This is a genomic window from Pedobacter cryotolerans (assembly GCF_005116475.1).
GTDB lineage: Bacteria > Bacteroidota > Bacteroidia > Sphingobacteriales > Sphingobacteriaceae > Pedobacter > Pedobacter cryotolerans.
The window spans coordinates 1-57,671 of the sequence record NZ_SWBO01000006.1 but is presented as its reverse complement, the minus strand read 5'-3'; the positions used below and the strand labels follow the sequence as shown (position 1 = coordinate 57,671).

Below are 57,671 nucleotides of genomic sequence, written 5' to 3'. Positions count from 1 at the left end.
ATGCTTAAGTGCATTTTCTACTAAAGGTTGCAATAAAAATCTAGGAATTTGATGGCTCAATAAATTATCTTCAACCTCAATTTTAAATTCAATTCTATTGCCAAATCTTACTTTTTCTATAGCTAAATAGGCGTTTAAAATTTCTAATTCCTCATTAATGCTCGAAAAATTTTCTTCTAATGTGTTAATGCTATACCTAAAAAGTTTCGAAAGCTTCAAAGTCATATCTTCGGCCTTGTTGGCATCTTCGTGTATTAAACTGATGATAGAGTTTAGTGCATTATATAAAAAATGAGGATTAATTTTAGCCTGCAATGCTTGCAATTCTGCCTCGGTTTTTAATTGATTTAACCTTACCAAATCCATTTCCTTGGCTTTTAAAATAGTTTCGGCATTTACACGCTGAAAGTGATAAAGTAAAATCAGTGTTCCTATTACCAATGCAATAAAAGTAGAAAATTTATAATCGTTGATGTGGTTGTAAAGGCTGTATTTAAAATCGAATAGGAGAGAAACAATCAAGTAAGATAATTCAATACCTATAAAAAGTCCAATTAAGTTGCAGAGGTAATAGAGCAATACAAACTTCCAAAAACCAATTTTGGCGGTATTAAAATATTTTTGAGTTAGCGCTACAATATTCGCAATACTAATGGTAATAAAAAAGCTGAAAAGTATATTAAGTAAAGCATTTTTAAGTTGAAAGCCGCTAGGATTAACTAAGCTAAAAAAAGAACTTAAAACTACACCAACAACAATTCCTATAATCCCGTATTTTATATTGGTTCGCAATAGTCCGCCTTCTTTAAAGGATAATTTTTCTGCTTTCATGCTAATTAATCTGAGCTCAATTTACCAAAATTTATTTTTCAGCAATGCTGATTTAAAATTGTTTTAGCAATTCATCAGCTTTTGTTTTGCCCCAATTAAGCTGTAAACTTTTAGTAGTATATTTTTCGAATTTAGATTTTGCTGTTGTAAGCAATTCCTTTGCTTTATCCTTGTCTCCTCCAAACATACCTGGGACGTAAAAAAGGCTAATTCCTTTTAGTAAATATGGGCGAGGATTTTCTGCATCCAGAGCAATTGCTTTATCAAATAAAGCGGTAGACTGAGGAATTAAGTTCATCGCTCTCTGCTGCGGATAAATAGACATTTGCATAAATAATATGTAACCTTTTAGCGTAGATATTTCGCTGTTGTTGGCATTTAATGAATCGGCTTTGTTAATGTATTTGAAAGCTTTGTTGAATAACTCGTCTTTACTTTCTGGATCTTTTTTACCATTTAAGCCTAACATTAAATTACTGTAAGCTGCATAATATTGAGCCTCCCATTTTACGGAATTTGCTGCTATTTTCTCGAAATGTGATACCGCTAACTGATGTGTTGTTTCAGTTTTCATGTTATCAAGTAGGTTAATTCCTTTCTGCATTTCAGTAGTAAAAATATCTGATTGTGCGTTTGCAAAAGTTGCTGAAAGTAATAAGGCTGCGATTAATGTTAATGTTTTCATCTGTTTAAATTTAGGTTGTTTGTTTAATTGAATAATCAAATTTGCAAACATGGCCCTAGCTTTAAAACAAATTAAAGATGAGTGGTATAAAAATTAAGATGAATGGTAAAAAATGGAGTTTGATATTTTTTATTTAAATAAACTTGATGTTTTTAAGCAGAAGTTTGGGGAACTTTAATACTTGTAAGTAAACATGGCGCTACAGAAACATTAGTGTTTTTTTCTAAATAAGCCTCTTTACCTAACTTGCGCAACATCCGATAATGAGATGCCAAAGCACTAAAAAATGTAGGGCTTTCTATGTATGGTAAATTAAATTCTAATGCCGTTTCCTTAACTATTTTACCGATTGCGGGATAATGGATATGACAAACTTTCGGAAATAAGTGATGCTCTACCTGACGATTTAAACCGCCACATAAAAAAGCTGCTACTTTGCTATTTACTGCAAAATTTGCCGTTGTCATCATTTGATGGGCTGCCCAAGCTTCTTCAATGTTTCCTTCATCATTCAATTCTGGAAAACTAGTTCCTTCTACCACATGTGCCAATTGAAACACCAAGCCTAATACCAATCCTTGTGCAAATTGCATTGCTAAAAAGCCAATTATAAACTGCCACCAAGTAATATCAAGTACTATTAATGGTAAAATGATAAACAGAAAATAGTAGAGAAATTTAAAAAAGAAAAGATTGAAATATTCAATTTTAGGGTGATTAGCAACTTGTGATCCAATTTTAGTTTGAAAAAACTTTTTATAATCTTTTCTGAAAACCCACGATAACATAGCTAAACTATATAATCCAAATGCATAAATATGTTGATAGCGTTGTATTTTGTTTACTGGTTCATCTTCAGAGAACCTAATTAAACCCGGTGCAACATCAATATCTTCATCGTGCCCCGAAATGTTGGTGTAGGTATGGTGTACAATGTTGTGGCAAATGCTCCAAACATAGGCGCTTGCTCCAATTAAGCTAAATAAAAAGCTAAATGTTTTATTTACAGTTTGGTTGGCTGAAAATGCTTTGTGTATAGCATCATGACAAATGTTAAAGCCAACAAATGCACCAAATACGCCCAAGAATATGGCCATGCTCAGTTTTACATAAATATTTAAATCGCCAAGTAGTATGCCTATGTAAAGCGCTATAAAAGTGCCTAAAAAGAAAATTACTTTAAACCACATTGCGCCATTGGCGTGTACGCTTAATTCATTTTCTTCAAAATATCCATCAACACGTTTGCGTAAGGTTGCGTAAAATGTAGATTTGTTGATGTTGGTAAACTTAACTTTTTTTGACATATATTATTTAAAGGATGCAGAGGGCGGTTTTATTATTATTAGCTAAAGTAGGTTAATAAAACTTGTAAATACAACAATTGTCATATTAATTTCATAACAACAGTATTTACGCAAAATAAAGCCGTGCAGATGTGTGGGATTACTTGAAGAACATTATTATTAGCATTAGGTTTTAATATAATCAATTATAAAAAAAAATAGTCAAAATTTATTTTCTCTAAATACCTAATATTGAGTATTTTTGAAAACCAAATATATTTCCAACATGAAAAAGCTATCCTATTTTTTTGTTATCATCACATTGCTTGCATTTTTTTCTTGTAAAAAATCGGGAACGTTCCCGAAAGAAGAGCCAACTCCAGTTCCTCCAACTACACCAACAGTGTCAACCTATCCATTGCCTGCCGCTGCCAAAGATGGCGTAACTTTTATTAATGGAGGAACTTCTGCAATAGTAACACTATTTGCGCCTTCAAAAACCTCAGTTTATTTATTGGGTGATTTTAACAATTGGCAATCTATGCCAGCTTACCAAATGAAATTAGCTCCAGATGGAAATACATGGTGGGTTCAAATCGATAATTTAAATGCAAATACCGAATATGCCTATCAATTTTTAGTAAATGATGCTTTAAAAATTGCAGATCCTTACTGCGAAAAAGTTTTAGATCCTGACAACGATAGTTACATTACGGCTGCTGTTTATCCGAATTTAAAAGCATATCCGACTGGTAAAACCACGGGTAATGTTAGCGTAATGCAGGCAAACCAAACTATTTATACTTGGAAAAACAATACTTTCACAAGACCAGCTAAAGATAATTTGGTGATTTACGAATTGCTCATCCGCGATTTTACGACAGAACATACTTACGCATCTACCTTACAAAAATTAGATTATTTAATAAGCTTAGGAATTAATGCCATCGAATTAATGCCTGTTACAGAATTTGAAGGAAATTTGAGTTGGGGATATAACATCTCGTATTATTTCGCCCCAGATAAATATTACGGAACTAAAAATGCTTTACAAAACTTTATTGATGAGTGCCATGGAAAAGGGATAGCAGTTATTATGGATATGGTTTTTAACCATTCTTTTGGTCAATCGCCTATGGTGCAATTGTATTGGGATGGGAATAAACCAGCATCTAATAGTCCTTGGTATAATGTAGATGCAAAACACCCTTACAATGTAGGTTTCGATTTTAATCACGAAAGTGCCGCAACTAAATACTTTGTAAAAGCAGCCATAAAACATTGGATGCAACAATACAAAATAGATGGTTTTAGGTTCGATTTATCAAAAGGTTTTACGCAAAACTTTACCACAGGTGATGGTCCTTTTGCAGCATACGACGCGACCAGAGTTGCCATTTGGAGAGATTATAACAACTTCATCAAAACTATAGACCCTAATTTTTATGTGATTTTAGAACACTTTGCTGATGCCAGTGAAGAGAAAGTTTTAGCAGAAGATGGTATGATGTTTTGGGCTAACATTAACCACAACATGAATGAGGCTACCATGGGCTGGCTTTCTGATTCTGATTTTTCATGGGGATTTTTTAACAAGCATAATTTCGCCAAATCAGAAAATCTGATAGCTTATATCGAAAGTCATGATGAGGAAAGGTTAACGTATAAGAACATCAACTTTGGTAACGCTTTTGGCGGATATAATGTAAAAGATTTAGCAACTGCTTTAAAAAGAAATGAAATGGCAGCGGCTTTTATGTTCGCCATCCCTGGTCCTAAAATGATTTGGCAATTCGGCGAAGTTGGTTATGATTATAGCATTAATTTTAATGGAAGAACGGGCGATAAACCTATTAAATGGGATTATTATACTGATGCGAAACGCAAGGCTTTGTATGATGCTTATTCGAAATTCATCAAGCTAAAAAAGAACAATCCGATTTTTTCTAGTCCGACTTACACCTACAGTACAACTGGAGCAATAAAGCACATTAAACTTACCAGTGGCAGTAATACGGTAATTGTGGTGGGTAATTTCGATGTAATCAATCAAACTGCAAACATAGATTTTGGCTCAGCTGGTACGTGGATTAATGCAACAGGTGGTGCAAATATTAATTTAGGAAGTGCTACTTTTGCTGCCACGCTTGCACCCGGAGAATATCATATTTATAGTAAGCAGGCGCTAAACTAGGCTTATGCGAAAAATTGTATTACTTGCGGTAATTTCCTTTGTTATATCTTTAAATTTAAAAGCTCAAGATACTATTCAACATATTATTGCAAATAAATTTAATGGTGTAGAACAGCAACAAAAACCGTATGTAATTTTAATCTCGTTAGATGGTTTTAGATGGGATTTGGAAGATAAATTTAATGCTAAAAACCTAATTAGGTTAAGAAAAATGGGAGTGAAAGCCGATTATTTAAAACCTTCATTTCCATCTTTAACTTTTCCTAATCATTACAGCATTGTAACTGGCTTGTATCCATCTCATCATGGTGTGGTAAATAATATATTTTACGATAAGGCTCGCAACGTAACCTTCAGAAGGGCAGATCGGAAAATGGCGATTGATAGTTCATGGTACGGTGGTAAACCATTATGGGTAATGGCCGAAGAGCAAAAAATGTTAAGTGCCATATTTTATTGGCCTGGTTCAGAAATATCAATGAACGGCATTAAGCCAACTTATTTATTTAACTACAGTGAAATTATCCCTTTAGAAAGAAGAATAAATGTGGTTAAAGATTGGCTGAATTTGCCAGTAGAAAAACGGCCTCATTTTATTGCGCTTTATTTTCCACAGGTTGATAAAGCCGCTCACGCAAACAATCCCGATTCTAAGGAAACGGAAGCTGCTGTACAAATTTTAGATGATGCCATTGGTAAATTGGTAGCAGTAGCCGATAACAGTAAATTACCCATTAATTTCATTGTTTTATCAGATCATGGGATGACAATAGTTGATAGAGAAAATACCATTCCACTGCCAAAGGCGATTGATTTAAATAAATTTATCGTACCCCCAGGAAACGCACTATTAAATGTATATGCCAAAGATCCAAAAGATTTAAAGCCCACTTACAAAGCTTTAAAAGCCGAAGCAAAAGATTACAAAGTTTACTTAAGTAAAAATATACCTAAAGCTTGGCATTACAACAAAAAGAATGATACTTACAACAGGGTTGGAGACATCATTTTAATCCCGCAATTGCCAAAGGTTTTTAATATCAATAACAATCAGCCAGATGCTGGTCAGCATGGTTTTGATCCATCTATTAAAGATATGCATGCTATTTTTTACGCTTGGGGTCCAAACTTCAAATCAGGATTAAAAATACCAGCATTTGAAAATGTAAATGTCTATCCGCTAATAGCGAAAATTTTAGGCTTAAATTTTACGCATCAAATTGATGGTAAGGAAAAGGTGGTGAAGCGAGTTTTGAAAGATTAACGTAGCGTAACATTTTAGTTTGGTTGATGGTAAGCCATTTTCATTTAAGATATTTAGCCAACCAAACAGAAATATCCGAAATGAAGAAAATATTTACCTCAACATTAATTATTTTAGGTTTAATCAACATCACATTTGCACAGCAACGCTCACAAAGTGGTCAAAGCCAAAATAATCAACGAACTGCAGCAGCTCCAGCAACAGCTGCCAAAGAAGAAACAAAAATAAATACCAATATCGCATCTAGAACTATTGTTCCAGAAAGTTCGGTTATTACCAACCACAGTGTGAATATTAACGGTAAAGCTGTTCCTTACAAAGCAACAACAGGTACTTTGCCAGTGTGGGATGAAGATGGAAAGCCAATTGCAGGTTTGTTTTACTCGTATTATGAAAGAACAGATATAAGTAACAAAGAAAGCCGGCCATTGGTTATTTCTTTTAACGGCGGCCCAGGTTCTGCCTCAGTTTGGATGCATATTGCTTATACTGGTCCTGTTGTTTTAAACATAGATGATGAAGGTTATCCAATACAGCCTTATGGTTACAAAGACAACACTACTTCGATTTTAGATGTAGCGGATATCGTTTACATCGACCCTGTAAATACAGGATATTCTCGTGCCACTAGTAAGGATGTGCCAACCAGCAAATTTTTTGGTGTGCGTGCAGATATTAAGTATTTAGCCGAGTGGATCAATACTTTTGTAACTCGCAACAATCGTTGGGCATCTCCAAAATATTTAATTGGTGAAAGTTACGGTACTACACGAGTGTCAGGCTTAGCTTTAGAGTTGCAAAGTAACCACTGGATGTATCTGAACGGCGTAGTTTTGGTATCGCCTACAGAATTAGGTATTGAAAGAGGAACCGTAATGGATGCCGCTTTACGTTTGCCATATTTTGCTGCAACCGCATGGTACCACAAAATGTTGCCATCAGATTTGCAAAGCAAAAAACTAACCGATATGTTGCCAGAAGTAGAGAAATTTACAGTTGATGAATTGATCCCTGCTATAGCAAAAGGTGGCTTTTTGCCAATGGCAGAAAAACAGAAAATTGCCGCTAAAATGGCTAAATATTCAGGTATTTCAGAAAAAGTAATTTTACAAAATAACTTAGATGTTTCTACAAATCTTTTTTGGAAAGAATTATTGAGAGATAAAGGTTTTACCGTTGGTAGATTAGACAGTAGATATAAAGGGATTGATAAATCTGCATCAGGCAGTAGTCCAGATTATAATGCAGAGCTAACCTCATGGTTACACTCATTTACACCAGCCATAAACATGTACTTGCGCAACGCCTTAAACTACAAAACCGATTTAAAATACAACATGTTTGGTCCGGTTAACCCATGGGACAGAACTGGCGACAATAGTGGCGAAAATTTAAGAGCTGCTATGGCGCAGAACCCATATTTACATGTTTTGGTACAGTCTGGTTATTATGATGGCGCTTGCGATTATTTTAATGCAAAATACAACATGTGGCAAATGGATCCGAGCGGTAAATTGCAAGATAGAATGAGCTGGGAAGGTTACGAAAGCGGGCACATGATGTATTTACGCAAACCAGATTTGAAACTGGGCAACGATCACATCAGAGCATTTATTGAAAAATCGCTACCAAAAGCAGGTGTGCCAGCAAAGTTTTAGAAAGCTAAATATACTTTGACAAACTTAATTGGCAACTGCAAAAAGTAGTTTGTCAAAGTTTAAAAAGACACACCTCAAAAAATACGTAAGCGATTAGAATTTTCTAGTCGCTTTTTTTGTAGCGCAAATGTTTTGCTATGGTTAAAGTTTGCTCCTGCTTTTGCTGCAATTCCCGATGAAAAAATCGGGATACTTCCGCGTCAATCAGGGCTAGATAACTTAGTCTGGTGCAATTAAACCCCTCATAGTAGCAAAAGCTTGTGTAAATCTATACCTGATAGGAGCGGCATCCTTTTGTGCTGTCATCCTGAGCTTGTCGAAGGAAGCAACAAAAGATACAGCGTATAGCAGGACTAAAATTTCAAATGAAAAACTGCTCTTGCTTTTCAAAATCAAAAACCTCAATTTGATAATTCATGCTAAATTTCTATCTTTCGGATGTAGATTAACGTAACAATGAAACAAATCATTATTCTAATTAGGGTAATTGCAGCTTTCGCGATTATTACATTAGGAGTTAACAACTTAAGTGAACCTAGCAATGTATATGTAGCCATTGGTATTGCCGAAATTATTTTAGGACTCGCTTTGGTATTTGGCCCTATTAGATCATTATTTAAAAAACTTTAACGCTCATGGAATTTCAAGAAACACAGAAAAAATCTTTGATAAAAAAACTGATTAAAGGATTAATTGCATTTGTTGTGCTGATTATTATTTATGCCATACAGCCTTTTACCTACGAAAATATTGATGCTGGTAATGTTGGTATTAAAATTAATTTATACGGATCTGATAGAGGGGTTGATAACATTACCATTGTTACGGGTAGAGTTTGGTACAACAGTTGGACAACCAAAATTGTAGAATTTCCTACTTACACACAATCTGTAGATTATGATCCTTTTGTGGTTACTACTAAAGATGCTGCCGAGTTTAAGGTAGATCCGAAGTTAAATTACCATGTAAACCCTACAATGGTGCCACAAATTTACAGGCAATACCGTAAACCTTTGGCAGAAATTGAACAACAATTTATGCGTAATACCATTTACGATGCTTACCGTATTGTGGCCAACTCTTTTAGTTCTGATTCGGTAATGAGTAATAGAGAAACTTTTGAAGACAGAATACAAACTATTTTAACCAAAAATTTAAGTAAGGATGGTTTTGTTTACGATCAATTAACATCTGCAATTACCCCACCAGAAAGTTTGCGCCAAATGATTGATGAAAAAAACGCATCGATACAAGCCAGATTAAAGGCAGAAAACCAAGCTAAACAAGCCGATGCAGAAGCTAAAGTTAAAGTTGCAACTGCCACAGGCGAGGCACAAGCATTATTGGTAAGAGCAAAATCTGAAGCTGAAGCAAACCGTTTAAGACAAGCATCATTAACACCGATGTTGATACAGCAAGAGTGGATTAAAAAATGGGATGGTAAATTGCCAACTACACAAGCGGGTGGTGGTATGAATTTGATGATGCCGATAAAGTGATAAAAAATGAAGAAATAGACTTTATAGCTGTATTCCTTTGTGTTGCATCTGCATTTTTATATTACTGGAAATACTCAAGAGATAAAAAATTGCTTATTGCAGCTCAAGATCGTTTAACCAATGCCAATAAAATTGAATTTATCTTTATCTGGATTAACATTGTTGTATTTTCTATAGCTGCAATTTATTTTATTATACGTTAACCATAAAAATTAATGCAATGATGGTGTTAAACACAGACCATCATGTTTTAAATTAGCATTAAGAAAATAAGGTAATGAAGACTTAAATTTCTTGATTTCTTAATATTTAAAGTTTGGTTGGTAATTAGATATTCTGAGTATTCTTTTAAATCTATGTAATCATTTAGAATAATTACTTATTTTTGCAGTCCGCTTATGGAACAGATTAAAACATCATTCGATTTCGAAAAACCTTTGGCTGATTTAATTCAGCAAATTGACAAGGTAAAGCAAGTTGCCGACAAAACTAAAGTAGACATGTCTGCAACCTTAGCAGAATTAGACGAAAAAGTAGCTGCAACCAGTAAGAACTTATATACCAACTTAACAGGCTGGCAAAAAGTTCAAATGTCTCGTCACGCAGAAAGACCGCAAACTTTAGATTATATCAATATGATTTGCGATGATTTCATCGAAATGCATGGCGATAGAACAGTTGGTGATGATAAGGCAATTGTTGGTGGTTTTGCTACAATTAATGGTCAAACGGTAATGATTATCGGTCACCAAAAAGGTAAAAATACTAAAGAGCGCCAGTACCGTAATTTCGGAATGGCAAATCCTGAGGGTTATCGTAAAGCTTTGCGCTTAATGAAACTTGCCGAAAAGTTTAACAAGCCAGTAATCTCTTTTATTGATACCATGGGTGCTTACCCAGGTTTAGAAGCAGAAGAACGTGGACAAGGTGAGGCAATTGCTCGTAATTTGTTAGAAATGTCTGTTTTAAGAGTACCAATCTTGTGCTTTGTAGTAGGAGAGGGTGCTTCTGGAGGTGCTTTAGGTATTGGTATTGGAGACAAGGTTTACATGCTAGAGCATACTTGGTATTCGGTAATCTCTCCTGAATCATGTTCATCTATTTTATGGAGAAGTTGGGATTTTAAAGAAAAAGCAGCCGAATGTTTGAAATTAACATCAGATAATATGTTAGCCAATGGATTAATTGATGGTATTGTTAAAGAACCATTAGGTGGTGCACATCAAAACCCTGAATTAATGGGGGCTACTTTAAAAGATCAAATTATTAATGACTTAAAAGAATTAGGCAAACAACATACAGATAAACTTATTGCGAGTAGAATTGATAAATTCTGTGCGATGGGTGTTGTGGTAGAAGGTTAATGCTAAAATAAAAATACTATTGAAACTCTCGGCTCTTAGTCGGGAGTTTTTTTGTGGGTTATGTTTTTATTAAGATGCATCATCAGAGTTTAACGAATGTGTTTTTTCGGCAGGTGAGACACCAGCCGATAAGATGAATGCTGACACCACTCATCGTCATCTGAATTTATTTTACCCCGTAGCTTTCCGCTTCGATATAGGTCAGCATCATTTTTGCATAGAAGACCCTAAAATAAATTCAGGGTGACGACCACTCCGTTGGCGCTTCTTGTTCTATGTGCCTATGTGGTTAAACAAAAAGAGCTTCCTAATTTAGGAAGCTCTACAATTCTTTAATTGGCTAAGAATTATTCTCCTCCACCCATTTGCTCTTGCATCTGTTGTTGTCTAGAGCGACTAAACAGATTGTCAAACCTCCCATCTAAAGCCTCATACTGCGCAATTAACTGTTGTGCTAATGCGGGTTGTTTATATTGTGAAGCAACTTGTGCCATTGGTAATAACGACCAGTTTAAACCTAGTTGAGCGTTTTGTCCGCCAACAATCTCACCCTTGCTTTTGGTTAAATCTGCTAAATAGCTTAATTCCTTTTGTATGTAGGCAGCAGATGTCTTTAGTAAATCATTTGCTTTTTGAGTTTCACCTAAAATATAAAGGTTTTGTGCCCTAGTAGCTACACCCATCATCATACGAAGGCTGTAAATTTTAGTTGGCATTACCTCATCATATTTCTTGAATACTTTTTTGGCATCTTCAATTCTACCTTCTTTAATTAGGCCAGAAATTAAATTATTAAACATATTGCTGAAAATAGAAACATCATCAACCGATTGAGCATCTAAATAAGAAGCATTTTTAATATTTCCCCACTTAAATTTATTCATAATGTGGTTATACATTGGCTCCAAATTTATAGGAGTTTCCCCATCGTTCGATAAGCTCTCAGTTTTTAAAGGTAATAAGCGTAAAGCTAGCCCTTCGCTATACAAATATTTATCTAAGCCATTAAATTGCTCTGATGGTACTGTACTACAGAAATAAACGGGTCTTTTCCAATTGTTGTGCGCTAAAATATCAAACATAGCTAATGTGCCTTTGGTAATGTAAGGTTTATTAAATCTCCATTCTAAGGCAGGTGTAATCATATCAGCTTTGCTTGCAGGTAATGTGCCTGTGTTAATTACATCTTGCGGATTAACCGTTAATTTTAAGTTTTTAGTTGGTAAATCATTATCGCCCTGCAATAAATAATCTACAACTTCTTTAAGCTCTACGTTGCCTTGAATGTTGGCATCAGTAAATCTCATGTAATCTCTAACACCAGAAACGTATTGAGACTCTTTCATGGTAATTGGCAAAGGCTCAGATTCATGAACTTTACGTCGCATACCATTGATATACCAATCGGTATCAAATAAGCTTAAATTTACTAATCTAATATCTGGTCTAACACCCTCTACTTCTTGTATGTACCAAAGCGGATAGGTATCATTATCACCATAGGTAAATAAAATAGCATTTGGTGCGCAAGATTCCATGTAGCTTACTGCTATGTCATGTGCTACCATTTTATCAGAACGGTCATGATCATCCCAGCCTTGACTAGCCATAATAACTGGCGCCATACCCATTGCGATAACTGTTGCGCCAATTGCTGCGGTTTGTGGCGTTAATTTTTTAAATACCCATTCTTTAATGGCGAGCACCCCGAGCCCAATCCAAATGGCAAAGGCATAAAATGAACCTACGTAAGCATAATCTCGCTCTCTAGGTTCCATTGGTTTTTGGTTAAGGTAAAGTACAATAGCTATACCAGTACAAAAGAAGAGAAGTCCAATAATACCACCATCTTTAGGGTTTCTTTGAAAATGCCATAAAGCACCTAAAAGCCCTAATATAAACGGTAAAGCGAATAAACGGTTGTACGAATTACTTTCAGTTATAGAAGGAGGTAAGTTGCTTTGATCTCCTAATGATAAAGCATCAATTGGTTTTATGCCACTTAGCGCTCTTCCTTCATAAATACTACCTTGTCCTTGGTCTTCATTTTGGCGACCAATAAAATTCCAACCAAAATAACGCAAGTACATAAAGCCCACTTGATATCTGGCAAAGAAACCTACGTTATCAAAAACATTTGGCACATCTTGGTCAGATAAACCCATAAAATCTTTATAGTAATTGGCGTGTCGCTCATCATCACTGTACATTCTCGGAAATAATGAAGTTTTTTGCAAACGCTTTAAACTATCAGGAAATCTTTCTGTTACGCCATAAACTTGTTCTGTTTTAACACCTGCAACTTCATATTTTTCGGCTCCCTTTCTGTAAATTTTACCACCAGTGTCAACTACAGGGTAACCTTCATCAGTATATTTTGGAATAGTGTTGTAATTTGGTCCAATCAATAATGGTCTATCTCCGTATTGCTCACGGTTTAGGTAACTTAAAAACGAAAAGGCATTGTCTGGATCACTGTTATTTAAATTTGGTTTAGCTTGTGCTCTAATGATAATCATGGCAAATGAAGCATAGCCAAAAATGATTAACACAGTTGATAATAATGCTAAATTTAAAATATTCTTTTGGTGTTGAATAGAATATCTAATGCCCCAAACTAGTGCAGTTATTAATAATATAGCAAAGAAAAGCACACCCATTCCAAATCCTGTACCTAAAGTGTTTACAAAGAATAAATCGAAATAAGCACCTATTTTAACGATGTACTGAATGATGCCGTATTGGATCACAGCTAAGATTAAAACGCCAATGCCAAAGGTTTTAAATATGCCAGAAGTAGTTGGTGTTTTGGTTTTTTTGAAATAATATACAAAGGCAATAGCTGGTATAGTCAATAAATTTAATAAGTGGATACCGATAGATAGCCCCATGATGTAGGCAATAAATAATAACCATCTATCAGCACGTGGTTCGTCTGCAATGGCTTCCCATTTTAAAATTGCCCAAAAAACTACAGCAGTAAATAATGATGATAAGGCGTAAACCTCAGCCTCAACTGCCGAAAACCAAAAACTATCTGAAAAAGTATAAGCTAAAGCACCAACTGCCCCAGCACCCATAATACTAATTAAGGTTGATTTGCTCATCGTTTCGTTACCTTTTACTAAAATCTTTTTAGCTAATGCAGTTATGGTCCAAAAAAGAAATAAGATGGTGGCAGCACTTGCAATAGCAGAGCCCATATTCATGAAGTAAGCAATTTTCATTTTATCGCCAAAAGCGAATAAAGAGAAAAAGCGCTCAATCATTAAAAACAAAGGAGCACCTGGTTGGTGTACAACTTGCATTTTTAAAGCAGAGGCGATAAATTCGCCGCAATCCCAAAAACTAACAGAAGGTTCTAAAGTTAAAGTGTAGGTTATGGCGGCTATAGCAAAGCATATCCAGCCTACTGCGTTGTTTATTTTAGAATAATTCATTGTACAAATGAGTAAAATTTAATTGATGAGCACATAAAAATGCAGCCGAAAATAAAGAAATAGATTGAGATAACTGGAAATATTTAACCTCTTTTAACAAATATTAACGGTTTAACGGGCTTAAAAACCAACTTTGAAAAATATTTTAATTTTTTTTGTCTTGGCACTTGCAGCTATAAAAAATTAGCGTAAATTTGCATTCCATTTCAGAACAACAGTTGTGGTGGAAAATTGCCCGATAGTATAAAGGTAGTACAACGGTTTTTGGTACCGTTTGTCTAGGTTCGAATCCTGGTCGGGCAACAAATTTTTTTCGGATTGTGAATAAAACCGCAATCCGATTTTTTTTAACCAGCATTGATACCCGCAAATCATGCCATTGCAATTTAACCCAGTTAAAATTTTTGCCGGAAGCGGTACAAAAGATTTAGCGAAACAAATTGCCGAAGCTTACGGCAAACCACTAGGAAGCGTTACTTTAAGTCGCTTTAGCGATGGCGAGTTTCAACCTTCTTTTGATGAATCGATAAGAGGGAGTGATGTATTCTTGGTTCAATCTACCTATCAGCCTAGCGATAATTTAATGGAACTTTTGTTAATGGTTGATGCCGCTAAAAGAGCATCTGCACATTACATCACAGCAGTTGTTCCGTATTATGGTTTATCTCGCCAAGATAGAAAAGACAAACCACGCGTGGCAATTGGGGCAAAATTAGTAGCAAATTTATTAAAAACAGCAGGTATCCACCGTATTATGACGATGGATTTGCATGCAGCACAAATACAGGGTTTCTTTGATATTCCGGTAGATCACTTAGATGGATCGGTTATTTTTGTGCCTTACATTAAAAGCTTAGGGTTAAAAAACTTAACCATTGCTTCGCCAGACATGGGTGGATCTTACAGAGCTCGTACTTTTGCTAAGTTTTTTAATGCAGAGGTTGTAATTTGTGATAAGCGTCGTTTACGTGCCAATGAAATCGAATCTATGTCGATTATTGGAGATGTAACCGGACAAGATATTGTATTGATGGATGATATTTGCGATACCGCAGGTACCTTAGCTAAAGCAGCTGCTTTAATTATGGAAAACGGTGCAAATAGTGTTAGAGCAGTTTGTACGCATGCAGTTTTATCTGGCAAAGCGTATGAAACAATTGAGAATTCGATGTTAGAAGAATTGATTGTAACTGATACTATTCCATTAAAACAAGAAAGCCCTAAAATTAAGGTGCTAAGTACGGCTAAGTTATTTGCAAAGGCAATTGCCAATGTAAATGAGCATGGCTCGATAAGTGACCTGTTTAAGGTGTAGGGTTAAGCGTTAAGCGTATTGCGGTAAGCGGTTTGAACGCTTAACTCTAATCGCTAAACGGTAAAGAGAATTTAATTACAAATTTAAATATAACAAAAATGAAAACAATCGCAATTAGCGGTTCTCCAAGAGAGAACGTAGGGAAACGCGATGCTAAAGAGCTTCGCTATGAAGGTAAAGTTCCTGCAGTATTGTATGGTGGTAAAGAACAAGTACACTTTTCTGTATTAAGAACTGATTTAAACGAAGCAATTTACACTCCAGAAGCTAACTTTTTAGAAATCACTATTGGTGGTAATAAAACAAAAGCTATCATTAAAGATGCGCAATATCATCCATTAACAGATTTATTATTACACGTAGATTTTCTTCAATTATTTGATGAGAAAGAAATTGTAATGGAAATTCCTGTTAAATTAACTGGAACGTCTCCAGGTGTTAAAATGGGTGGTAAATTGGTACAGAAATTACGTAAACTACGCGTAAAATCATTACCTAAACACATGCCACAAGTGGTAGAAGTTAGCATTTCTAAATTAGAAGTTGGAAACTTGTTCCGCGTTCGCGATTTGCAAAAAGCGGATTATGTTGTAACTAACACTCCAGAAGATACAATCGTTTCTGTAGGTATGTCTAGAGCATTAAAACAAGCAGAAACTGAAGCAGCTAAAGGTAAATAATTAGCAGAATTTTAGGATTTCCTTGATTTACAAGATAGAGCGGTAAAGAATAAATTCTTTACCGCTTTTTTTTGATCTTGATTTTGGGATTTATAGGATTTTAAAGATCAAATATATTGTAGAACTTCTGATTTAGCTTTGGTAATTAGTGTTTCCGCCTTTTGAAGCACAAGGCTTGTGTAAGTAACAATGTTTGTTCCTGTGTTTTGCTTTACGCTTCGCTGCGTAGCAAAGCTACTTGCTGCAGGGTATCGCTCAATCTCATTAAGTTAAGCGTTGGCGGGGACGCCAACGCTGGAAGTTTCTTATGTTGGCGTCCTCGCCAACGTGTTAATTTTTCTTAACTTAATGAGGACATTGAGGTATCGCTGCACCCGGGGCTAAAAAATTAAATCAGCGCTTTTTTTTAAGGTTGCAATCTGGCTACAGCACACTCATTATAAACCCAGTGGCAGCGATATACTTTACCTAAAGTCCCCTTTGGGGATTTAGGGGAAGATTAAGCGGATGACGAGACTAAAGGCCGCCATTAACTGCTATCGCTAATTTTCGAAAAAAAAAGTGAAACCATTAATAATTGGTCAAGGACTTTCATCTTTCTGCTTTAGTCTTTGGTCTTTTAGCTTTAAGCTTTTAACTTAGCAAAATGAAATTTCTCATCGTCGGATTAGGTAATATTGGTCCAGAATATGCACATACACGCCATAACATAGGTTTTGATATTGCCGATCAGTTAGTAAAGGATCTTGATGGTAGTTTTGAGCTGTTGCGTTTGGCTTATTATGCCGAAGTAAGTCATAAAGGCAAAAAATTGCATGTAATTAAGCCAACAACATTTATGAACCTAAGTGGTAAGGCAGTAAATTATTGGATGAAGGAATTAAAAATAGCACCAGAAAACGTATTGGTTTTGGTGGATGATTTAGCGCTTCCGTTAGGTAAATTACGAATGAAATTGCAAGGCAGTAGCGCTGGGCATAATGGTTTAAAAAGCATTGAGGAAGTTTGCGGTGGACAAAATTATGCTCGTTTACGTTTCGGCATTAGCGATAATTTTAGAAAAGGGCAGCAAGCAGATTATGTTTTGGGTTTATTTGATAAAGACGAACAAAAAGAGCTGCCAACTTTAATTAATAGGGGAGTTACCATGATTAAAAGTTTTGTAACCATTGGCGCCGCCCAAACGATGACACTGTTTAATAAGTAGACTAAAGCCCCTTTAGGGGTTTGGGGTTCAAGCAATCGTTATAAGTTGTTCCTATCGGGATAATTTGTTCGCCGATCCACACCTGAGACCTATCGTATTTGCTAATTTTATTTTTGGCAATAATAAACGCCCTATGCGTTCTTATAAATTGTTGATGAGGCAACAAATCTACCAGTTCATTGATGGTAATTCTCGAGCTTAAAAGTTTTCCATCAGTTAAATGAAATTGAGTATAATTTCCAGATGCTTCGATATATTTAATTTCATTAAACAATACTTTTACTTGTTCATAGCCATCTTTTACAAAAATAAAATCAGCTTTGCTTAGGGGAGCTTGATTGCGCAAATCGAAAAGTTCTTTTGCTTTGTTGCAGGCTTTTAAAAATCGTGCTAATGAAAATGGTTTTAGCAGGTAATCAACAGCATCTAGCTCAAAACTTTGCACAGCATGTTCGCTGTAAGCTGTAGTAAATATCACCATTGGTGGCTTACTTAAAGCTTTTAAGAAATCTATACCATTAATATCTGGCATTTTTATATCTAAAAAAATCAGATCCACTTTGTATTGTTGTAGGTAAGTTATTGCCTCAAAAGCATTGGTAAAAGATTTGGTTAGCTCAATAAACGGAACCTTGCTGGCGTGTGCTGCAACTATATCTAAAGCTATGGGTTCATCATCTATGGCTATGGCAATCATTTTATTTATTTCGGCTCAACAAAACTAAGTTTTTACAACTGTATTGTTAAATGTATAAAAAATTCTTTTGCGCTTTCGCGGATAATTAACTCGTGCCTGTTAGGATACAACAATGCCAAGCGTTGTTTTACATTTGCTAAGCCTATGCCGCTTTTCAATTTCTCTGGATCGTTATCTGGTTTAATATGGATACTGTTATGCACATCAAAATATAAGGTATTTTCTTTAGTTTGTAAAGTAACCTTAATGTGCGAAGACTGTTGCAAACTGATGCCATGCTTAAACGCATTTTCTACAAATGGAATTAACAGCATGGGCGTAATTTGTAAATTATTTAACTGCTCATCAATCTGTGTGTCTATCACAATATCGGCAGAACGAGAAGTTCTCAGTTTTTGCAATGCGATGTAATTTTCTAAATAATCTACATCTCTGGTTAACGAAATTTTATCTTGAACATTTTCATGGAGCATAAATCGCATCATGTCTCCTAATTTTTGTATGCCTTCTCCAGTTCTTTCTGCATTTTCTTGCAGGGCTGTTCCGTATAAAGTATTAAGGGCATTAAATAAAAAGTGAGGGTTAATCTGCGATTGCAAAAAACTTAAACTCGCATCAGATTTGCCTAATTCAGTTTTTAAAGTAAATAATTGGGTGCTATTTGCCAATCTATTTTTATATAAATACCAAGCTAATGGTAAAGTAATGATAATTTGCGTTGGGAAATGAAAGCAAAGCACAATAGCCGCTAATTCTGACTCGCCTGTCATTAATGCAGTAATTAATGAAACTGGTATAGCGGCTAAAATGCTAATCAATACCATTTGCCAAAAATAATTTCTAAATTTTTTGCTATTGGCATAGTGGTGTGGTAAATAAAAATAAATGGCGTAAATGGTTAATGCAATCGCCGCCAATATCACTAATGTCCATAAAATGACGATTTGAAATGGCGCACTAGCCGTAACCCACAACAATAAGCCAACAAACCAAAATGCTAAGCCAAAACCTATATCAATTTTAATTTGGTCTTGAATATTATCAGATTTTTTATGATCGGCTATTAAATAAATGACAAATTCTTTTAATAACACATAACCAGAAATAGCAATAATAGTCCATAAAGAAGTCGAAAAACCATTAAAAAATATCCGATTGTAGGCATCTTGAATATCATCATATCGCACCAAAATATAAGCTTCGCTGTAAGTTTTAGTGATGCTAATTACCACACCCATCATGATAAATAATCCAAAAAGTAGCAAGCTATTTAATGAGCTTTGCTGTTTTTTTATTAAGGCGGGAATAATTAAAAAATTGATAGAGAGAAAACCGAAGTAGATCACAGAATACTGAAACAGCTTTGGTAAAAAATAATTATAGAAGTATGAAAATGAAATATTTTCTTCTCTGAAATAGTAAAATTCATTTGGATTTCTTCTATCTCCAGTGTTTGATATCAATACAATAATGGCTATGCTATAAAGGATAGTTGATATCCAAAACTCTACTTTTTGTAAATCTTTTTGTTTCATTAGTTTAATTTTGATACTGCAATTTTACCACCTTTAAAGTTTGTAGCAATTAAAATGTGACCAACCCTACAAAAAATGTGATGAATTTGTAATATTAGGTTTAATTCTGAAAATTTGGCCTTTTAGCCTTTAAATATTGATGGAGATAAATTAGGTTTGCATCTTCAAAATCGTAATTCGTAAATCTAAAATCTAAAATTAACATGGTTGTATACGGCATTCCTAATTGTAACACAGTAAAAAAAGCGCTCGATTGGTTAAAAGCAAATCAAATAGATTTCGAATTTCATGATTTTAAGAAAAAAGGTGTTACTGCCGAGAAGCTAACCGAATGGTTTAATGCTTTTGGTTGGGAAAAGGTGATCAATAAAAATGGCTTAACTTTTAAAAAATTAACTAAAGAGCAACAAGCCGAAATAAATACTCCCGATAGCGCAATTAGTTATTTAATGCAAAACACAAGTGCCATAAAACGCCCAATTGTAGCGCAAAATGATAAGCCAATTTTAATAAGCTTTAATGAGCAGAATTACCAAGAAGTTTTAAAATAGATTTTAGAAAAATTAAACATAAAAAAATATAGGGTGTTCCAGGTTTATCAATCTTAAAACCCTATACTATGAAAGCAGCAGTATTTCACAAACCAGGCGATATCAGAGTAGATACCGTACCAGATCCAACTATTTTAGAGCCAAGAGATGTAATTTTAAAAGTTACTTCAACAGCTATTTGTGGCTCCGATTTGCACATTTTAAGTGGTGCAGTTCCGCAAAAAGACCCTTTAATTATGGGTCATGAATTTATGGGTATTGTAGAAGAAGTTGGTTCTGCAATTACCAATTTAAAAAGAGGCGACCGTGTGGTAGTTCCCTTTCCTATCGCTTGTGGCGAATGCTTTTTCTGCAACCACGAAGCTTCACCAGCCTGCGAAAATTCTAATTATAAAAACTATGGTCCGAATGGAAATATGATGGATCAAAAAGGTGCCGCTTTATTTGGCTATACCGATTTGTATGGTGGTTATTCTGGCGGACAAGCACAATATGTTCGTGTGCCCTATGCAGATATCAGTCCGAGGATAGTTCCAGAGAATTTAACAGATGACCAAGCTTTATTTTTAACTGATATTTTCCCAACGGGATGGTCGGCTTTAGATTGGGCACAACTTAAAGGTGGCGAAGTAGTTGCTATTTTTGGTTCAGGTCCAGTTGGATTAATGGCTCAAAAAGCAGCTTGGATAAATGGTGCAAGTAGAGTTATTGCTATCGACCCTTTAGACTATAGATTGGCAAAAGCAAAGGCAGTAAACAATGTAGATACTTTAAATCCGCACAAAGTGGATATTGTAGAAGCCATAAGAGAAATGACTGGCGGAAGAGGAGCTGATGTTTGTGTAGAAGCTTGCGGATTTGAACCTGAAAGAAGTTTTGTAGATAAACTGAAAGCAACCATCAATTTCGAAAAAGGATCGATGAAAGTTTTAGACATGTGTTTTGAAGCAGTGCGAAGAATGGGAACAGTTTCAATTGTTGGCGTTTATGGTTCTACCTATGATAATTTTCCTTTGCACCGAATTTTTGATAAAGGAATAACCATTAAACAAGGGCAAGCACCAGTTTTAAACTATATCGATAAATTAATTGAATTGGTTAAAGAAGATAAAGTAGTGCTAGATGATATCATTACACATACCTTGCCATTAGAAGAGGCAGTACATGGTTATAAAATTTTTGATGAAAAGCAAGACGATTGTGTTAAAGTTGTTTTAAAACCTTAATTACATTTTTTTGTTATCATTTAAAGCCATTGCCAAAGTTGCAATGGCTTTTTATTAAAATTCAATAAATCAACATTTGTATGTTAGAAAAAGAATTAATGCACCACGCTGCACGAACAGGAGATTTAGACGTGCTTAACGAGATGTTAAAAGGTAAACCTGATGTAAATATAAATGACGATAAAGGTTTTACACCCTTAATTATCGCTTGTTATAATAACCGGATTGAAGCAGCAAAACTCTTAATTGAGCATGATGCTGATGTTAATGCTCGAGATTTAGGAGGAAATACAGCTTTAATGGGTGTTGCCTTTAAAGGTTATCCAGAAATAGCAGAACTTTTAATAGAAAATGGAGCAGATTTAAATTTACAGCACGGCAATGGCGGTACAGCTTTAATGTTTGCTGCAATGTTTGGAAGAAATAATTTGGTTAAGCTTTTATTATTACATGGTGCCGATACCACAATTTGCGATGCCAGAGGTTTAACTGCAGCGGATTTAGCTGCACAACAAGGTAATGAAGAAGCACTGGAGTTGTTAGAGGCTTAGGGTAAAAATGTTCATTTTAATCTGCAAAAGATGATAAAGCAAAAGAGGCTGTATCATAAATCATTTTTTTAAAAAACTAACCAAATTTAATTTTACATACTGTCACGCTGAGCGTAGTCGAAGCGCACTAAAAGGTCTTCGACTACGCTCAGACTGACAAAATTTAATTCCGTTATCAGTATTTGATATTAACTTCTGATACAGTCTCTTTTGTTTTACTATGCAGGAACTTTTCTCGCCTTTTCCCTATCCCAAAAACGATGTTGGGCTATGGCTTTAATAAATTTTGTTGCTAAATCTTTGTTATTCCCAATAATTATACCATCCTCATTTACAGAGGAAGCAAAATAGGTTTCATTAATCACCTGTTTCGCATTTTCGTCTGCTGCAATTGCTTTGCAATGTTTAAAGGCTTCGTTCAAAAAATGAATGGCATCCGGTTCAGTCGCCAATGTTGCCACACTTTGTTTTCCGCCAGGTACATATACAGCGTCATAAAAAACAGATGCAGCTGTCACTAAGCTTTCATCCACCGGCAAAGCAGTTCCTTTGTCAGATTGAATATTTCCTAACTTCGGCGCTATAATTTCAACAGCAGCTCCTTCGGCTAATAAGGCTTGCTTAACTTCATTTAAAGATTTTTCATTTACTCCATCAGCTGCTAAAATGGCAATTTTTCTGGTCTTAATGCTATCTTTAATGGTGTTTTGCATACTTAAAGCTTCAGAAGTTTTTAGTTTACTTTTAACTTCTATGGGCTGGTAATCTTCTGGATTTCCATCTGCAGGAATACTATGATTAACAGGTTGAGTTAATTCAGTAGGAACTTTTAAGCCCAATGCAGTTGCAACTTTTTGTGCTAAATCTCCATCAATTTGAGTTAATCGCTCAATCATTTTCTCACGAATAGCAATGGTTTTAACCTTGCCTAATTCAAAGCGCAAGGCATCCACAATGTGATTTTTTTCTGCTTGAGATTGGCTGTTGTAAAATAATTTTGCCTGAGAAAAATGATCGAAAAAGCTTTTGCTTCTTGCCCTTACTTTTCTTGCATCAACTCGTTCGTTATAACTTGTAAAACCACCATCTGCTGCTTTTACTTGTGCCGGATCATTATTGCCTGTGGTATTAGGATTATAACTTGCTTTACCTCTGTTTATGGTTTGTCTCATTAAACCATCACGTTGGTTATTGTACACTGGTACAATTGGTCTGTTGATAGGTATTTCATGAAAATTCGGCCCACCTAAACGCAATAGCTGAGTATCAGTATAAGAAAATAATCTGCCTTGCATTAATGGGTCATTTGTAAAATCTATACCCGGCACTACATGCCCAACATGAAAAGCCACTTGCTCAGTTTCGGCGAAAAAGTTATCGGTATTTCTATTCAAAGTTAATTTACCGATGCGCTGTACCGGCACTAATTCTTCTGGTATCAACTTCGTTGGATCTAATAAATCGAAATCAAATTTGTGTTCATCAGACTCTGCTAAAATCTGTACACCAAATTCCCATTCTGGAAAATCGCCGTTTTGTATGGCTTCCCACAAATCTCTTCGGTGAAAATCTGGATCCTTTCCCGAAATATTTTGCGCTTCATCCCAAGCTACCGAGTGTACGCCTAATAATGGTTTCCAATGAAATTTTACAAAATTAGATTCACCTTTTTCGTTGATAAATCTAAAAGTATGAACGCCAAAACCTTCCATCATCCGCAAACTTCTGGGCAAAGCTCTATCACTCATTGCCCACATTACCATGTGGCTTGATTCTGGCATTAATGATATAAAATCCCAAAAAGTATCATGCGCACTTGCTGCCTGTGGCATCTCATTGTCTGGCTCTGGTTTAACAGCATGAATTAAATCAGGAAACTTCAAGGCATCTTGGATAAAGAAAACTGGCATATTGTTGCCAACCAAATCAAAATTTCCTTCTTGTGTGTAAAATTTAACGGCAAATCCTCTTACATCTCTTGCTAAATCTGATGAACCTTTTGAGCCTGCTACTGTAGAAAAACGAACAAAAACAGGTGTTTCTATCTCCGTATCGTTCAAAAATTGCGCCTTTGTTAACTCTGGTATTGCTTTATAAAGTTTAAAAACTCCATGAGCTCCAGAACCTCTAGCATGTACTACACGTTCAGGAATTCTTTCATGATCAAAATGGGTAATTTTTTCTCTTAGAATAAAGTCTTCTAATAAAGTTGCGCCTCTATCGCCAGCTTTTAAAGAATTTTGATCATCATTAATGCAAACTCCGTGGTTGGTTGTCATATTCTGATTACTTGCATCAGCATAATGCGCTGCTAATTTTTTTATTTTTTCACTATCATTAACTGCACTATCTTTTGGGTTAATTGGTTTTTTTGCCATAGGTTTATACATTGCTTAATAACAAGGTAACACTCATAAAATTTTAATGTTTTATAATATATTGATATTAATTTTTGATGCCTTAAAATTTTGCACTTGTCTGAGGAATCGTTTTCTTCATACTATTGTTAAATTTTGTTAAATAGCAGGGCTGAAGCTAAAAGAGCATTAAATTTGAACATGTACAAGAAGTTATTCATCTTCCTATTTCTATCATTACCACTATTGTCATTTGCACAGGGTATGCTTACTGGCGATATCTTTGATCACGACAATAGATCAATTAAAATACAAGGTGCAACAGTAAAGAATTTAACAACCAATTCATTTGCATTATCTGATAAAGATGGGCACTTTGCAATAGCTGCCAAAATAGGAGATTTGGTTTCTTTTGGGATGTCTGGTTATCAAACAGACACGGTTTACTTAACTAAATTGTTTCCTAAAAATGTATATTTAAGGGTTGAGGTAAATAATTTAAAGGCTGTTGACATTAATGGAGTTAAGATTTCTCCGCTGTTGGGTAACTTAGGTAATCCAGATAATAAACAAGCAACAAAAGCTGTAGATTACTCGAAAGAAAGAGGAGGTTTACGCCTTAACTTAGGCTATGGAAAATATAGACGCGATCAGGTTAAAGTACAACAACTTGAAGAGGATGAAATGTACCAAGATGAAATTAGGAGTAATTTTAATGAAGAGTATGTTAAATCGTTGGTTAAATTTGAAGGTCCTGGAATAAAGGATTTTTTAATAATGTACAGGCCAACAGTACAAGAAGTTAAGGCTGAGCGGCCGTTTAATTACGCTTATCATACGGCAAGAGCTTATCGAGCTTGGGTAAAATTACCATTAAGCCAAAGAAAATTACCATCATTAGTAAAGCCTAAATCTGTAAATTAAATTATCCTATTTCTTTATTGTTGCTGCAACCATATAGAGTAACATTAATACAGATTTATTTGGAAATATTTTCATACCGTTTAACTTTAACAAAAAATCTATATATGCATAAATTTATAACTAAAACTCTTTTAGGGGTTGTTGCAATGTGTTCTTTTACATTTGCAAGTTTTGCTCAAACCACAGCTCCAGCTACAAACTATGATCCTTCAGATGCATTTGGGCCATTGTTTTATACTCAAAATGGAAATGAATATCGTTCTGCAAGCGGTGCGCCAGGTGCTAAATATTGGCAAAACAGAGTTGATTATAATATCACGGCTAATTTAGATGAGACTAAGAATATGGTTAGTGGTTCTATCACAATTACCTATAAAAATAATAGTCCAGACAAATTACCTTTTGTTTGGCTACAATTAGATCAAAATACTTTTAAAGAAACCTCACGTGGTTACATGATTACCCCAGCAAGAAGCCGCTATGGTGCGCATGGCGAAAAATTTGATGCGGGTTATAAAATAAGCAACATCAGCGTTGCTAAAAAAGCGGGTACAGTTCAGTTTACTTCTTTGGTTGAAGATACAAGAATGCAAATTCGATTAGATCAACCTATGTCGCCGGGAGGAGATGTAATTACCATAAAAATGGATTACTCTTATATTTTGCCAAAAGAAGGTTCTGATAGAACTGGTCATTTGACAACTAAAAATGGGGAGATATTCGCGATTGCTCAATGGTTTCCACGTATGTCTGTTTATGATGATGTAATTGGATGGAATACTTTGCCTTATTGGGGTGGGGGTGAGTTTTATTGCGAATTTGGCGATATAACCTATGCTGTTACAGCACCAGCAAGCCATATTGTATTGGGTTCTGGAGAATTATTAAATCCGCAAGATGTATTTACAGCAGAACAACTTAAAAGATGGAATGCTGCTAAATCTAGTGATGCCACAGTTCATATTCGTTCTGAAGCAGAAGTATTAGATCCAAAATCTCGCCCAGCAGGAGATAAATTAACTTGGAAGTTTAAAATTTTAAATGCACGTGATGCAGCCTGGGCTTCTTCAAAAGCATTTGTATTAGATGCTGCTCGTATCAATTTACCTAGCGGGAAAAAATCGCTTGCTGTTTCTGCTCATCCGGTAGAAAGTAATGGAATGGATTCTTATGGTAGAGGTGTAGAATATGTTAAAGCTTCTATCGAACATTACTCTAAAAAATGGTTCGAATACCCTTACCCAATGGCTATTAATGTGGCTACTAATATTGGTGGTATGGAATATCCTGGTATTGTGTTTTGTGGTTGGACAGCTAAAAAAGGAAGTGCTTGGGGCGTGATTGATCACGAGTTTGGTCATACATGGTTTCCGATGATTGTAGGTTCTAACGAACGTAAATTCGGTTGGATGGATGAAGGATTTAATACTTTCATTAATGGTTTATCATCAGAAGAATTTAATAATGGCGAGTACAAAGAGCGTCCGATGAATATGCATGCTATTGGTAAAGCAGTAATTGGTAATCCTCGTTATGAAAACATCATGTTAATACCTGATGGTATGACCGAAGCAAATATTGGCGTAAACTTATACAGTAAACCAGGTTGGGGTTTAGATATTTTAAGAAATCAAGTTTTGGGAGCTGATCGTTTTGATTACGCTTTTAAAGAATACATTAAAAATTGGGCTTACAAACACCCAACTCCATACGATTTTTTTAGATCGATGGAAAATGCTGCTGGCGAAGATTTATCATGGTTTTGGAGAAGTTGGTTTTTAAACAGCTGGAAAAATGATCAAGCAATTGGTGATGTTAAGGAAGTTAAAGTAGATGGAAAATTAGCCGCATATACCATACAAGTTAAAAATTTAGAGAAAATGCCAATGCCGATTATTTTGGAGGTAAAAACCAAAAGTGGTAAAACAGAAATTGTTAAAGTACCTGTAGATGTTTGGATGAAAAATACCTCTTGGTTAGTTCGTTATGCAACTACCGAAGAAATAGTTGAAGTTAATATAGATCCTGAGAAAGTTCTTCCAGATGGAAATCCGGATAATAATACTTGGAAAGCAGGTAATTAGAAACAATGCTTAAATTATAAAGCCTCACTAAAATTAAATTTAGTGAGGCTTTTTTGCAATAAAATAGTTGAGTTTGCACTAATAAAATCTCAACTTAACTCAATATTCTTTAATCGCTCTGCAACATTTAAAATTTCATTAAACATTTGCTCAGCACCTGCTAAAACATCATAATTGCTATCGGCAGGTAAAGCATTTAAATGACACAAAAACTCTTGCCAATTAGGGATTAACTCTTTACCATAAATGCCGTAATAGCTAAAATTAAATGTTTCAGGGAAATTTGGATTTAAGCGAAGTTGCTTAATAATTACACTTCCACCTAATGTGGCACCTTCTAAAACATACATTGCACCTAAAGCCGCATATTCATTTTTGAGCGCTAGCTTAGTTATGTTTATTTGTTCTAATTGTTGTTTTTTTAAGCCAACTTGATCTACATCCAAAGATAAAGAATGTAACTTTTTCCGCTTATGGACACCAATTTTATCAGCAATTTCTATCGAAAGCTTGTCGAAAATCTCATCTTCGTGATGCCAATGAACCAGGTAGTTACAAGAAACTAGTTGTTTGTATTGTTCTATATTTAGTGTCTTTTGCATGATTTGATTAACGAACATTTGCTGCTCAAGTTCATTATGCAAACTTTGGGTATGTGCTTTTAGCTTTTCTTGTAGTGTCAATTAAAAGATATAATTAATTAAGTCCGCGGTTTTGTAAAAACCAAAACTCATGCATGGTTTTTAAACAAGTTAATAGGTTGTTGTAACCATCGGGTTTGGTTACATAAGCATTAGCGCCAAACTCGTAAGATGCTTTAACATCTTGAGGATTATCAGAGGTAGAAAAAAGGATAACAGGAATATATTTTAAATGAGGCATCTCTTTAATGGTTTTTAAAATATCCAGTCCTGATAATCCTGGTAAGTTTAAATCAAGTAAGATTAATTTTGGCAAGTTTTTTTCGTCAGAAAACAATCGTAATTGGTCAATAGCATCCCTTCCATCTTCAACTATGCTTAGTTTAAGTTCTTCCTGTATCTCACCAATTGCTGTTTGCAAAATAAACGCATAATCTGGATCATCTTCTACATAAAATATATCAGGCGTGCTCATCATCTTTTACAATTTTTTAAATGACAGATAAAATGTTGTTCCTTTGTCAAGTTCGCTTTCAAACCATATCCTACCGTTGTGCCTTTCTACAATGCGTTTAACAATTGCAAGCCCAACACCAGTACCTTCAAAATCTTTTACGTTTTCCATCCGTCTGAAAAGCTCAAATACCTTGTCGTGGTTATCCACTTCAATTCCTATGCCATTATCAGCTATTTTATAAATAATTTCTCCATTAACTTCCTCTCCATTAATGGTAATTGTTGGGTTTATTGATTTTGTAGAGTATTTAACAGCATTAGAAATGATATTAGTAAACACCTGATTAATGAGTATAGTATCTCCGTCAATTGCTGGGCAATTGCCAATTTCAATGCTCATATGATCTGCTTTATAAGCAGAAACAACGGTTTGGCAAATGTCGTTAATCATTTCTTGTACATTGATATGAGCCAGTTCTATATCGGCTCTGCCTACCCGAGCAAGTTTTAAAATTTCATCAATTAAAAAACGCATTTTATCTGCACCAACTAACACTCTATCTAAAAGTTGAACATTTTTGTCCTCAATATTTTTGTTTCTAGCTAAAAATAGTTCAGTATAACTTTTAATTGCTGTTAATGGCGTTCTCAAATCGTGGGAGATGGTGTAACTAAAAGTGTCTAGTTCCTCGTAAGCAAGTTTTAGGCGTTCATTTAAAAGGCGTATTTCGTCTGCTCTTTTGTTAATGGTATTGGTAATTTTTTCTCTGAGTTTAAGCGCTCCATTAATTTCAGAAGTTGACCACTTTGGAGCGGTGTTTTTTACAATTTCTGTAAAGCTCTCAAAAGAATTTCTAGGCGATAGATTTAGCATTCCAACCTCACTTTTTTCAACTGGCTTTTCTGGGTTTCCGGCCCAATACATCGTTGCTAAAGTTTCTTGCTTAAACCAAATAATTAGTTCTCCCATGCTTTTAGACAATAGGCAAGCAATAATGCCACTCGCTGTTTTGGCAAAAGATAAGGCCGGTTTGTAATGAGCTGATAGTTGATGAGTGTAATAAATAGAATCATTCATCGTAAGTTTTAGCCAATTAATGAGTGGTTCTAATTGCTCCATTGCAGGAGTTTGGCCTAAAGTATAAATCTTCTTTTCGTAAATAATGGCTACACCTGTTGCACTATTTGCATCAAGTAAATTGGTTTTGTGTTTAGTTAATGCGCTAATAATTTCAGGATCGCTTTCTAATTGTTCAGAAAGTGCATCAACAGCAGTTTGGTAAACTTGGTCATTTTCATTGTTAAATTCGGCTTCCCTAAACTCTAATGCCGAGGATAAAATATTACCGATCAATTTGCAACCTTCTCGTGCCTTGTAATCAATAAATTTAGGGCTATAATTATGACAAGCAATTAGGCCCCATAGCTCACCGTTTAACAAAAGTGAAATGCTAAAACTACTTGCCACACCCATATTTTTTAAATATTGAATATGGATTGGCGAAACCGCTCTTAATGTAGAATGTGTCAAATCTAGTGGAGCATCGTTATTAAAAGTTGCAATTGCAGCACTTTCTGTATAAACATCAGCAATAATGCGTGTCATGTTAAGTTTATACAACTCTCTCGCTTGTTTTGGGATGTCTGAAGCAGGGTAATGTAAACCAAAAAATGGCTCTAATTCTTCATTCTTTTCCTCTGCAACTACTTCGCCATGCCCATCTTCCTGAAACTTATAAATCATTACCCGATCATACTCAATTAGCCTTTTAACTTCGGCAGCGGCTTTTTCAAGTAAGCCATTTAATGATCGGTTTAAAAGTATTTCTGCTACAGATTTACCAATAATATGTTGCACATCGTATTGCAATGTGGCAATCTCAAACTCCAAAATGTAATTTTCTGCAGAGCGATGCAAAATTAAATAATATGGATTGCCTTTAATAGTTAACTTATATGGATTAATTAGGTCAAATCCCTGACTTTTGCCAAGGGCTAGTATAGCTTCAAGTTCAATTTCTACACCAAGGTTAGCTAAAAGGTCGATAAGATTTTGTAATGGCTGATCTAATAAGGCTGTAGCGCTTTCTCCTAAATGATTAACAAGGTTTTCGCTAGCGTAAGTAATGTTAAAATTTTGAGAATTGACCGCCAAAAGGAAGCCATGTGACTGAATTTTTCCTGGGATGTGAATTGGTTCCCGGTCACAGTTTGTAAGGTCAATAGAATGCATTATGTATTTTAAGGGTAAACTCTGCAAAAATATCATATTTTAAAAAACAATTAGTAATGATATAATTGTGGGCTTGTATAAAGTTACAACATTTTAGAGTATTAATTGATTTTCAATAGATTATATTTTTTAATTGGCTTAAATAGCGAGCAATCTACTGTATAAATTTATGCGATATAATAATGCTTAATTTTGCTCATGCGCAAAGGTGATTTTAAATTCTTCAGTTTTTTAAATGGTTATTTTAAACTTCATTTTTCATTTTAAATAAAAAGTATATGCCGTAATTTTTAGTGTATAAATACTCAATTATTCCTAAATAAAGTAAAGTGATTAAAATTGGCGCTAAATTCACGTCGTTTTTAACTAAAGGTTAATACAAGGAATCAAATTACAATTTTGTAAATAGTTTAAATATTCTTAAAAGTTTTAAATGGTAAAACTTTAACTGTTAATGATTTGTTTGATTTGAATACAAAGTTTAATACACAAAAGTTTATGAAAATGTCTAATGATGAGTTGTTTATTAAAATTGCAGAACAGTCTGATGACGGATATTTTATATTTAATTTAACCACTAAAAGCTTTATATACAGTAATAATGGATTAAGTAATTTGTTAGAAATTCCTGGACAAGAGATTAATAATTATATAACGAATTTAATCGAGTTTGTACATCCCGAGGACAGGTTACACGCAATCAATTGTTTTAACGAATGCCTAAATCAATTTCACGAAAAGAAATACGAAATACGTTTAGAATTTAACCATAAAGAAAAGTTTGTACGGTTTTCTGTTTTTTCATATTTAGAAAACGACATGTATTTTATTTGTGGCACCGCCGAAGACACAACCATAGATAGACACAATAAAATACACATTGAGCAAATTAATGCGCATAAAAATATCATGCTTGAGGTGCTTTCGCACGATTTAAAAGAGCCACTGGCGATGATCCGTTTAGCTGCAAGTTCTATGGAGAATGAAGTTGCATTGAGTGGAAATAATGAAATGATTACCTCAATTTCTTTCATCAAAGAGATGTGTGAGCGAAATATAAAATTAGTAAGAAGCTTAATTAATAAAGAATTTGTAAAATCAAGTGTAATTGAGCTTAAAAAAGAGCGAACCGAGGTTGTTTGGGAATTAGAAGATCTTATTCGTTTTTACAGAAGATCTAATTTACGTGATATTAGAGATTTTCGTTTTACGAGTTCGCATGATAAAATTCACCTCATGCTTGATACAATGAAGTTTATGCAGGTGATCAATAACTTAATATCTAACGCGATAAAATTTACATCGCTAAACGGGACTATAGAATTATCTGTAATGGATAGCGATAATAAAGTGGTAGTAGCGGTAGCAGACAATGGCATAGGTATAGCCGAAGAGCAAAAACCAAATCTGTTTGCATTGGAAACAAAAAAATTAAAGCTTGGGTTAATAGGAGAGAACTCAGGTGGTTTAGGAATGAACATCATTAAAACAATAGTAAAACTACACGATGGCGAAATTTGGTTTGAGAGCGAAAAAGGTAAGGGGTCTAAATTTTATATCGAATTGCCAAAGGACTGAAAATCATGATTAGAATAGTAATTGTAGAAAATCAGCAAATCATGTTATCCTCACTTGCGGCATTGTTAGGTAAATACGAAAACATGAAAGTAATAGCCGAAGTAACATGTGCTAATGAGTTATTTTCATTATTAGATAGTAAACCAAAGGTTGATCTGATTATTACTGATGTGATGATGCCCGATACTGATGGAATTACAATGATTGCGCAATTGAGGGAGAAAAATATAACTATTCCTGTAATTGTATTGTCTATGTTAGAAGATGAAAAACATAGCACTGCTGCGTTTAGGGCAGGTGCAAATGCTTATTTATCAAAAAATATTGATGTTGATGAAGTTTTATTTGCCATTAATACAGTGATGAAAGGCAATCGCTATTTTGCGTCAGAATTGGTTATTCAGGTATTAGAACGCTACCATAAACAAATAGGTATTAACGAAGATGATCAAAGGAAAATTTCATTTTCTGATAGAGAAATCAGTGTGATGGATTTAATGGCCGAAGGTTTAACCAATCAACAAATTGCTGATTTACTTTTCTTGAGTAAAAGAACAGTTGAAGGAATTAGGCAATCTATTTTAGATAAAACTGGGGCAAAAAACTCTGCGGCTTTAATAAAGTATGCAATTTTGCATGGTTATATAGGTCTTTAACACAATTAAACTAAATATATCACAGTGTGATAAACAATATAGAATTTAAACTGTTCAGTTGCTAAGAGAGTTTCTGTTCAATAAGTTTATAACGCTGATATGTTAAAAGGTTATAAAGACCATCACATCATTAAATTGATAAAAGATAATCATCACTCTGGCTGTAAAGAGATCATAGCAAGTTATGGCTCTGCTATTTATGGAATAATTTTCAGAATTGTTAATGACGAGGCCTTGGCAAACGAATTATTGAAAAATACCATTTATAAATTATGCAATGATATAAAATGCAATAAATTAAACATGCTTTGCGTATTTACCCACTTAATGCAAATTGCAAGAAACTTGGCAAAATCGCATCAGCAAAAACTATCAACAAAACCTTTAAAACCTATTCATTTAAATACTATATTAGACCTCATTGTAAATAAAGGCTTAAGTTTAATAGAAACAGCTAAAATCATGAATTTATCATTAGCAGAAGTTTCATCGGGTTTAAGAGTTGAATTAAAACGCAAACAAAATAATATATCTTGAATTTACAGCCTTACATAGCTAGCGGAATTTTAGAACTTTATGTTTTAGATTTACTTTCTCCTGATGAGAAATTAGGTGTGGAAAGAATGCTAAAGGTATATCCAATACTTAAGCAAGAAGTTTTGGCGATAGAAAATGCTTTAGAACATTATGCAAATGCCAATGCTATACAACCTAGTAAAAAACTAGAAAATGATATGCTAGAGATTGTTAAAAATTTAACAATCGAAAAAGAAATTAGCCTTAGCCAACTTCCAGTAATCAATCAACATTCTAATTACCTTAATTGGATGCCTTTGCTTGAGCAAGTTAAACCTGTACAACTAACTGATGGCATTTTTAATAAAGTGTTGCAACATAATGATCAAATTACGCAAGTGTTGGTTGTTTCAGAAATAAACATACCTGAAGAAATACATGAAGATGAGCATGAAAGTTTCTTGATTTTACAAGGCAATTGCGAATGCATAGTAAGTGGAAAATCTCGTTTTATGGGCCCTGGAGATTTTATGGAGATACCTTTGCACGAGCCGCATGATGTAATTTTAAAAAGCAAACAGGTTACAGCTATTTTGCAGCGTTTAAAAGTCTTAACTTAAATTTTAGATATTTATTTAATTCGAAAAGAAACCGTTTAAATTTCGAAAGACTAAATTGTTTGTTTTTGGAGATAAATGATATGGCACATAGCCCTGAGAAGTGCCCACAAATACCAAACTTAGTTATAAAATCAAACCGATCATTTTTGAACAGTATCTAAAATCAAAAAAAGCTTTCCGTTTCTGGAAAGCTTTGTAATTACTTGTTTCTTGAGTGAGCTAAAATCTTACTGATAGTTTCATCAGATGGATTTTTTACGAGCTGATCAAGTTGTGGCTTAATACTGTTATAAAACAGTTCATCTTGTTGTTCTGCCTCTGCAGCAGCTATTTGTGAAGGCTGTACATTTGGTGAACTGACAAGGTTAGTTGAAGTAGAGGTTTTTGTCATACGCAAAAAAATATATTTAGTTTTTAGTGATTTAACGTTGGTTATGTTCGCTTTATTTTATTACAGTTTTAAAATAATAACTTTTCGTTGGATAAAGTACTTTCACTTAACAACTTGTTACACTAAAACGTTTTAAAAACTATTTAAACCACTATAAATCGCCAAAAATTAATTTGTCACATTTTTGTTGCTGTAGTTTTGGCGTGATGCTGTTGTAATTAGCCATAAGCATTTACTTTTGTAATATAAACCCGACAAACGCGAATCCCGTTTTTTTCGGGAGTAGCATTGGCGGGGCTAAATTAGCCAAAAGCTTGTAACACTGTTTTTCAAAAAAAGAAAAATGGTTAGCACCTGAATAGTAAAATAGATTTTTTTGTCAGTTTAAACGTAGTAGAAAATCTATTTTAATTTATACATCGAAAAAATCGACCACGTTATTGATGTTATTTTTTAAAAATCAAAAGCTGGGAGTGAGGATTTAAGAATTTCTGGTGCTCACTTCTTTTACATTCATCATTTTGCGCAAATTACTTAGTGCATATCGCATACGCCCCAAAGCGGTATTAATACTCACATCAGTTAAATCTGCAATATCTTTAAAACTTAAATCAGCATAATGGCGCATAATTAAAACCTCTTTTTGTTCATCGGGTAAAAGGTGAATCATGGCTCGCAAATCTATATGTGTTTGTTCACGTAACATTCTATCTTCGGCGCTTTCTTCGTGAATTTGAATGAGGTTTAAAACATCTGTTCCATCAGCGCTAGTAATTACTGGTGCTCGCTTTTCTCGGCGAAAATAATCGATAACCAAATTATGCGCAATACGCATAACCCAAGGCAAAAATTTACCTTCTTCGTTATAGCGACCGCTACGAAGCGTGTTAATTACTTTGATAAAGGCATCTTGAAAAATGTCTTCGGCAAGGTATTGGTCTTTTACCAATAAATATATTGAGGTATAAATTTTTGATTTGTGCCTGCGGAGTAATTCTTCTAATACTGATTCTTCTCCGTCAAGATATAACTTCACCAAATCCTGATCACTATACTGTTGTATTTTCATAGGAGTGCGTATAAAAAACTCTTCTTTTTTTATTAAATAATAAATAAGTAGCTGTTTTAATCTATAGCTTTTCTCCTTGTTTTTAAGATGTTGGTTTCTAACTTGTGTGAGTTATAAATTCAAATGACGGATTTTTTTTTGACAATCCAATAATAAATATGTTAAAAAATGTAAAATTTTGTAAATCACAGATAATATAGAGCTTGGTTGAAACCATTTTCGTAAATTTGAAGTTGTTAAATATTATAGCTACAAGGCGGTTCATGAGTAAGGAAATAGAGAAAGATCCACACAAACATATCATCATAAAAGGGGCAAGGGTACACAATTTAAAAAATATTGATGTAGCTATTCCGAAAAATAAATTAGTGGTTATTACCGGTATGTCTGGCTCTGGAAAATCTTCCTTGGCTTTTGATACTTTATATGCCGAAGGTCAGCGCCGTTATGTAGAGAGTTTATCATCTTATGCCCGTCAGTTTATGGGCCGTATGAATAAACCTGATGTTGATTACATCAAAGGCATTGCTCCGGCAATTGCTATTGAGCAAAAGGTAATTACTTCAAATCCACGCTCAACTGTAGGTACAAGTACCGAAATTTACGATTACCTTAAACTACTTTTCTCAAGAATTGGTATAACCTATTCGCCAGTTTCTGGTGCTGTTGTTAAAAAAGATACCGTTACCACAGTGGTGGATTTTATTATCAGTTTAGGTAATGATGCCGTTGTAACCATATTTTGTCCGTTACACCCACATAATAACCGTTCTGTTAAAGAAGAATTGGCTGTTTTGCTGCAAAAGGGCTTTTTGCGTGTTTATTTTAAAAATAAAATAGCAAAGATTGAAGATTTACTAGAAGATGAAGCTATTAAAGATGTAGAGCTTACCGATACAGAAACCATAAGAATTTTAATAGATCGTATTGTTGTTAACGAAGAAGAAGAAACTTTAAGTCGCATTGCTGATTCGGTACAAACCGCATTTTTTGAAGGCAAAGGCGATTGTTTTGTAGAGCACGAAGGTAAGCAAACCTTTTTCTGCGATCGTTTTGAATTAGATGGTGTTAAGTTTGAAGAACCAACGCCAAATTTCTTCAGTTTTAATAATCCTTATGGTGCTTGTAAACGTTGCGAAGGTTATGGAAATGTAATTGGCATTGACGAAGATTTGGTTATTCCTGATAAGAGCAAAAGTTTGTATGATAATGCGATTGCCCCATGGCGTGGCGAAAAAATGGGCGAATGGTTAAAGCAATTTATTAAAAACGCAGATAAATTTGATTTTCCAATTCATCGCTCTTATAGCGAATTAACTGAAAAACAACAGCGCCTAATTTGGACAGGCAATAAATACTTTGCTGGTTTAGATGCCTTTTTTAAAGAGTTAGAAGAGCAAACCTATAAAATTCAGTACCGTGTAATGCTTTCGCGATACCGCGGAAAAACAGTTTGCCCAGATTGTAAAGGCACACGCTTGCGTAAAGATGCGAGTTATGTTAAAATTAGCGGAAAATCTATTTTAGATATGGTTTTAATGCCATTATCTACAATTTTGCCATTTTTCGAAAAGTTAGAGCTTTCAGAAACTGAGGTAAAAATTTCTAAACGGTTATTGGCAGAGGTTACCAGTAGAATTTTATACTTAAATAATGTTGGTTTAGGTTATTTAACTTTAAATCGACTATCAAATACACTATCAGGTGGCGAAAGTCAGCGGATTAATTTGGCAACATCTTTAGGAAGTAGTTTAGTTGGTTCAATTTACGTTTTAGATGAGCCTAGCATTGGTTTACATCCGAGAGATACCCATAAACTAATTGAAGTTTTAACATCGCTTAGAAACGTAGGTAATACGGTTTTGGTTGTAGAGCATGAAGAAGAGATGATGAAAGCTGCGGATTACATCATAGATATTGGTCCAGAAGCGGGCACGCATGGCGGAAATTTAGTTTTTAGCGGTACTTACGAGGAGATTATTATAGATGATAAATCTTTAACGGGTAGGTATTTAGCTGGCAAAGAAGAAATCGCTATTCCATTAAAAAGAAGAGGTTGGAAAGATCATATCGTGATTAAGGGAGCCAGAGAAAATAACTTAAAAAATATTGATGTAAAATTCCCTTTGGGTGTTTTTACCTGTGTTAGTGGTGTATCTGGTTCTGGAAAGACGAGCTTGGTAAAAAAAATCTTGTATCCTGCTTTGCAGAAGGCTATTGGTAATTATGCAGGCGAACAAACAGGAAGTTACGATGGTATTTTTGGTAATATAGATTTGGTTAGCCAGGTAGAAATGGTCGATCAAAATCCGATAGGCCGTTCTTCACGTTCAAATCCCGTAACCTATGTAAAAGCTTGGGATGATGTGAGGGCTTTGTTTTCGGCATTACCAGCCGCAAAAGCAGGTGGCTTAAAGCCTGCAGCATTTTCTTTTAACGTGGAAGGTGGCAGATGCGATACTTGCCAAGGCGAAGGTGAAGTTAAAATTGAGATGCAGTTTATGGCAGATATTTATTTGCCTTGCGAAACATGTAGTGGAAGAAGGTTTAAACAGCAAGTTTTAGACATTACTTATCAGGATAAAAACGTTGCTGATATTTTAGATTTAACCATCGAAGAAGCGGTAGAATTCTTTAAAAATGAGCCGAAAATTTTGCAAAAATTAAATCCACTGTTAGATGTTGGTTTAGGCTATGTACACTTAGGGCAATCATCAAATACCTTATCTGGCGGCGAGGCACAAAGGATAAAATTAGCATCATTTTTAATTAAAGGCAATAATGCTCAAAAAACCATGTTCATTTTTGATGAGCCAACTACTGGGTTGCATTTTCATGATATTAAGAAGCTTTTAAAAGCTTTAAATACGTTAATTGAACAAGGCAATACCATTTTGGTTATTGAGCATAATATGGATATGATTAAATGTGCCGATTGGGTAATTGACATTGGTCCAGAAGGTGGAGATAAAGGTGGGAATATAGTTTTTGAAGGTAAACCAGAAGATTTATTAAAAGTTAAAGGATCTTATACTGGCCAGTTTTTAAAAACACATTTAAAATAATTATTTACCATTTAAAGAATATATTTGGTTTAGGTGTAACAAACAAAAGCTAATTATCATCTTATCAACCAAATTTTTTTAGCGATAAATCATCAATAAAATCTATCACTAACAAGGTATAATTTAAATAACTATCTTCGCAAAGTATGCTCTTGCTAACCTTAATTATAGGCATCTTATTAAATGCCATGGGTTATATTCCGCCAGGTAATATTAACCTTACTGTGGCTCAACTTACCATAAATAAGGGTATGCGCCAAGCATTATACTTTATACTTTCGTTTTCTATCGTAGAAGTATTTTTTACATTCGGAATGATGCGTTTTGCCCGGTGGATAGTGAGTGATGTTAGTTTAGATGCAAGTGTAAGTGAAGTTAGATTAGGTACATACGTAGATGTATTTATGATTATGCTGTTTATTGTGATGGGCACAGTAACTTGGGTAAATCGCAAAAAGTTGCCTAAAACTAAAGCAGAAGATAACAGAAGTAAAAGAGGAAGTGTTTTTTATGGGATGTTGTTAGGCGTTTTAAATCCCGTACAAATTCCTTTTTGGTTGTTTTTTGGTAACTACATTATTTTGCACGAGTGGATTGAGATAGACTATCTTTCTTTGGTTATTTTTAGTTTAGGCTCTGGTATGGGATCTGCATTGGCCTTATATGGTTATGCGCATTTTGCCAAATACATTCAAGAAAAGTTTGCATTGAGTAGCCTGTTAATCAATAAATCAATAGCTATATTTTTATGGGTTTTGGCCTTATATTTAATTGTAAAACAATTAGGTATTCAGTTTCATTGGTGGGGGTAAATTTTATTTCTGCTTAGATGAATTAAGAAATTATCTTTTCTTCAAATGATAATTGTATCAGGTGTGTGTCTCACCTTAAATCAATAAATTAATCATCATCTTTCTGATAGCCTTCATAGTAATACGATTGCTCTATGCCTTTAAAAATGAGCTCTCGATTGTTGATATCATCGCTTAAATTACTAGCTAATAAAGTTCTTATCTCTAAATCGTTTATAGGGCTTCTTTCCATTGCTTGTAAGTAAAGAAATTTATCTACAAACTGCCAATCAACCACTTTTTTAAGTTTGGTTTTCAGTATCAGATCTAGCCATATCCGCATCGTTCGGCCATTACCCTCCATAAAAGGGTGAGCAATATTCATTTCTACATATTTTTCGATAATTTCTTCAAAAGTGTTTTCTGGCATTTGCTCGATTTTATTTAATCCCTCTTCTAAATAAAGGGCTGTAGCAAACCTAAATCCGCCTTTTGAAATGTTTTTAGTGCGTACTTTGCCTGCAAAATCATATAGCTCGTTAAATAAATAGAGGTGGATTTGTTGCAATCCTTTATATGTGCCTATTTCAAAACTATCTATCGTTTTGGTTTCAAATAAACGATAGGCGTTTTCTAAACTTAATTTATCTATATTTTTCATCTCAATTTTTAACCATTGAATATCAAACCAAAACAATTGTATTGAAATAGGTTTAACTACTTCAATAACTCTGGTATTTTCTTGTTGTTACCCACAATCCATACAATATCATCATTTTCGAATACTAAATTCGAATCTGGGTTTAAAATACGAACTCCATTTCTTTCTATACCAACCACCAAGCCTTGTGTTCTTTCTCTAATTCCCGAATCTCTAATAGTTTGTCCGAATACAGGAGATTTACTATTAATTACAATTTTTTGCAATGACATGTCTTGCTTAGGAAACGAAGTAGCGTTTTCATCAACTATACCTTCAAATAATGGCTTTACGGAAGCCAATTGATCATCAGTGCCAATTACCAATACTTTGTCATTTGGGTAAAGCCTTTCTGTTCTGGCAGGCGTGGGGATCATTATTTTACCTCGCTCAATTAAAGCGATATTGATACCGTATTTCTCACGAACGGCTAACTCTACTAATGTTTGTCCAACCAATGTAGATTCGGGTGCTACAATCAACTCTAAAAGGTGACTATCCCAAGGTAAAATTTCTGGTTGTTTGTTAGCTTGTTCTCTAGCGTTGAGGTTATTTAAAAACCTAAACTCCATCCGTTCATAAAATGTCTGTAATTTTCTTGAAAAAACCACCATCCCAACAATAATTAAACCTAAGGCTATGCTTACGGCAACAATGGTATTGTAAAACTGATAAATTAAAAATCCAACAAAAAATACTGCTAAAGCAATTCTCAATAATTCAATTGCTATTAATGGCCCACGAGTATATTTCTTGTTTAACCAAAGATGAGAGTAGGCTTTTCTTTCTATCCTTCTTATTGCCAAAGCCCATAAAAATGGAACCATAAAAATTAAGGCAATTATCAAACTTACAATCGTTCCGTTATCACCATTAAAAATATGTTTGCTTACAAAAGGTTGTAAATACCTTGATGAAAGTAATACAATGCCAATTAGTACGGTGCCGTGGATAATTGTATTAAATGTATATGCCTTTAAAAGTGTTTTCCAATCGCTAAAAGTAGTGATTCCTTGGGTGCTTGAGCTGTATCTAGTAATTGCATTGAGCCATCGCTGGGGTAAAATCCTAGTTAAAAAGTTATAGAATGGTTCTGAAACTTTAATTAGATAAGGTGTTGTGAAAGTAGTGATAGCTGATGCTGCAACTGCTATTGGATACAAAAAGTCGCTAGTTACTTTAAGTGTTAAACCTAAAGTGGCAATAATGAAGGAGAACTCGCCAATTTGTGCCAAACTCATGCCTGCTTGTACCGATGTTTTTAATGGCTGTCCAGAAAGCAAAGCCCCCAAAGTTGAGCTTATTAATTTACCTAAAACCGTTGCTAAGGTTACTACAGCTATGGGTAAGGCATACTCAAGTAAAATACTTGGATCAATCAACATACCAACTGAAACAAAAAATATAGCTGCAAATAGATCTTTAACAGATTTGGTTAGGTGTTCTATTTTTTCGGCTTGTGTTGTTTCAGCCAAAATTGAGCCCATTATAAATGCCCCAAGTGCTGGAGAAAAACCAACTTTAACGGCTAATAAAACCATTATTAAACATAAAGCTAATGACACAATCAACATCGTCTCATCATTCATTAGTTTTTTAGTAGCTTTTAAAAACGTTGGGATTAAAAAGATTCCTCCTAAAAACCATAACACTAAAAAGAATGCGAGTTTAAGTATTGAAATCAGCATCTCAGTACCCGCAAATTGCTGACTAACGGCCAAAGTAGAGAGTAATACCAACAATAATATGGCAACTAAATCTTCAACAATAAGGACTCCGAAAACTAAGCCAGCGAATTTTTTATGTTTTACACCTAGCTCTTCAAATGCTCTAATAATGATTGTTGTAGATGAAACAGATAATATACCACCTAAAAATATGCTATCCATTGTACTCCAACCCAACATCTTACCTACACCAAAGCCAATTGAAAGCATAAATACAACTTCAACAATTGCAGTTATAGAAGCCGAGCCACCTACTTTTACTAATTTTTTAAAACTAAATTCTAAACCGAGACTGAAAAGAAGAAATATTACGCCAATTTCGGCCCAAATGGTGATGCTTTTATGGTCGGTTACGGTTGGTGTAAAGTCTAAATAAGGACCAACAATAACGCCAGCCAAAATATAGCCAAGCACTAAAGGTTGTTTAATTTTTTTAAATAGGAGTGTAGTAACTCCTGCTGCGGCAAGAATAAGGCCTAAGTCGGCTATGAGAACTGGTAAATGGATCATAAAGAATATTTTTTGATAGTAAAATAATGTTGCGTATAAGCAATGTAGTTACCAAAAAGTATGCTTAGGGTAAAGATGATTTAGTATAAATGAATAATGTTTTTTTAGGAAACAGCCATAAGATAAGGCTGTTTTAAGAGCGCTATAAATTTCAATCCCTTCTTTACGAGCGTAAAAATTTACAATATAAGTTAACTTTACTATAGGCTGATTTGCAATATCAACTATCACAAAAGATCTATTAAAAGTTTGGGTTAACTTTTGCTTGTTACTTATAGAGCTTGATTTTTTAACAACTTCTTTATTCTGAAAAGCTTCTTGTACAAATGCAAGAGTTCCGTCTTCTGCGGTGCAAACCACAAAAGATTGAAAGCAAAACAATAGCAAACAAGTTGTTAAAAACCTCATTGCTATAAATATAATGAAATTAAGGCTTTTTTTAGGTAGAAAATGGTAATTTTAATTAGCGCTGACTAAAATAAGCTAAAGTAGCTTCTTTATCTTGATGAAGTTGTACGGTTAATGCCTCTAAACCTGTAAACTTTACATCATGGCGCAAGAATTTTAGAAAGTTCATTTTGATAGTCTGACCATATATTTCACGATCAAAATCGAAAATGTTTACTTCAATATTTCGGGTCATTCCATTAATAGTTGGGCGTTGCCCGATGTAGGCCATACCTTTAAAGGTTGAAGGTAGGAGGTTTGAGGGGATATGGTTTGCGTCCTCTACTTTCGATCCTTCTGCCTTTCCGCCTTCATTCATTTCAATTGTTACGGCATAAATTCCATCACCAGGGATTAATTTATAGGTTTCTTCCACAAAAATATTTGCGGTGGGGAAGCCAATTGTACGACCAATTTTATCGCCTTTTATTACTGGTCCGCTAATTGAAAAATCATAACCTAAATAGGTTGCTGCCAAAGAAACATCTCCATCTAAAAGTGCAGCCCTAATTTTTGTAGAACTTACTGCAACATCATTAATATCTTGTTCCGCAATTTCTTCGATGGCATACTTAAAAACTTCAGCTTGCTTAATCAATTCATCCATCCCGCCTTTGCGATCTTTGCCAAAACGATGATCATATCCAACTATAAGTTGCTTTGTGCCAATGGTATCAATTAAAATATCTTTGATATAATTTGCTGGCTCAAGGTTTGAAAAATCTCTGGTAAAAGGGGTAATAATTAAATGGTCTACACCTAATTTTGCTAAAATTTCTGCTTTTTCATGAATGGTATTGATCATTTTTAAGTCCTGATTTTCTGGATCAATGATCATCCGCGGGTGCGGAAAAAAAGTTAAAATTACACTTTCACCACCAGTTGTTTTTGCCAACTCGCAAAGTCGATTAATAATTTTTTGATGCCCAAAGTGTACACCATCAAATGTACCAATGGTTACAACAGCATTGTCGAGTTTTTTAAAATCAGATAGTTGATGATATATTTTCAAAATTATTACGTGTTAATGAAAAGCCTGACGTTTAACAACTCCTCCTTTTATGTCGGCAATTTGCTGCTGTACAACAAAAGCATCGGGGTCAATTTGTCTAATTTCTGTTTGTAATTTGCTCATTTCTAGCTTAGTTACCACAGTATAAATAATGTCGATGTCTTTCTTTTCTAAGTATCCACCTTCGCCTTTATAAATGGTTACACCTCGTTTCATGTTGGTAATGATAAAATGTTTGATTTCATCATTTTTTTCTGAAATAATAGTTACCCCGGTGTAAGCTTCTAAACCATTTACGATAAAATCAACAGTGTTGGATGCAGATAAATAGGTTAAAATTGCATAAAGTGCAGTTTCTATATTTAAAAAGTATGCTGCAAACGCAAAAATAATAATGTTCAGGATTAAGATAATGTTGCCAACAGTGAACATGCTATTTCTGCTAATGTATAACGCTAAAACCTCGGTTCCGTCAATTACACATCCGCCACGCATGGCAAGTCCAATACCACCTCCTAAAAAGAAACCACCAAAAAAGGCTATTAATAATTTATCGTGTGTAATAGGTTGAAAAGGTATAAATATTAGCGCTAGAGATAGAAAAGTAATCGCCACTGCTGTTTTAATTGCAAATCTTTTCCCCAATTGTTTATATCCCATTATAATAAATGGAATGTTTATTACTACGATTAGGTAAGATAAATTCCATCCAGTTAATGCCCTAACCAGCAGCGAAATTCCTGTAACGCCACCATCAATAAAATGACTGGGCAGCAAAAAACTTTTAAGTCCGAAACAAGCAGCTACCACTCCACAAATAATTAATGCAGCCTCTTTTAGTAGATGTTTGTATTTTTTAGTGTTAATTCTGTGACCTTCCATTTCTTTAATCGATTGGAGCTTTTTCAACTCTCTTTTCACGAAGATACTGAACCAAATCTGCTACTTCAAATGCATTTTCTAATAAAAAATTACCACTTCTCGTTCGTGTTAATTTAGATAAATAAGCTGCATTATTTAATTGCTTTCCAAAATCAGAAACTAAAGATCTAATGTATGTTCCTTTGCTACAAACTATTCTGAAATCAATTTCTGGTAATGCAATTCGGGTAATTTCAAAAGCGCCAACTGTTACATGTCTTTGTCGCAACTCAACCTCTTCTCCTAATCTGGCTTTAACATATAATCTTTCGCCATTTACTTTTACAGCAGAGTGTGCTGGCGGATATTGTGTAATCTCTCCAATAAATGGAGCTGTTGCGCTATAAATATCTTTTTCAGTTATTTTGTCAATTTCAAATGTAGCATCTATCTCAGTTTCCATGTCAAACGATGGAGTACTTGCTCCCAAAATCATGGTACCTGTATATTCTTTTTCTTCTGCCTGAAAAGTATCGATTTGCTTGGTTAATTTGCCAGTGCAGATGATTAAAAGCCCTGTTGCCAAAGGGTCTAAAGTGCCAGCATGGCCTACTTTTAATTTCAGTGGTTTAAAAGAATTCCTAATTTTTCCTACCACATCAAATGATGTCCATTTGTAAGGTTTGTTAATTAACAATAGTTCGCCAGCGGCGAAATCAAAATCAGGGAAAATAGGAGTTTTATCGCTCAAAATACTAATTAATTTTTCGCAAAGGTAACAATTATATGATTGATAATTCGTGACCCGAAAGTAATAGCGCCAAGATTATTAAACCAACTATAATGCGGTACCAGCCAAACGCCTTAAAGCCGTGTTTTGTTAGGATATTGATAAAAGTTTTAATCGCTATAATGGCTACAATAAAACCAACAACATTTCCCAGAATTAGCAGATTGATTTCGTCACCCGAAAAAGTATGGCCTTCTTTTAAAAACTTATACAATTTAACAACTGATGCACCCAACATCATAGGTATGGCTAAAAAAAACGAAAATTCTGCAGCTGCTTTACGGGTAAGATTTTGTGTCATGGCACCTACAATTGTACTTGCAGAACGAGAGGTGCCAGGTATTAGTGCCAAACATTGGTAAAGGCCAATGATAAAAGATTGTTTATAGGTAATCTCATCAGAATTTTCGATAGTTGGTTTATTAAACCATTTATCAACAAAAAGAAGGATAACACCACCAATAACTAACATTACGGCAACCATTAAAGGGCTTTCTAGTAAAGAATCGATAAGATTATTAAACACTAAGCCTAAAATTGAAGCTGGTATTGCTGCAACAACAAGTTTGTAATAAAAATCAAGTGATTTAAAAAAGCGCTTAAAATAAAGTGCTAACACAGATAAAATAGTCCCTAATTGAATAACTATCGTAAAAAGTTTTACAAATGGAGTAGGCTGCATGTTCATTAGGGCAGTGCCAATAATCATGTGACCAGTTGATGAAACAGGCAAAAATTCAGTTAATCCCTCAATTATTGCAAGGATTAAAGCTTGTAGAAATGTCATTAAGTTTTATTTTTTTAAGATGGCGTAAATGCCAAAGCCAAAACCAAATAACACAACCATTGGCGCTATTAAAGTTCTACGGGTATCATAAATATCACCTGTGGTGCCAATCATTAAGATAAAGCCCAGTACAACAATAGCAATGCTAATTAATAATAACTGATAATTTTTTTTAGTAAAAACCATCTCTGATTTTTCATCCTGTTTTACAGGAGCTGATTTTTTTTCTACCATTATCTATAAAGATCGTAAATTTTTAAACGTAAGTATCTGCTCACAGCAAACAATGTACTAATTGAGGTGATAAAAATCCCAATAATCACCATTCCTAAAAATACAATTCCAAATTCTGTATAGTTTCTTAAAATTAAGATCTCCGGAATTTCTTTTTGAGCATAATATAAAAAGCCTAATAAAATGATGATTGCTATAAATGAGGCAATTAAACCATGTAAAGCAGCAACTAAAATAAAAGGTTTTCTGATGAAATTTTTAGTGGCTCCTACCAATTGCATACTTTTAATTAAAAAGCGTTGCGAAAATATAGCTAAGCGAATGGTGTTGTTAATTAAAGCAATGGCAATAATCAATAAAATCACGGCAAAACCTAATACAATTAAGCTAATGGTGCTAATGTTTTTATTTACCATATCTATTAATGAACTCTGGTATACCACTTCTTTAACGATAGGATTGGTTTTAATCTTCTTTTTTAACGCATCAATATTAGCGTTATTGGCGTAATCAGCTTTTAAATAAACATCAATTGTTGAAAGTAATGGGTTGTAGCCTAAGAAGTTAACAAAATCTTCGCCTAAATCTTTTGTTAAATTATGTTGTGCTACTTCTTTGTTTACGTACTGTGTTTGTTTAACAGCAATATTGCTTTCTAAATCTTTTTTAAAGGCTAAAATGTCAGTTTCTTTTGCACCTTCATCAACAATTATATTTAGAACTATATTCTCTTTTACATAATTTGATAGGTTTTTTGCATGAACCAAAATTAGACCTAACATACCCAACATTAGCAAAACCAAGGCAATGCTAAATATGGTTGATATGTATATCGTTTTAGTCTTTTTAGACGCTTCGCTTACTTCAAATTCTTCCATATTATGTTTTTATTGTTGCGAAAGTAAAGAAAGATATGCAAAATCTTAAATTTAAAGCCTCTTTTTGTTCTGTTAACACATTTAATTAACGATGCAAAATAAGTAAAAGTGTTTTTATAAGTTGTACACTTAACATTTTTTAACTTTTATAATAGCTATATACTGGCATATCATTTGTGCCGTTAATTAATGAAGTATTAATCACCCAAAAATTTAAAATGAAAGCAAAATTATTATTAGGAGCAACTTTATTATTCTTTATTGCAAGTTTTACCGCTTGTAAAAAACAAGATGAAGCTACAAAACCTTTAAGAGCAAAAATGTTAGGAAAATGGCAAGTTAATAAAATAGATGTTACAATTGCTGGCTCTGCAACCGTATCAACAAGCTATGCTGCGAATGATTATATGGACTTTAAAGACAATACTAACGATGATTTTGAACTAAGTTTAGGTCTAAATCGTTCGATAGGCTCTTACAGTTCTACAATTGATGATAAACTTTACCTGGATTTTTCATCGAAAGATTTAGATTGTGTGGTAGCAACAATTACCCCAAATCAATTTCAGTTTACTGGTACCGTAGTTGGCTCAAATCCTAAACAAACTGAAACTTATTTTTTAAGCAGATAAAAGTTAAAATTTAAGCTATTTTTAATAAGCGCTATCCTCAATTATGGAGATAGCGCTTTTTTATATCATCAACACTTCAAAAACAGGCTTAATTTCTGTATTTTTGCAAACTATTTAAGAAAGAGCAATTTAATGGATTATCAATTTAAGCAGATAGAGCAGAAGTGGCAAAAATTTTGGGCAGAAAATCAAACTTTTAAAGCCGATACAAATTCTACCAAACCCAAATATTATGTATTAGATATGTTTCCCTATCCATCTGGAGCAGGTTTGCATGTCGGTCACCCACTTGGATACATCGCGTCAGATATTTTTTCGAGATATAAAAGATTAAAAGGTTTTAATGTTTTGCACCCAATGGGATATGATTCATTTGGTTTACCTGCAGAGCAATATGCCATACAAACCGGTCAACATCCGGCAATTACTACCGAAGCAAATATTGCAACTTATCGCCGTCAATTAGATCAAATTGGTTTTTCGTTTGATTGGAGTAGGGAAGTACGCACAAGTGAGCCAGGTTACTACAAATGGACACAGTGGATTTTTATGCAATTGTTTAATTCTTGGTACAACCTAGAGACAGATAAAGCAGAAGATATTTCTACTTTGATTGAAAAGTTTAACGCAGCTGGCAGTGCCGATGTAAAAGCAGTTTGTGATGAAGATATAAAATCTTTTATGCCAAGTGATTGGGCAGCATTTTCTGACGAAGAAAAACAAGCTGAGTTATTAAAATATCGCCTAACTTATTTAAAAGAAAGTACGGTAAACTGGTGTCCGGCATTAGGAACTGTTTTAGCTAATGATGAAGTTAAAGATGGTTTTTCTGAGCGAGGAGGTCATCCGGTAGAACAGAAAAAAATGATGCAATGGAGTATGCGTATTTCTGCGTACGCCGAACGATTATTGCAAGGTTTAAATACCATAGATTGGCCAGAACCAGTTAAAGAAATGCAACGCAACTGGATTGGGAAAAGTGTGGGAGCGAGTGTGAAGTTCCCTATTAGCCTCACCCCAACCCTCTCCGAAGGAGAGGGAGCTGGAAGTTATGGCTATGAAACTGCTGATCCGTTATTATGGGAAGTATTAAAAACTAATGCTAGAGTTAATAGAAGTCATCAAACCGAAGGAGAAGATGCGCTTTGGCAAAAATTAAGAAATAGTCAAACAGGGCATAAAATACGTAGACAACATCCAATTGGCACTTATATTGCCGATTTTATTTGTTTAAATAAGAGATTAATTATAGAGGTTGATGGTGGATATCATTTAGAAAACCAAGAAAATGATAAAATCAGAACAGAAGCACTTAATCAGCTAGGCTTTAATGTAATTCGTTTTTCTAATGAAGAGGTTCTGAATAATATAAACATGGTAGCAGAAAAGATAACTTCAGAACTCAATAACAGACCTGATAGTGCACCTGCTAAGGTAGGCAACTCTGCCTCCCTCTCCCTTGGAGAGGGGCGGGGTGAGGCTTATATCGAGGTTTTCACCACCCGTGTTGATACTATTTTCGGTGTTTCTTTTATCGTTTTAGCGCCAGAACACGAATTAGTTCAGGCTTTAACTACAGATGGGCAAAAAGCAGATATCGAAAATTATATTGCACAAACTAAAAAGAAATCAGAATTAGACCGCATGGCGGATACAAAAACTGTTTCTGGAGCATTTACTGGAAGTTATGTCATCAACCCTGTTAATGATGAATTTGTGCCAATTTGGATTGCCGATTACGTTTTAGCTGGTTATGGTACAGGTGCGGTTATGGGTGTGCCAAGTGGCGATCAACGCGATTGGTTATTTGCTAAACATTTCGATTTACCAATCATCCAAATATTAGATACACAAACCGACTTAGATGTAGAAGCAAATGCAACTAAAGAAGGAAAATACATCAACTCTGATTTTATTGATAATTTAGGTTACAAAGAAGCTACTTCTTATTTAAACCATTGGTTAGAAAGAGAAGGCGTTGGTAAAGCTAAAGTTAATTACCGCATGCGTGACGCAATTTTTGGTCGCCAGCGTTATTGGGGCGAACCTATACCCGTATACTTTAAAGATGGTTTGCCTTACTTAATTAAGGAAGAAGAATTACCTTTATTATTACCAGAAATTGATAAATATTTGCCAACTGAAAGTGGAGAGCCGCCTTTAGGTAGAGCAGCGGATTGGAGTTACGAAGATCAGTATGAATATGAATTGAGCACCATGCCGGGTTGGGCTGGAAGTAGCTGGTATTGGTACCGCTATATGGATGCACAAAATAACTGCGACTTTGCCTCGAAAGAAGCGATTGCTTATTGGAAAGACGTTGATTTATACATCGGTGGTTCTGAACATGCAACTGGGCACTTGTTATACAGCCGTTTTTGGAACAAATTTTTGAAAGATTTAGGTTATGTAAACGAAGAAGAACCTTTCAAAAAATTGATTAACCAAGGGATGATACAGGGTATATCTCAAAAAATTAATATTTCAGGCTCACAAGGTTCTACAAGTGGATCTAATAATTATAGAATTAATGGATTGCAGTTCTCATTTGGAGATAAGACAGAGCGATTAATTATAAGCCAAGATGTTAAAGTATCAGAAATTGATAAGGGAAGTGATATTGCAAAAGAGTTCTTCAAAACTTCATTACACAACGTAGATATTCAATATACTAATGAATTAACAAATGAGCTAGATATTGAGAAATATATCAAATGGAGGCCAGATTATGAAAATGCAATTTTTTGGTGTTCAGGAGGTTGTTGGCAAGGTGGTGTTTTCTATCCATTTGAAAATTCTAATGGAGAAAAGAGATTTTTTACAAAACCAGAAGTAGAAAAAATGTCTAAATCAAAATTCAATGTGGTTAATCCTGATGTTTTGATTGAGAACTACGGTGCAGATACCTTGCGTATGTACGAGATGTTTTTGGGCCCGCTAGAGCAAAGTAAACCATGGAATACCAACGGAATTGAAGGTGTATTTAAATTCTTGCGTAAATTTTGGCGCTTGTTCCATAACGAAGAATGGATTTTTCATGTAGAAGATTCAATTCCTGCAAAAGCAGAACTAAAAGCTTTACATAAAATCATTAAAAAGGTACAAGATGATGTTGAACGTTTCTCGTTTAACACATCAGTTTCTAGCTTTATGATTGCGGTTAATGAACTAACAGATTTGAAATGCAAAAACCGCCAAGTTTTAGAAGATTTAGTGGTTGTACTTTCACCTTATGCACCCCATATTTGCGAAGAATTGTGGTCGTTGTTAGGCAATACAAACTTGTCAACTACGCCATATCCTAAGTTTAATCCTGCCTATTTAGAAGAAGCAGAATTTGCTTATCCAGTTTCTGTAAATGGTAAAATGAAGATGAATTTAAACCTAAGTTTAAGTATAGAGCAAGATGAAGCCATCTCAACCGTATTGGCAAATGAACAAGTTCAAGGTTATTTAAATGGAGCTACGCCTAAAAAAATCGTCTTTGTAAAAGGTAAGATTGTGAATATTGTGATTTAAAATGCACGTCACCCTGAATTTATTTCAGGGTCTGTTTTGCCTGCAGATTTACAGAATGTCATCCTGAGCGCCCGCCTGCCGTGGCTGGTAGTCGAAGGAAAATTCGGTAAATCTGTGGCTTTTTTTGTCTTTTGTCAGTCTGAGCCTGTCGAAGACCATTTTATAAATCCTTCGATAAGCTCAGATTGACGTTATTTATTAAGTATTTATAAATCAATTTTTTAAAAAAAAATTAAGCTCCTTTCTTTGTCATTCCCTGCCTGCCGGCAGGCAGGCGACTTCGGAGGAATCTCATAGTTGGAATACAAAATTCGAGATCCTTCGCTGCACTCTGGATGACAAAACGAGCTAAATTAATGTCATTTATATTGATTTTTATGAAATAAATTATCCCTCAGGATGACATATTTTTTACAATTAATTCACGAATTTACGTCAAGCATTTACCGTCTAAAAATATATTTTTCAAAATCCTTGTGATATTTCTGACCTTGTTGCGAATAATATGGGAAAGAAGAATTAATTAATGCAAGCTACAACCCAAACTTCTCCTGAATTTTTAAACCTAATTGAGGCTAACAAGCGCATCATATTTAAAATATGTAACTCTTATTGTCGCAATGCGGATGATAGAGAAGATTTAGCACAAGAAATTATCTATCAATTATGGAAATCGTGGAATAGCTTTAATCCGGAATATAAGCTTTCTACATGGATGTACCGCATAGCATTAAATGTAGCCATTTCCTTTTATCGTAAAGAAAAAAAATCAGCATCAACTGTTAGCTTGGGAGAGCATGTAATTGAAATAGCTGACGTAAATTTAGATGAAGGTTTGGAAAATAATTTGAATGCATTGCAAAAATTCATCAATGATTTAAATCCACTAGATAGGGCATTAATGATCCTTTATTTAGAGGAAAAAAGCCACAAAGAAATGGCAGAAATTATTGGGATTACCACCACAAATGTGGCTACAAAAATTGGAAGAATTAAAGAACAATTGAAACAGAAATTTTCACAAAAAGAAATTAAAAATGGAAAATATAGAAATGATTAATTTATGGAAACAGTACGACGAAAGGCTGGAAAAAACGATATCTATTAACCATAGGTTAATTGCAGAATTGCAGCAACAAAAAGCTAAAAACGCATTAAGGCCAGCCAGAAATTATAAGGTGATTGCTATTTTAATAGGTATAGTTTACGCAGCTTTAATTGCTTATTTTTTATATCATTTACATCCTATAGCTAGCATTTTTATTAATATTTCTGTTGTTATACATTTGATAGTTACGCTAGTAGCAATAGCAATGTACGCACATCAAATCGTATTGATTAATCAAATTGATTGTACAGAGAATATAGTGGATATGCAGTATAAAATGGCCAAATTAAAAAGCTCTACCTTAAAAGTTATTGGGGTGTGTTTTTTACAGTTTCCGGTATTTGCAACTTGGAATATTAATTTAGAGTTAATAACCAAAAATCCTTTAGCCTTTTGGTTTATTCAGGTTCCTATCCTTGTTCTTTTCACTTACATCGGAATTTGGTTTTACAAAAATATCAATATTCATAACATCGAAAAGCGTTGGTTTAGAATGATGTTTTGGGGCTCAGAATGGCAATCGATTTTAAAAGCGGGTAAGTTTTTAAAAGAGATAGAAAATTTTGAGAAAAACTAATAAGTTGGCAGTTTTCAGTTTGCGATTGACTTAAGTTTTTGAGGTATGCATTTTTTGATAATTGCAACTTTAAATAGTAGCATTAGCTGATGTTTAATAAACCGGATTGAAATGAATCCCGATGTAAAATCGGGAGAAATGAAAAGCCGGACTAACTTTAATTTTTCTAGCAAATTGCTTTTCTAATTAATTAAAATAGCTTCCATTTTACCTCTTCCGTTTTACCTCTTTTCCATTCGCCGATTAATTTTTACCATTCGCCGCTAGATTAATTCAAGTGGTCTAAAATTTATATACTCCAATTGTAACAAAAAGTAATTTTGAGATACTAATTAACAAACAAAACAAACAAATTATAAAATGAAAAAAATTCTACTACTGTGTTTAGGTTTAATATTTGCGATAGGTGCTCAAGCTCAATTTCCGGGTATGGGTGGAGGGCAAAAGGCATCGGTAACTGGTCGAATTACAGCAACAATTATCGATTCGTTAACTAAACAACCGGTTGATTATGCAACCGTTTCATTAGCAAAAGTGAAAGATGGAAAAGCCGTAAATGGTGGAGTGACAGACGAAAAAGGTAAAATTGTACTGCAAAATGTTGCCGCAGATGAATATAAATTATCAATCGGTTTTATAGGGTATAAATCTAAAACTGTAATTGTAAAAACAACATTGGCAAAGCCAGATAATAACTTGGGTACAGTTATACTTTCGCCTACTTCTAACGTTTTAAATGAAGTAACTGTTGAGGGTAAAAAAGCGATTATTGAAAATAAAATTGATAGAATGGTTTACAATGCCGAGGCAGATGCTACAAATGCAGGTGGAGATGCTACCGATGTAATGCGTAAAGTGCCCATGCTTTCTGTAGATGTAAATGGTAACGTTCAATTACGTGGTGGTGCGGTAAGGGTGTTAATTAACGGTAAGCCATCGGGTACTATGGCAAATAGCGTTGCTGATGCGTTAAAAATGTTACCAGCTGAGCAAATTAAAAGTGTTGAGGTAATTACTAGTCCATCGGCTAAATATGATGCCGAAGGTTCTGGTGGTATTATTAATATCATTACTAAAAAATCTAATGCGCAAGGTGTAAGTGGTAGCGTTAATACATCAGTCGGTACTCGCCAAAATAATGGGTCATTTAACTTAACTGCTAAAACAAATCGTTTAAGTGTAAATGCAGCTTTGGGCGGTAGTTATGCCTACCCACAAAATAGTAGGGTATCTTTTTTAAACGAAACGGCAGGTACCACCACTTTTCAGGATGGCTTTTCTAAATGGGCACGCCCAGGGTACAACGGTAGCTTTGGGGTAGATTACGATATCAATGCTTATAATAACATTAGTTCTACTATAAAATATAACCATTTTAGCAATGGTGGTCCAGGCGAAGCGAATATCAATATCAACGGTTTGGCCTTGCAGAATATTTCTGATATGGACATGGGTTTTAACAACATGGATTGGAATGTGGATTACAAACGTACTTCGAAAAAAGTAGGGGAGGAGTTTAGTGTTTCTGGTCAGTTGTCTCAAGGTAGAAATACAACCGATTTTAGTAATATTTTAAGAACCGCTGGAGTTCCTGATATTATTACTGCAAATGACAATGTTGGTAAAAACAATGAATACACATTGCAAACAGATTACATATTACCGATCAATAAAAAAACAACTTTAGAAACTGGGTTAAAAGGTATTGCTCGTAATATAGCAAGTGATTATACTCAGGCTGCTCAAGATTTTGATTACAACCAAAACGTAGCATCAGCTTATGGTGTAATTGGTTTCGACTTAACTAAAAAAATTAAGTTCAAGGGAGGGTTAAGAGCTGAGTACACAGATATAAGCGGTGTTTTTGCAAATAGTTTGCCTATTAAAAATGATTATTTTAATTTATTTCCAAGTGCAATAGTTTCACAAACATTAAAGGATAATAAAACAACTTTAAAATTAAGCTACAATCGTAGAGTACAACGTCCAAGTTTGTTTTACTTAAATCCTTTCCGTAATGAGTCTAATCAGTTTAGTGTTTCAGAGGGTAATCCAAACCTAGATCCAGAGATTAGCGATAATTATGAATTTGGTTATTCAACGTTTATTAAAGGATCGATCATTAACGCTTCAGTTTTTTACCGTAGAACAGGTGATGTTATTGAAAGTGCCATTCAGCCTATAACAGAAAACGGAGTAGATAAAGTTTTAACCACGTTTATCAATGTAGGTACAGCTGAAACTTTTGGACTAAATGTTTTCGGTTCTTATAATCCGATGCCAAAGTGGACTTTGATGACAAATATTGGTTTGAATACTTATCAAGTAAGCAATGAGTTTACAGGTGTAAATACACCTACTTTTTTAAACTACAATTGGTTCTTAAGATCGGCAACTACATTTAATAAAGGATTAAGTCTAGAGTTTTTTGGAGTGCTAAATTCTCCACGTAGAACTTTTCAGGGTAAAACCGATGCGATGGTGTTTTATGGTGCTGCCATTAAAAAAGAGATCATGAAGAAAAAAGGCTCAATCGGCTTAAATACTCTAAATCCCTTTAACAGAGATTTGCATATAAAAACAGTTAACACTACCGCAAATACTTTTCAAAGTACAAATATTTACTATCCTTTGCGTTCGTTCGGAGTTAACTTCAGTTATTCTTTTGGTAAGTTGAAATTTACAGAAAAGAAAAAGGTTAAAAATGATGATATCAAACAAGGTGAGCAACAAGGCGGTGGACAAATGGGTGGTATGGGAAGCGGAAAATAAGCTAATCACATCAAACACTCTATTAAATGTCTTTTCGAAATTTCGAAAAGACATTTTTTTTTATCATAAAATTGCCAATGCTTTTGATTTAAATAACTCCTCACCATTAATCAATGCATTTTTATATTCAATAATTAGGTTAATGGGGGCATTCTAAATAATTGAATATACTAATACCCCTCCTCTCTCAAATTTAATCAAGTTTCAAGTGCTTAGTTTCTATACTTCCATTGCTCACAGTGTGGAAAATATTTCCCCTATGTAATTGTATGTATTCTCTTAATACCCATTTTTTTGCTAAAGAAGCCCTCTTTTGTGATTGGTATATACTTTGTCTAACACACGTGAAATGATATGCTCTTTGATGAAAAACTATCTGAGAGATTTTAAAGGATAAAAAACAATAACACAATTATATGATAACTTCTACAAAAAAAATTGTTTTCGTTTGCTTGCTTACTGCAGCATTTGCACAATTTGCAAATGCGCAGGTTAAAGTTGGTCAAAATCCAACGGAAATTAATAAGGGCTCAATTTTAGAGTTAGAAAGTACAAACAAGGGTTTGCTTTTTCCTAGAGTAAGTCTTATTAATACCACTACTTGGAGTTTGGCAACATCAAGTGTTCCTACTGCAGGTATGATGGTTTACAATATCAATACCACATCGGCTGGTTTTACTGGTACTACAGACTATCCAGCTATTGCAGGAAATGGTACTGGTATTTATTACTGGGATGGTAACGGCTGGGTAGCAACAAAAGGTACTAAGGGCGCTGATGGTAAATCAGTAACTGGTGCGCCAGGATCACCCGGAACTTCCACTCCAGGAAACGAAGGTGATATATATATAAATACTACCTCGGGTAATACATATATTAAACAAGGTAATACTTGGGTAGTTAACGGAAATATTAAAGGGGATAAGGGAGAGCCAGGTATAGTTGGTTTGCCAGGAACGGGAGTTCCAGGTACTCCAGGTTCGGGTACACCAGGTGCTCCTGGAGCAGGAGTAACCATTGTTAATAACGATAGTGGAACATGGGTATATAACCCAACTACCAATACATGGACAAATGTGATTGGTCCAAAAGGAGATAAAGGAGATGCTGGTGTAGTAGGAGTAGAAGGACAACCGGGATCAACTGGAACCCCAGGTATCCCAGGATCAAGTGCGACAGGTGCTCCTGGAGCAGGCGTAACGATTGTTACCAACGATAGCGGAACATGGGTTTTCAATCCAACGACCAATACATGGACAAACATTAACGGTCCAAAAGGAGATAAAGGTGACCCTGGTGTAGTAGGAGTAGAAGGACAACCAGGATCAACTGGAACCCCAGGTATCCCAGGATCAAGTGCAACAGGTGCTCCTGGAGCAGGCGTAACAATTGTTACCAACGATAGCGGAACATGGGTTTTCAATCCAACAACCAATACATGGACAAAYATTAACGGTCCAAAAGGAGACAAAGGTGACCCTGGTGTAGTAGGAGTAGAAGGACAACCRGGATCAACTGGAACCCCAGGTATCCCAGGATCAAGTGCGACAGGTGCTCCTGGAGCAGGCGTAACGATTGTTACCAACGATAGCGGAACATGGGTTTTCAATCCAACGACCAATACATGGACAAACATTAACGGTCCAAAAGGAGAYAAAGGTGACCCTGGTGTAGTAGGAGTAGAAGGACAACCAGGATCAACTGGAACCCCAGGTATCCCAGGATCAAGTGCAACAGGTGCTCCTGGAGCAGG

Annotated in this window: 46 protein-coding genes, 1 tRNA gene and 1 pseudogene (1 of these 48 running past the window's edge); 27 read left to right on the top strand and 21 right to left on the bottom strand. The window is 34.5% G+C overall.

Going from position 1 to position 57,671, the window contains the following annotated elements:
• The 3 genes from FA045_RS11740 to FA045_RS11730 form a co-directional block, all read right to left on the bottom strand.
• Positions 1–831, bottom strand: partial view of a sensor histidine kinase gene (locus tag FA045_RS11740; protein WP_136877273.1) — the 5' portion only. It extends 234 nt beyond the left edge of the window; the window shows 831 of its 1,065 coding nt (coding positions 1–831); it begins with the start codon at positions 829–831; its stop codon lies beyond the left edge, outside the window.
• 52 nt (positions 832–883) lie between these two features.
• Complete coding sequence (locus FA045_RS11735) at positions 884–1,516, bottom strand: tetratricopeptide repeat protein (RefSeq protein WP_136877272.1); 633 nt, start codon at positions 1,514–1,516, stop codon at positions 884–886.
• Positions 1,517–1,668: 152 nt separating this feature from the next.
• On the bottom strand, positions 1,669–2,823 hold the full coding sequence (locus FA045_RS11730) for a fatty acid desaturase family protein (protein WP_136877271.1): 1,155 nt from the start codon (positions 2,821–2,823) through the stop codon (positions 1,669–1,671).
• Positions 2,824–3,088: 265 nt separating this feature from the next.
• On the opposite strand from FA045_RS11730, the gene FA045_RS11725 reads away from it, so the two are divergent.
• The 6 genes from FA045_RS11725 (at position 3,089) to FA045_RS11705 (ending at position 10,781) form a co-directional block, all read left to right on the top strand.
• Positions 3,089–4,996 carry an alpha-amylase family glycosyl hydrolase gene (locus tag FA045_RS11725; protein WP_136877270.1) on the top strand — a complete coding sequence of 636 codons (1,908 nt, stop codon included), beginning with the start codon at positions 3,089–3,091 and terminating at the stop codon, positions 4,994–4,996.
• Between the two features lie 4 nt (positions 4,997–5,000).
• On the top strand, positions 5,001–6,260 hold the full coding sequence (locus tag FA045_RS11720; RefSeq protein ID WP_136877269.1) for an alkaline phosphatase family protein: 1,260 nt from the start codon (positions 5,001–5,003) through the stop codon (positions 6,258–6,260).
• A gap of 80 nt (positions 6,261–6,340) precedes the next feature.
• Complete coding sequence (locus FA045_RS11715; protein ID WP_136877268.1) at positions 6,341–7,918, top strand: S10 family peptidase; 1,578 nt, start codon at positions 6,341–6,343, stop codon at positions 7,916–7,918.
• A 456-nt stretch (positions 7,919–8,374) separates the two neighbouring features.
• Positions 8,375–8,548: a hypothetical protein gene (locus FA045_RS18885; RefSeq protein ID WP_169305053.1), complete on the top strand. Its 174-nt coding sequence runs from the start codon at positions 8,375–8,377 to the stop codon at positions 8,546–8,548.
• A gap of 5 nt (positions 8,549–8,553) precedes the next feature.
• Positions 8,554–9,417 carry an SPFH domain-containing protein gene (locus FA045_RS11710; RefSeq protein ID WP_205943141.1) on the top strand — a complete coding sequence of 288 codons (864 nt, stop codon included), beginning with the start codon at positions 8,554–8,556 and terminating at the stop codon, positions 9,415–9,417.
• Positions 9,418–9,815: 398 nt separating this feature from the next.
• Entirely contained in the window at positions 9,816–10,781 is a 966-nt protein-coding gene (locus tag FA045_RS11705; RefSeq protein WP_136877267.1) for an acetyl-CoA carboxylase carboxyltransferase subunit alpha, read from the top strand.
• Between the two features lie 347 nt (positions 10,782–11,128).
• Here FA045_RS11705 and FA045_RS11700 read toward each other — a convergent pair whose 3' ends face one another.
• Positions 11,129–14,221, bottom strand: a complete 3,093-nt coding sequence (locus FA045_RS11700) for a glycosyltransferase family 117 protein (protein WP_136877266.1) — start codon at positions 14,219–14,221, stop codon at positions 11,129–11,131.
• 232 nt (positions 14,222–14,453) lie between these two features.
• Here FA045_RS11700 and FA045_RS11695 point away from each other — a divergent pair.
• From FA045_RS11695 to pth, 4 genes are all read left to right on the top strand, one after another.
• Positions 14,454–14,524 (top strand) — tRNA-Gln (locus FA045_RS11695).
• A 70-nt stretch (positions 14,525–14,594) separates the two neighbouring features.
• Positions 14,595–15,536, top strand: coding sequence for a ribose-phosphate pyrophosphokinase (locus FA045_RS11690; protein ID WP_136877265.1), 942 nt, complete (start codon positions 14,595–14,597; stop codon positions 15,534–15,536).
• Positions 15,537–15,634: 98 nt separating this feature from the next.
• Positions 15,635–16,216, top strand: a complete 582-nt coding sequence (locus FA045_RS11685; RefSeq protein ID WP_136877264.1) for a 50S ribosomal protein L25/general stress protein Ctc — start codon at positions 15,635–15,637, stop codon at positions 16,214–16,216.
• A 646-nt stretch (positions 16,217–16,862) separates the two neighbouring features.
• Complete coding sequence (gene pth / locus FA045_RS11680; protein WP_136877263.1) at positions 16,863–17,423, top strand: aminoacyl-tRNA hydrolase; 561 nt, start codon at positions 16,863–16,865, stop codon at positions 17,421–17,423.
• Position 17,424: 1 nt separating this feature from the next.
• Here pth and FA045_RS11675 read toward each other — a convergent pair whose 3' ends face one another.
• Positions 17,425–18,120, bottom strand: coding sequence for a LytR/AlgR family response regulator transcription factor (locus FA045_RS11675; protein ID WP_136877262.1), 696 nt, complete (start codon positions 18,118–18,120; stop codon positions 17,425–17,427).
• Between the two features lie 32 nt (positions 18,121–18,152).
• A complete protein-coding gene (locus tag FA045_RS11670; RefSeq protein ID WP_136877261.1) occupies positions 18,153–19,655 on the bottom strand; it encodes a sensor histidine kinase in 1,503 nt (500 codons plus the stop codon).
• 203 nt (positions 19,656–19,858) lie between these two features.
• Between FA045_RS11670 and FA045_RS11665 the strand changes: the two genes are divergently transcribed.
• The 3 genes from FA045_RS11665 (at position 19,859) to FA045_RS11655 (ending at position 21,983) form a co-directional block, all read left to right on the top strand.
• A complete protein-coding gene (locus FA045_RS11665; protein WP_136877260.1) occupies positions 19,859–20,206 on the top strand; it encodes a Spx/MgsR family RNA polymerase-binding regulatory protein in 348 nt (115 codons plus the stop codon).
• A 68-nt stretch (positions 20,207–20,274) separates the two neighbouring features.
• Positions 20,275–21,432 carry a zinc-dependent alcohol dehydrogenase gene (locus FA045_RS11660; RefSeq protein WP_136877259.1) on the top strand — a complete coding sequence of 386 codons (1,158 nt, stop codon included), beginning with the start codon at positions 20,275–20,277 and terminating at the stop codon, positions 21,430–21,432.
• A gap of 80 nt (positions 21,433–21,512) precedes the next feature.
• Positions 21,513–21,983 (top strand): ankyrin repeat domain-containing protein, encoded by a 471-nt coding sequence (locus FA045_RS11655; RefSeq protein WP_136877258.1) that lies wholly within the window; start codon positions 21,513–21,515, stop codon positions 21,981–21,983.
• A gap of 218 nt (positions 21,984–22,201) precedes the next feature.
• On the opposite strand, the gene FA045_RS11650 is transcribed toward FA045_RS11655, so the two are convergent.
• On the bottom strand, positions 22,202–24,361 hold the full coding sequence (locus FA045_RS11650) for a catalase (RefSeq protein WP_136877257.1): 2,160 nt from the start codon (positions 24,359–24,361) through the stop codon (positions 22,202–22,204).
• 180 nt (positions 24,362–24,541) lie between these two features.
• Here FA045_RS11650 and FA045_RS11645 point away from each other — a divergent pair, with 180 nt between their 5' ends.
• Together FA045_RS11645 and FA045_RS11640 are read left to right on the top strand one after the other, a co-directional pair.
• The gene (locus FA045_RS11645; protein ID WP_136877256.1) at positions 24,542–25,264 is read left to right on the top strand and encodes a hypothetical protein; all 723 of its coding nucleotides are present in this window, start codon (positions 24,542–24,544) and stop codon (positions 25,262–25,264) included.
• 104 nt (positions 25,265–25,368) lie between these two features.
• A complete protein-coding gene (locus tag FA045_RS11640; protein ID WP_169305052.1) occupies positions 25,369–27,348 on the top strand; it encodes a M1 family metallopeptidase in 1,980 nt (659 codons plus the stop codon).
• A gap of 89 nt (positions 27,349–27,437) precedes the next feature.
• Here FA045_RS11640 and FA045_RS11635 read toward each other — a convergent pair whose 3' ends face one another.
• From FA045_RS11635 to FA045_RS11625, 3 genes are read right to left on the bottom strand one after another with little or no spacing between them, the layout of a single operon-like run.
• Positions 27,438–28,031, bottom strand: coding sequence for a biliverdin-producing heme oxygenase (locus tag FA045_RS11635; protein WP_136877255.1), 594 nt, complete (start codon positions 28,029–28,031; stop codon positions 27,438–27,440).
• A gap of 13 nt (positions 28,032–28,044) precedes the next feature.
• Positions 28,045–28,467 carry a response regulator gene (locus tag FA045_RS11630; protein WP_225871329.1) on the bottom strand — a complete coding sequence of 141 codons (423 nt, stop codon included), beginning with the start codon at positions 28,465–28,467 and terminating at the stop codon, positions 28,045–28,047.
• A 3-nt stretch (positions 28,468–28,470) separates the two neighbouring features.
• Complete coding sequence (locus tag FA045_RS11625) at positions 28,471–30,678, bottom strand: ATP-binding protein (RefSeq protein ID WP_136877254.1); 2,208 nt, start codon at positions 30,676–30,678, stop codon at positions 28,471–28,473.
• Positions 30,679–31,176: 498 nt separating this feature from the next.
• Between FA045_RS11625 and FA045_RS11620 the strand changes: the two genes are divergently transcribed.
• The 4 genes from FA045_RS11620 (at position 31,177) to FA045_RS11605 (ending at position 34,048) form a co-directional block, all read left to right on the top strand.
• Positions 31,177–32,256, top strand: a complete 1,080-nt coding sequence (locus tag FA045_RS11620) for a PAS domain-containing sensor histidine kinase (protein ID WP_136877253.1) — start codon at positions 31,177–31,179, stop codon at positions 32,254–32,256.
• 5 nt (positions 32,257–32,261) lie between these two features.
• Positions 32,262–32,912, top strand: a complete 651-nt coding sequence (locus FA045_RS11615; protein WP_136877252.1) for a response regulator transcription factor — start codon at positions 32,262–32,264, stop codon at positions 32,910–32,912.
• A gap of 99 nt (positions 32,913–33,011) precedes the next feature.
• A complete protein-coding gene (locus FA045_RS11610) occupies positions 33,012–33,449 on the top strand; it encodes an RNA polymerase sigma factor (protein ID WP_136877251.1) in 438 nt (145 codons plus the stop codon).
• A complete protein-coding gene (locus tag FA045_RS11605) occupies positions 33,446–34,048 on the top strand; it encodes a cupin domain-containing protein (RefSeq protein WP_136877250.1) in 603 nt (200 codons plus the stop codon). The genes FA045_RS11610 and FA045_RS11605 overlap by 4 nt, the downstream gene beginning before the upstream one ends.
• Positions 34,049–34,247: 199 nt before the next feature.
• Here the strand turns inward: FA045_RS11605 and FA045_RS11600 are convergent, their stop codons facing one another.
• The gene (locus tag FA045_RS11600; RefSeq protein ID WP_136877249.1) at positions 34,248–34,439 is read right to left on the bottom strand and encodes a hypothetical protein; all 192 of its coding nucleotides are present in this window, start codon (positions 34,437–34,439) and stop codon (positions 34,248–34,250) included.
• Between the two features lie 481 nt (positions 34,440–34,920).
• A complete protein-coding gene (locus FA045_RS11595) occupies positions 34,921–35,508 on the bottom strand; it encodes an RNA polymerase sigma factor (protein ID WP_136877248.1) in 588 nt (195 codons plus the stop codon).
• A 263-nt stretch (positions 35,509–35,771) separates the two neighbouring features.
• Between FA045_RS11595 and uvrA the strand changes: the two genes are divergently transcribed.
• The gene (gene uvrA, locus FA045_RS11590) at positions 35,772–38,573 is read left to right on the top strand and encodes an excinuclease ABC subunit UvrA (RefSeq protein WP_136877247.1); all 2,802 of its coding nucleotides are present in this window, start codon (positions 35,772–35,774) and stop codon (positions 38,571–38,573) included.
• 146 nt (positions 38,574–38,719) lie between these two features.
• Positions 38,720–39,385, top strand: coding sequence for a LysE family transporter (locus FA045_RS11585; protein ID WP_136877246.1), 666 nt, complete (start codon positions 38,720–38,722; stop codon positions 39,383–39,385).
• A gap of 88 nt (positions 39,386–39,473) precedes the next feature.
• On the opposite strand, the gene fic is transcribed toward FA045_RS11585, so the two are convergent.
• From fic to FA045_RS11540, 9 genes are read right to left on the bottom strand one after another with little or no spacing between them, the layout of a single operon-like run.
• The gene (gene fic / locus FA045_RS11580) at positions 39,474–40,025 is read right to left on the bottom strand and encodes a protein adenylyltransferase Fic (protein ID WP_136877245.1); all 552 of its coding nucleotides are present in this window, start codon (positions 40,023–40,025) and stop codon (positions 39,474–39,476) included.
• A gap of 56 nt (positions 40,026–40,081) precedes the next feature.
• The gene (locus tag FA045_RS11575; protein ID WP_136877244.1) at positions 40,082–42,301 is read right to left on the bottom strand and encodes a cation:proton antiporter; all 2,220 of its coding nucleotides are present in this window, start codon (positions 42,299–42,301) and stop codon (positions 40,082–40,084) included.
• Positions 42,302–42,349: 48 nt separating this feature from the next.
• Positions 42,350–42,709: a hypothetical protein gene (locus tag FA045_RS11570; RefSeq protein WP_136877243.1), complete on the bottom strand. Its 360-nt coding sequence runs from the start codon at positions 42,707–42,709 to the stop codon at positions 42,350–42,352.
• Between the two features lie 55 nt (positions 42,710–42,764).
• A complete protein-coding gene (locus tag FA045_RS11565) occupies positions 42,765–43,760 on the bottom strand; it encodes a bifunctional riboflavin kinase/FAD synthetase (RefSeq protein WP_136877242.1) in 996 nt (331 codons plus the stop codon).
• A 12-nt stretch (positions 43,761–43,772) separates the two neighbouring features.
• Positions 43,773–44,642 carry a YitT family protein gene (locus FA045_RS11560; RefSeq protein WP_136877241.1) on the bottom strand — a complete coding sequence of 290 codons (870 nt, stop codon included), beginning with the start codon at positions 44,640–44,642 and terminating at the stop codon, positions 43,773–43,775.
• A gap of 4 nt (positions 44,643–44,646) precedes the next feature.
• A complete protein-coding gene (gene truB, locus FA045_RS11555) occupies positions 44,647–45,372 on the bottom strand; it encodes a tRNA pseudouridine(55) synthase TruB (RefSeq protein WP_136877240.1) in 726 nt (241 codons plus the stop codon).
• Positions 45,373–45,403: 31 nt separating this feature from the next.
• Positions 45,404–46,198 (bottom strand): undecaprenyl-diphosphate phosphatase, encoded by a 795-nt coding sequence (locus FA045_RS11550; RefSeq protein ID WP_136877239.1) that lies wholly within the window; start codon positions 46,196–46,198, stop codon positions 45,404–45,406.
• 6 nt (positions 46,199–46,204) lie between these two features.
• On the bottom strand, positions 46,205–46,432 hold the full coding sequence (locus FA045_RS11545) for a DUF3098 domain-containing protein (RefSeq protein WP_136877238.1): 228 nt from the start codon (positions 46,430–46,432) through the stop codon (positions 46,205–46,207).
• Entirely contained in the window at positions 46,432–47,310 is an 879-nt protein-coding gene (locus FA045_RS11540) for a cell division protein FtsX (protein WP_136877237.1), read from the bottom strand. Before FA045_RS11540 ends, FA045_RS11545 begins: the two co-directional genes overlap by 1 nt.
• Positions 47,311–47,528: 218 nt before the next feature.
• Between FA045_RS11540 and FA045_RS11535 the strand changes: the two genes are divergently transcribed.
• The 6 genes and pseudogenes from FA045_RS11535 to FA045_RS11510 all read left to right on the top strand — a co-directional run.
• A complete protein-coding gene (locus tag FA045_RS11535) occupies positions 47,529–47,942 on the top strand; it encodes a hypothetical protein (protein WP_136877236.1) in 414 nt (137 codons plus the stop codon).
• 132 nt (positions 47,943–48,074) lie between these two features.
• Positions 48,075–51,461 carry a leucine--tRNA ligase gene (locus FA045_RS11530; protein WP_136877235.1) on the top strand — a complete coding sequence of 1,129 codons (3,387 nt, stop codon included), beginning with the start codon at positions 48,075–48,077 and terminating at the stop codon, positions 51,459–51,461.
• A gap of 526 nt (positions 51,462–51,987) precedes the next feature.
• Positions 51,988–52,521 carry an RNA polymerase sigma factor gene (locus tag FA045_RS11525; RefSeq protein ID WP_136877234.1) on the top strand — a complete coding sequence of 178 codons (534 nt, stop codon included), beginning with the start codon at positions 51,988–51,990 and terminating at the stop codon, positions 52,519–52,521.
• A complete protein-coding gene (locus FA045_RS11520) occupies positions 52,499–53,146 on the top strand; it encodes a hypothetical protein (RefSeq protein ID WP_136877233.1) in 648 nt (215 codons plus the stop codon). The genes FA045_RS11525 and FA045_RS11520 overlap by 23 nt, the downstream gene beginning before the upstream one ends.
• Before the next feature lie 360 nt (positions 53,147–53,506).
• Positions 53,507–55,918 (top strand): TonB-dependent receptor domain-containing protein, encoded by a 2,412-nt coding sequence (locus FA045_RS11515; RefSeq protein ID WP_136877232.1) that lies wholly within the window; start codon positions 53,507–53,509, stop codon positions 55,916–55,918.
• 416 nt (positions 55,919–56,334) lie between these two features.
• A pseudogene (locus tag FA045_RS11510) lies at positions 56,335–57,671 on the top strand (hypothetical protein); the annotation flags it as partial.

Excerpts from the sequence above, each read along its gene's own strand:
- FA045_RS11655 (WP_136877258.1), top strand. The coding sequence starts at position 21,513 with ATGTTAGAAAAAGAATTAATGCACCACGCTGCACGAACAGGAGATTTA.
- FA045_RS11650 (WP_136877257.1), bottom strand. The coding sequence starts at position 24,361 with ATGGCAAAAAAACCAATTAACCCAAAAGATAGTGCAGTTAATGATAGT.
- FA045_RS11735 (WP_136877272.1), bottom strand. The coding sequence starts at position 1,516 with ATGAAAACATTAACATTAATCGCAGCCTTATTACTTTCAGCAACTTTT.
- pth (WP_136877263.1), top strand. The coding sequence starts at position 16,863 with ATGAAATTTCTCATCGTCGGATTAGGTAATATTGGTCCAGAATATGCA.
- FA045_RS11515 (WP_136877232.1), top strand. The coding sequence starts at position 53,507 with ATGAAAAAAATTCTACTACTGTGTTTAGGTTTAATATTTGCGATAGGT.
- FA045_RS11615 (WP_136877252.1), top strand. The coding sequence starts at position 32,262 with ATGATTAGAATAGTAATTGTAGAAAATCAGCAAATCATGTTATCCTCA.
- FA045_RS11525 (WP_136877234.1), top strand. The coding sequence starts at position 51,988 with ATGCAAGCTACAACCCAAACTTCTCCTGAATTTTTAAACCTAATTGAG.
- FA045_RS11575 (WP_136877244.1), bottom strand. The coding sequence starts at position 42,301 with ATGATCCATTTACCAGTTCTCATAGCCGACTTAGGCCTTATTCTTGCC.
- FA045_RS11585 (WP_136877246.1), top strand. The coding sequence starts at position 38,720 with ATGCTCTTGCTAACCTTAATTATAGGCATCTTATTAAATGCCATGGGT.
- FA045_RS11665 (WP_136877260.1), top strand. The coding sequence starts at position 19,859 with ATGGTTGTATACGGCATTCCTAATTGTAACACAGTAAAAAAAGCGCTC.
- FA045_RS11675 (WP_136877262.1), bottom strand. The coding sequence starts at position 18,120 with ATGATTGCCATAGCCATAGATGATGAACCCATAGCTTTAGATATAGTT.
- FA045_RS11620 (WP_136877253.1), top strand. The coding sequence starts at position 31,177 with ATGAAAATGTCTAATGATGAGTTGTTTATTAAAATTGCAGAACAGTCT.
- FA045_RS11530 (WP_136877235.1), top strand. The coding sequence starts at position 48,075 with ATGGATTATCAATTTAAGCAGATAGAGCAGAAGTGGCAAAAATTTTGG.
- FA045_RS11700 (WP_136877266.1), bottom strand. The coding sequence starts at position 14,221 with ATGAATTATTCTAAAATAAACAACGCAGTAGGCTGGATATGCTTTGCT.
- FA045_RS11600 (WP_136877249.1), bottom strand. The coding sequence starts at position 34,439 with ATGACAAAAACCTCTACTTCAACTAACCTTGTCAGTTCACCAAATGTA.
- FA045_RS11710 (WP_205943141.1), top strand. The coding sequence starts at position 8,554 with ATGGAATTTCAAGAAACACAGAAAAAATCTTTGATAAAAAAACTGATT.
- FA045_RS11720 (WP_136877269.1), top strand. The coding sequence starts at position 5,001 with ATGCGAAAAATTGTATTACTTGCGGTAATTTCCTTTGTTATATCTTTA.
- FA045_RS11630 (WP_225871329.1), bottom strand. The coding sequence starts at position 28,467 with ATGATGAGCACGCCTGATATATTTTATGTAGAAGATGATCCAGATTAT.
- fic (WP_136877245.1), bottom strand. The coding sequence starts at position 40,025 with ATGAAAAATATAGATAAATTAAGTTTAGAAAACGCCTATCGTTTATTT.
- FA045_RS11625 (WP_136877254.1), bottom strand. The coding sequence starts at position 30,678 with ATGCATTCTATTGACCTTACAAACTGTGACCGGGAACCAATTCACATC.
- FA045_RS11730 (WP_136877271.1), bottom strand. The coding sequence starts at position 2,823 with ATGTCAAAAAAAGTTAAGTTTACCAACATCAACAAATCTACATTTTAC.
- FA045_RS11560 (WP_136877241.1), bottom strand. The coding sequence starts at position 44,642 with ATGGAAGGTCACAGAATTAACACTAAAAAATACAAACATCTACTAAAA.
- FA045_RS18885 (WP_169305053.1), top strand. The coding sequence starts at position 8,375 with ATGAAACAAATCATTATTCTAATTAGGGTAATTGCAGCTTTCGCGATT.
- uvrA (WP_136877247.1), top strand. The coding sequence starts at position 35,772 with ATGAGTAAGGAAATAGAGAAAGATCCACACAAACATATCATCATAAAA.
- FA045_RS11715 (WP_136877268.1), top strand. The coding sequence starts at position 6,341 with ATGAAGAAAATATTTACCTCAACATTAATTATTTTAGGTTTAATCAAC.
- FA045_RS11660 (WP_136877259.1), top strand. The coding sequence starts at position 20,275 with ATGAAAGCAGCAGTATTTCACAAACCAGGCGATATCAGAGTAGATACC.
- FA045_RS11670 (WP_136877261.1), bottom strand. The coding sequence starts at position 19,655 with ATGAAACAAAAAGATTTACAAAAAGTAGAGTTTTGGATATCAACTATC.
- FA045_RS11535 (WP_136877236.1), top strand. The coding sequence starts at position 47,529 with ATGAAAGCAAAATTATTATTAGGAGCAACTTTATTATTCTTTATTGCA.
- FA045_RS11610 (WP_136877251.1), top strand. The coding sequence starts at position 33,012 with ATGTTAAAAGGTTATAAAGACCATCACATCATTAAATTGATAAAAGAT.
- FA045_RS11545 (WP_136877238.1), bottom strand. The coding sequence starts at position 46,432 with ATGGTAGAAAAAAAATCAGCTCCTGTAAAACAGGATGAAAAATCAGAG.
- FA045_RS11520 (WP_136877233.1), top strand. The coding sequence starts at position 52,499 with ATGGAAAATATAGAAATGATTAATTTATGGAAACAGTACGACGAAAGG.
- FA045_RS11640 (WP_169305052.1), top strand. The coding sequence starts at position 25,369 with ATGCATAAATTTATAACTAAAACTCTTTTAGGGGTTGTTGCAATGTGT.
- FA045_RS11705 (WP_136877267.1), top strand. The coding sequence starts at position 9,816 with ATGGAACAGATTAAAACATCATTCGATTTCGAAAAACCTTTGGCTGAT.
- FA045_RS11540 (WP_136877237.1), bottom strand. The coding sequence starts at position 47,310 with ATGGAAGAATTTGAAGTAAGCGAAGCGTCTAAAAAGACTAAAACGATA.
- FA045_RS11645 (WP_136877256.1), top strand. The coding sequence starts at position 24,542 with ATGTACAAGAAGTTATTCATCTTCCTATTTCTATCATTACCACTATTG.
- FA045_RS11550 (WP_136877239.1), bottom strand. The coding sequence starts at position 46,198 with ATGACATTTCTACAAGCTTTAATCCTTGCAATAATTGAGGGATTAACT.
- FA045_RS11690 (WP_136877265.1), top strand. The coding sequence starts at position 14,595 with ATGCCATTGCAATTTAACCCAGTTAAAATTTTTGCCGGAAGCGGTACA.
- FA045_RS11725 (WP_136877270.1), top strand. The coding sequence starts at position 3,089 with ATGAAAAAGCTATCCTATTTTTTTGTTATCATCACATTGCTTGCATTT.
- FA045_RS11570 (WP_136877243.1), bottom strand. The coding sequence starts at position 42,709 with ATGAGGTTTTTAACAACTTGTTTGCTATTGTTTTGCTTTCAATCTTTT.
- FA045_RS11595 (WP_136877248.1), bottom strand. The coding sequence starts at position 35,508 with ATGAAAATACAACAGTATAGTGATCAGGATTTGGTGAAGTTATATCTT.
- FA045_RS11685 (WP_136877264.1), top strand. The coding sequence starts at position 15,635 with ATGAAAACAATCGCAATTAGCGGTTCTCCAAGAGAGAACGTAGGGAAA.